59 protein-coding genes (2 of these 59 running past the window's edge) are annotated in these 54,962 nt (G+C 69.7%); 24 read left to right on the forward strand and 35 right to left on the reverse strand.

Annotated elements, in window-relative coordinates:
- The 4 genes from K1T34_RS12640 to K1T34_RS12655 all read left to right on the forward strand — a co-directional run.
- A protein-coding gene (locus K1T34_RS12640; RefSeq protein WP_220244456.1) for a maleylacetate reductase and hydroxyquinol 1,2-dioxygenase domain-containing protein crosses the window boundary here: on the forward strand, positions 1–1,517 show its 3' portion. Its footprint begins 403 nt before the window's first position; only the last 1,517 of its 1,920 coding nucleotides appear in the window; its start codon lies off the left edge, out of view; the stop codon is at positions 1,515–1,517.
- A 65-nt stretch (positions 1,518–1,582) separates the two neighbouring features.
- Positions 1,583–2,758, forward strand: coding sequence for an acyl-CoA dehydrogenase family protein (locus K1T34_RS12645; RefSeq protein ID WP_220244457.1), 1,176 nt, complete (start codon positions 1,583–1,585; stop codon positions 2,756–2,758).
- A 27-nt stretch (positions 2,759–2,785) separates the two neighbouring features.
- Complete coding sequence (locus K1T34_RS12650; RefSeq protein ID WP_220244458.1) at positions 2,786–3,277, forward strand: flavin reductase family protein; 492 nt, start codon at positions 2,786–2,788, stop codon at positions 3,275–3,277.
- A complete protein-coding gene (locus tag K1T34_RS12655) occupies positions 3,277–3,648 on the forward strand; it encodes a MerR family transcriptional regulator (protein WP_220244459.1) in 372 nt (123 codons plus the stop codon). The genes K1T34_RS12650 and K1T34_RS12655 overlap by 1 nt, the downstream gene beginning before the upstream one ends.
- A 62-nt stretch (positions 3,649–3,710) precedes the next feature.
- Here the strand turns inward: K1T34_RS12655 and K1T34_RS12660 are convergent, their stop codons facing one another.
- The gene (locus K1T34_RS12660; RefSeq protein ID WP_220244460.1) at positions 3,711–4,268 is read right to left on the reverse strand and encodes a DoxX family protein; all 558 of its coding nucleotides are present in this window, start codon (positions 4,266–4,268) and stop codon (positions 3,711–3,713) included.
- A gap of 457 nt (positions 4,269–4,725) precedes the next feature.
- On the opposite strand from K1T34_RS12660, the gene K1T34_RS12665 reads away from it, so the two are divergent.
- Positions 4,726–5,928, forward strand: coding sequence for an acyl-CoA dehydrogenase family protein (locus K1T34_RS12665; protein ID WP_220244461.1), 1,203 nt, complete (start codon positions 4,726–4,728; stop codon positions 5,926–5,928).
- 15 nt (positions 5,929–5,943) lie between these two features.
- A complete protein-coding gene (locus K1T34_RS12670; RefSeq protein WP_220244462.1) occupies positions 5,944–6,864 on the forward strand; it encodes an amidohydrolase family protein in 921 nt (306 codons plus the stop codon).
- Positions 6,865–6,962: 98 nt separating this feature from the next.
- On the opposite strand, the gene K1T34_RS12675 is transcribed toward K1T34_RS12670, so the two are convergent.
- The 14 genes from K1T34_RS12675 to K1T34_RS12740 form a co-directional block, all read right to left on the reverse strand.
- Positions 6,963–8,558, reverse strand: a complete 1,596-nt coding sequence (locus K1T34_RS12675) for a ubiquinol-cytochrome c reductase cytochrome b subunit (protein ID WP_220244463.1) — start codon at positions 8,556–8,558, stop codon at positions 6,963–6,965.
- Positions 8,555–8,944, reverse strand: coding sequence for a hypothetical protein (locus K1T34_RS12680; RefSeq protein WP_220244464.1), 390 nt, complete (start codon positions 8,942–8,944; stop codon positions 8,555–8,557). The genes K1T34_RS12675 and K1T34_RS12680 overlap by 4 nt, the downstream gene beginning before the upstream one ends.
- Positions 8,941–10,248, reverse strand: a complete 1,308-nt coding sequence (locus tag K1T34_RS12685) for an NAD(P)/FAD-dependent oxidoreductase (RefSeq protein WP_220244465.1) — start codon at positions 10,246–10,248, stop codon at positions 8,941–8,943. The genes K1T34_RS12680 and K1T34_RS12685 overlap by 4 nt, the downstream gene beginning before the upstream one ends.
- A gap of 244 nt (positions 10,249–10,492) precedes the next feature.
- Positions 10,493–10,774, reverse strand: coding sequence for a muconolactone Delta-isomerase (gene catC, locus K1T34_RS12690; protein WP_220244466.1), 282 nt, complete (start codon positions 10,772–10,774; stop codon positions 10,493–10,495).
- A 7-nt stretch (positions 10,775–10,781) separates the two neighbouring features.
- A complete protein-coding gene (catA, locus tag K1T34_RS12695; protein ID WP_220244467.1) occupies positions 10,782–11,627 on the reverse strand; it encodes a catechol 1,2-dioxygenase in 846 nt (281 codons plus the stop codon).
- A 27-nt stretch (positions 11,628–11,654) separates the two neighbouring features.
- Positions 11,655–12,755: a mandelate racemase/muconate lactonizing enzyme family protein gene (locus K1T34_RS12700; RefSeq protein ID WP_220244468.1), complete on the reverse strand. Its 1,101-nt coding sequence runs from the start codon at positions 12,753–12,755 to the stop codon at positions 11,655–11,657.
- A gap of 24 nt (positions 12,756–12,779) precedes the next feature.
- A complete protein-coding gene (locus K1T34_RS12705; protein ID WP_220244469.1) occupies positions 12,780–13,832 on the reverse strand; it encodes an NADH:ubiquinone reductase (Na(+)-transporting) subunit F in 1,053 nt (350 codons plus the stop codon).
- A 14-nt stretch (positions 13,833–13,846) separates the two neighbouring features.
- A complete protein-coding gene (locus K1T34_RS12710; RefSeq protein ID WP_220244470.1) occupies positions 13,847–14,167 on the reverse strand; it encodes a phenol hydroxylase subunit P4 in 321 nt (106 codons plus the stop codon).
- 1 nt (position 14,168) lies between these two features.
- A complete protein-coding gene (locus tag K1T34_RS12715) occupies positions 14,169–15,695 on the reverse strand; it encodes a YHS domain-containing protein (protein WP_220244471.1) in 1,527 nt (508 codons plus the stop codon).
- A 3-nt stretch (positions 15,696–15,698) separates the two neighbouring features.
- Positions 15,699–15,983, reverse strand: coding sequence for an MmoB/DmpM family protein (locus tag K1T34_RS12720; protein WP_220244472.1), 285 nt, complete (start codon positions 15,981–15,983; stop codon positions 15,699–15,701).
- Positions 15,980–16,996 (reverse strand): phenol 2-monooxygenase, encoded by a 1,017-nt coding sequence (locus K1T34_RS12725; RefSeq protein WP_220244473.1) that lies wholly within the window; start codon positions 16,994–16,996, stop codon positions 15,980–15,982. Before K1T34_RS12725 ends, K1T34_RS12720 begins: the two co-directional genes overlap by 4 nt.
- A 15-nt stretch (positions 16,997–17,011) precedes the next feature.
- On the reverse strand, positions 17,012–17,419 hold the full coding sequence (locus K1T34_RS12730) for a hypothetical protein (RefSeq protein WP_220244474.1): 408 nt from the start codon (positions 17,417–17,419) through the stop codon (positions 17,012–17,014).
- A gap of 132 nt (positions 17,420–17,551) precedes the next feature.
- A complete protein-coding gene (locus K1T34_RS12735; RefSeq protein WP_220244475.1) occupies positions 17,552–18,445 on the reverse strand; it encodes a LysR family transcriptional regulator in 894 nt (297 codons plus the stop codon).
- 28 nt (positions 18,446–18,473) lie between these two features.
- Positions 18,474–19,706: an NAD(P)/FAD-dependent oxidoreductase gene (locus K1T34_RS12740; RefSeq protein ID WP_220244476.1), complete on the reverse strand. Its 1,233-nt coding sequence runs from the start codon at positions 19,704–19,706 to the stop codon at positions 18,474–18,476.
- A gap of 225 nt (positions 19,707–19,931) precedes the next feature.
- On the opposite strand from K1T34_RS12740, the gene K1T34_RS12745 reads away from it, so the two are divergent.
- Entirely contained in the window at positions 19,932–20,609 is a 678-nt protein-coding gene (locus tag K1T34_RS12745; protein ID WP_220244477.1) for a fumarylacetoacetate hydrolase family protein, read from the forward strand.
- Here K1T34_RS12745 and K1T34_RS12750 read toward each other — a convergent pair.
- Complete coding sequence (locus tag K1T34_RS12750; protein WP_220244478.1) at positions 20,602–21,390, reverse strand: IclR family transcriptional regulator; 789 nt, start codon at positions 21,388–21,390, stop codon at positions 20,602–20,604. The genes K1T34_RS12745 and K1T34_RS12750 overlap by 8 nt on opposite strands.
- A gap of 173 nt (positions 21,391–21,563) precedes the next feature.
- Here K1T34_RS12750 and K1T34_RS12755 point away from each other — a divergent pair, with 173 nt between their 5' ends.
- Positions 21,564–22,070, forward strand: coding sequence for a RidA family protein (locus tag K1T34_RS12755; protein WP_220244479.1), 507 nt, complete (start codon positions 21,564–21,566; stop codon positions 22,068–22,070).
- A gap of 147 nt (positions 22,071–22,217) precedes the next feature.
- On the opposite strand, the gene K1T34_RS12760 is transcribed toward K1T34_RS12755, so the two are convergent.
- Genes K1T34_RS12760 through K1T34_RS12770 form a run of 3 tightly spaced genes read right to left on the reverse strand, consistent with a single transcriptional unit; the run spans position 22,218 to position 24,627 of the window.
- Positions 22,218–22,814 (reverse strand): ester cyclase, encoded by a 597-nt coding sequence (locus K1T34_RS12760; protein WP_220244480.1) that lies wholly within the window; start codon positions 22,812–22,814, stop codon positions 22,218–22,220.
- 12 nt (positions 22,815–22,826) lie between these two features.
- Positions 22,827–23,984 (reverse strand): luciferase family protein, encoded by a 1,158-nt coding sequence (locus K1T34_RS12765; protein WP_220244481.1) that lies wholly within the window; start codon positions 23,982–23,984, stop codon positions 22,827–22,829.
- 13 nt (positions 23,985–23,997) lie between these two features.
- Entirely contained in the window at positions 23,998–24,627 is a 630-nt protein-coding gene (locus tag K1T34_RS12770) for an NADPH-dependent F420 reductase (RefSeq protein WP_220244482.1), read from the reverse strand.
- 109 nt (positions 24,628–24,736) lie between these two features.
- On the opposite strand from K1T34_RS12770, the gene K1T34_RS12775 reads away from it, so the two are divergent.
- The 3 genes from K1T34_RS12775 to K1T34_RS12785 all read left to right on the forward strand — a co-directional run bounded on the left by K1T34_RS12775 (position 24,737) and on the right by K1T34_RS12785 (position 27,365).
- Positions 24,737–25,183 carry a MarR family winged helix-turn-helix transcriptional regulator gene (locus K1T34_RS12775; protein ID WP_220244483.1) on the forward strand — a complete coding sequence of 149 codons (447 nt, stop codon included), beginning with the start codon at positions 24,737–24,739 and terminating at the stop codon, positions 25,181–25,183.
- Positions 25,184–25,247: 64 nt separating this feature from the next.
- Positions 25,248–26,378 carry an LLM class flavin-dependent oxidoreductase gene (locus tag K1T34_RS12780; protein ID WP_220244484.1) on the forward strand — a complete coding sequence of 377 codons (1,131 nt, stop codon included), beginning with the start codon at positions 25,248–25,250 and terminating at the stop codon, positions 26,376–26,378.
- Positions 26,379–26,495: 117 nt separating this feature from the next.
- The gene (locus K1T34_RS12785) at positions 26,496–27,365 is read left to right on the forward strand and encodes an SAM-dependent methyltransferase (protein WP_220244485.1); all 870 of its coding nucleotides are present in this window, start codon (positions 26,496–26,498) and stop codon (positions 27,363–27,365) included.
- A gap of 6 nt (positions 27,366–27,371) precedes the next feature.
- On the opposite strand, the gene K1T34_RS53250 is transcribed toward K1T34_RS12785, so the two are convergent.
- On the reverse strand, positions 27,372–27,761 hold the full coding sequence (locus tag K1T34_RS53250) for an SAM-dependent methyltransferase (RefSeq protein WP_255638474.1): 390 nt from the start codon (positions 27,759–27,761) through the stop codon (positions 27,372–27,374).
- A 69-nt stretch (positions 27,762–27,830) separates the two neighbouring features.
- On the opposite strand from K1T34_RS53250, the gene K1T34_RS12795 reads away from it, so the two are divergent.
- Positions 27,831–28,490 carry a class I SAM-dependent methyltransferase gene (locus K1T34_RS12795; RefSeq protein WP_255638475.1) on the forward strand — a complete coding sequence of 220 codons (660 nt, stop codon included), beginning with the start codon at positions 27,831–27,833 and terminating at the stop codon, positions 28,488–28,490.
- Between the two features lie 37 nt (positions 28,491–28,527).
- On the opposite strand, the gene K1T34_RS12800 is transcribed toward K1T34_RS12795, so the two are convergent.
- The 4 genes from K1T34_RS12800 to K1T34_RS12815 form a co-directional block, all read right to left on the reverse strand.
- The gene (locus tag K1T34_RS12800; protein ID WP_220244486.1) at positions 28,528–28,968 is read right to left on the reverse strand and encodes a VOC family protein; all 441 of its coding nucleotides are present in this window, start codon (positions 28,966–28,968) and stop codon (positions 28,528–28,530) included.
- Between the two features lie 8 nt (positions 28,969–28,976).
- Positions 28,977–29,861 carry an SDR family NAD(P)-dependent oxidoreductase gene (locus K1T34_RS12805; RefSeq protein WP_220244487.1) on the reverse strand — a complete coding sequence of 295 codons (885 nt, stop codon included), beginning with the start codon at positions 29,859–29,861 and terminating at the stop codon, positions 28,977–28,979.
- 199 nt (positions 29,862–30,060) lie between these two features.
- Positions 30,061–31,482: a neutral zinc metallopeptidase gene (locus tag K1T34_RS12810; RefSeq protein ID WP_220244488.1), complete on the reverse strand. Its 1,422-nt coding sequence runs from the start codon at positions 31,480–31,482 to the stop codon at positions 30,061–30,063.
- Between the two features lie 58 nt (positions 31,483–31,540).
- The gene (locus tag K1T34_RS12815; RefSeq protein WP_220244489.1) at positions 31,541–32,467 is read right to left on the reverse strand and encodes a hypothetical protein; all 927 of its coding nucleotides are present in this window, start codon (positions 32,465–32,467) and stop codon (positions 31,541–31,543) included.
- Between the two features lie 183 nt (positions 32,468–32,650).
- Between K1T34_RS12815 and K1T34_RS12820 the strand changes: the two genes are divergently transcribed.
- Complete coding sequence (locus K1T34_RS12820; protein WP_220244490.1) at positions 32,651–35,365, forward strand: BTAD domain-containing putative transcriptional regulator; 2,715 nt, start codon at positions 32,651–32,653, stop codon at positions 35,363–35,365.
- On the opposite strand, the gene K1T34_RS12825 is transcribed toward K1T34_RS12820, so the two are convergent.
- The 3 genes from K1T34_RS12825 to K1T34_RS12835 form a co-directional block, all read right to left on the reverse strand.
- Positions 35,351–35,752 (reverse strand): SRPBCC family protein, encoded by a 402-nt coding sequence (locus tag K1T34_RS12825; RefSeq protein WP_220244491.1) that lies wholly within the window; start codon positions 35,750–35,752, stop codon positions 35,351–35,353. The two genes, K1T34_RS12820 and K1T34_RS12825, sit on opposite strands and share 15 nt — an antisense overlap.
- Before the next feature lie 11 nt (positions 35,753–35,763).
- Positions 35,764–36,591 carry an LLM class F420-dependent oxidoreductase gene (locus K1T34_RS12830; protein WP_220244492.1) on the reverse strand — a complete coding sequence of 276 codons (828 nt, stop codon included), beginning with the start codon at positions 36,589–36,591 and terminating at the stop codon, positions 35,764–35,766.
- Between the two features lie 148 nt (positions 36,592–36,739).
- Positions 36,740–37,564, reverse strand: a complete 825-nt coding sequence (locus tag K1T34_RS12835; RefSeq protein WP_220244493.1) for a CDP-alcohol phosphatidyltransferase family protein — start codon at positions 37,562–37,564, stop codon at positions 36,740–36,742.
- Positions 37,565–37,597: 33 nt separating this feature from the next.
- On the opposite strand from K1T34_RS12835, the gene K1T34_RS12840 reads away from it, so the two are divergent.
- From K1T34_RS12840 to K1T34_RS12850, 3 genes are read left to right on the forward strand one after another with little or no spacing between them, the layout of a single operon-like run.
- On the forward strand, positions 37,598–38,572 hold the full coding sequence (locus K1T34_RS12840) for a zinc-binding alcohol dehydrogenase (protein ID WP_220244494.1): 975 nt from the start codon (positions 37,598–37,600) through the stop codon (positions 38,570–38,572).
- 27 nt (positions 38,573–38,599) lie between these two features.
- Positions 38,600–38,998, forward strand: a complete 399-nt coding sequence (locus K1T34_RS12845) for a 6-carboxytetrahydropterin synthase (RefSeq protein ID WP_220244495.1) — start codon at positions 38,600–38,602, stop codon at positions 38,996–38,998.
- A gap of 5 nt (positions 38,999–39,003) precedes the next feature.
- Positions 39,004–39,738 carry a class I SAM-dependent methyltransferase gene (locus K1T34_RS12850; RefSeq protein ID WP_255638756.1) on the forward strand — a complete coding sequence of 245 codons (735 nt, stop codon included), beginning with the start codon at positions 39,004–39,006 and terminating at the stop codon, positions 39,736–39,738.
- 22 nt (positions 39,739–39,760) lie between these two features.
- On the opposite strand, the gene ligD is transcribed toward K1T34_RS12850, so the two are convergent.
- Together ligD and K1T34_RS12860 are read right to left on the reverse strand one after the other, a co-directional pair.
- Positions 39,761–40,720, reverse strand: coding sequence for a non-homologous end-joining DNA ligase (gene ligD, locus K1T34_RS12855; RefSeq protein ID WP_220244497.1), 960 nt, complete (start codon positions 40,718–40,720; stop codon positions 39,761–39,763).
- 41 nt (positions 40,721–40,761) lie between these two features.
- Positions 40,762–41,559, reverse strand: a complete 798-nt coding sequence (locus K1T34_RS12860; RefSeq protein ID WP_220244498.1) for an oxygenase MpaB family protein — start codon at positions 41,557–41,559, stop codon at positions 40,762–40,764.
- 312 nt (positions 41,560–41,871) lie between these two features.
- Here K1T34_RS12860 and K1T34_RS12865 point away from each other — a divergent pair, with 312 nt between their 5' ends.
- Complete coding sequence (locus K1T34_RS12865) at positions 41,872–43,332, forward strand: SulP family inorganic anion transporter (protein WP_220244499.1); 1,461 nt, start codon at positions 41,872–41,874, stop codon at positions 43,330–43,332.
- Here K1T34_RS12865 and K1T34_RS12870 read toward each other — a convergent pair.
- Positions 43,329–44,204, reverse strand: a complete 876-nt coding sequence (locus K1T34_RS12870) for a LysR family transcriptional regulator (protein ID WP_220244500.1) — start codon at positions 44,202–44,204, stop codon at positions 43,329–43,331. The two genes, K1T34_RS12865 and K1T34_RS12870, sit on opposite strands and share 4 nt — an antisense overlap.
- Before the next feature lie 70 nt (positions 44,205–44,274).
- Between K1T34_RS12870 and K1T34_RS12875 the strand changes: the two genes are divergently transcribed.
- From K1T34_RS12875 to K1T34_RS12885, 3 genes are all read left to right on the forward strand, one after another.
- Positions 44,275–45,417 (forward strand): FAD-binding oxidoreductase, encoded by a 1,143-nt coding sequence (locus K1T34_RS12875; RefSeq protein ID WP_220244501.1) that lies wholly within the window; start codon positions 44,275–44,277, stop codon positions 45,415–45,417.
- Positions 45,418–45,527: 110 nt separating this feature from the next.
- Positions 45,528–45,956 carry a hypothetical protein gene (locus K1T34_RS12880; protein WP_220244502.1) on the forward strand — a complete coding sequence of 143 codons (429 nt, stop codon included), beginning with the start codon at positions 45,528–45,530 and terminating at the stop codon, positions 45,954–45,956.
- 291 nt (positions 45,957–46,247) lie between these two features.
- Entirely contained in the window at positions 46,248–48,287 is a 2,040-nt protein-coding gene (locus K1T34_RS12885; protein WP_220244503.1) for an alkaline phosphatase family protein, read from the forward strand.
- 49 nt (positions 48,288–48,336) lie between these two features.
- On the opposite strand, the gene K1T34_RS12890 is transcribed toward K1T34_RS12885, so the two are convergent.
- Positions 48,337–48,624, reverse strand: a complete 288-nt coding sequence (locus tag K1T34_RS12890; protein WP_220244504.1) for a hypothetical protein — start codon at positions 48,622–48,624, stop codon at positions 48,337–48,339.
- 48 nt (positions 48,625–48,672) lie between these two features.
- On the opposite strand from K1T34_RS12890, the gene K1T34_RS12895 reads away from it, so the two are divergent.
- Complete coding sequence (locus K1T34_RS12895; protein WP_220244505.1) at positions 48,673–49,824, forward strand: acyltransferase; 1,152 nt, start codon at positions 48,673–48,675, stop codon at positions 49,822–49,824.
- Between the two features lie 15 nt (positions 49,825–49,839).
- On the opposite strand, the gene K1T34_RS12900 is transcribed toward K1T34_RS12895, so the two are convergent.
- Entirely contained in the window at positions 49,840–50,244 is a 405-nt protein-coding gene (locus K1T34_RS12900; RefSeq protein ID WP_220244506.1) for a nitroreductase family deazaflavin-dependent oxidoreductase, read from the reverse strand.
- 122 nt (positions 50,245–50,366) lie between these two features.
- Between K1T34_RS12900 and K1T34_RS12905 the strand changes: the two genes are divergently transcribed.
- Positions 50,367–50,822 (forward strand): MarR family winged helix-turn-helix transcriptional regulator, encoded by a 456-nt coding sequence (locus K1T34_RS12905; RefSeq protein ID WP_220244507.1) that lies wholly within the window; start codon positions 50,367–50,369, stop codon positions 50,820–50,822.
- On the opposite strand, the gene K1T34_RS12910 is transcribed toward K1T34_RS12905, so the two are convergent.
- On the reverse strand, positions 50,803–51,366 hold the full coding sequence (locus tag K1T34_RS12910) for an oxidoreductase (RefSeq protein ID WP_220244508.1): 564 nt from the start codon (positions 51,364–51,366) through the stop codon (positions 50,803–50,805). The two genes, K1T34_RS12905 and K1T34_RS12910, sit on opposite strands and share 20 nt — an antisense overlap.
- Positions 51,367–51,415: 49 nt before the next feature.
- The gene (locus tag K1T34_RS12915; protein WP_255638476.1) at positions 51,416–52,027 is read right to left on the reverse strand and encodes a GNAT family N-acetyltransferase; all 612 of its coding nucleotides are present in this window, start codon (positions 52,025–52,027) and stop codon (positions 51,416–51,418) included.
- A 109-nt stretch (positions 52,028–52,136) separates the two neighbouring features.
- On the opposite strand from K1T34_RS12915, the gene K1T34_RS12920 reads away from it, so the two are divergent.
- On the forward strand, positions 52,137–52,985 hold the full coding sequence (locus K1T34_RS12920) for a PaaX family transcriptional regulator C-terminal domain-containing protein (RefSeq protein ID WP_220244509.1): 849 nt from the start codon (positions 52,137–52,139) through the stop codon (positions 52,983–52,985).
- Here the strand turns inward: K1T34_RS12920 and K1T34_RS12925 are convergent.
- Positions 52,975–53,367: a RidA family protein gene (locus K1T34_RS12925; protein ID WP_220244510.1), complete on the reverse strand. Its 393-nt coding sequence runs from the start codon at positions 53,365–53,367 to the stop codon at positions 52,975–52,977. The genes K1T34_RS12920 and K1T34_RS12925 overlap by 11 nt on opposite strands.
- Positions 53,368–53,435: 68 nt before the next feature.
- Here K1T34_RS12925 and K1T34_RS12930 point away from each other — a divergent pair, with 68 nt between their 5' ends.
- Positions 53,436–54,962, forward strand: the 5' portion of a protein-coding gene (locus K1T34_RS12930) for a bifunctional salicylyl-CoA 5-hydroxylase/oxidoreductase (RefSeq protein WP_220244511.1). It continues 825 nt past the right edge of the window; 1,527 of the gene's 2,352 nt are visible here — the first part of the coding sequence; its start codon is at positions 53,436–53,438; its stop codon lies beyond the right edge, outside the window.

Consider the following 54,962-nt stretch of genomic DNA (forward strand, 5'->3'; position numbering starts at 1 on the left):
CCACGCAGACCACACCCAAGGTGCAGCCCGAAGTCGTCGTCTACGACGTGGACCTCACCCTGAAACTGCCGGTCCAGGTGTCGCTCACCAGCGGCATCAACGCCATGGCCCACGCCGTCGAGGCCCTCTACTCGCCCGACGCCAACCCGATCGTCGACCAGTTCGCGCTCGAAGCGATCCGGCTGCTCGCCTCCGCCCTCCCCCGCATCGCCGCCGATCCGTCCGATGTGGACGCCCGCAGCGAAGCCCTGCGCGCCGCCTGGCTGGCCGGGACCTGCCTGGGCTCGGTCGGCATGGCCCTGCACCACAAGCTCTGCCACACCCTCGGCGGCAGCTTCGACCTGCCACACTCCGAGACCCACACCGTGGTCCTGCCCTACGCCATGGCCTACAACACCACCGGCGCCCCCGACGCCCTGCGCCGCATCGCCGACGTGCTCGGCACACCCGACGCCGCGACCGGCGTCTACGACCTCATCGCCAGCCTGCCCGTCCCGCACTCACTGGGCGAGCTCGGGTTCACCGAGAACGACATCGCCACAGCCGCCGAGATCGCCACCGCCAAGCCCTATCCGAACCCGCGCGACGTCACCCGCGACGGCATCGAAGACCTGCTGCGCCAAGCCTGGGCCGGCACCCGCCCCGCACCCGCCGAAGGCAGCAAGCCCGACCTGCGCAGCCTCACCAGCGAGGTCGTGGAGAGCTTCGCCGCCACTCCGGACACCCGCCTGCGCGAACTCCTCCAGGAACTCGTCCGGACCCTGCACTCCTATGTGGTCCGCACCGACCTCACCCAGGAGGAGTGGGAGTACGCCATCGGGTTCCTGACCCGCACCGGCCAGATCTCCGACGACAAGCGCCAGGAGTTCATCCTCCTGTCCGACACCCTCGGCGTCTCCAGCGTCGTCGACGTGCTCACCAACTCCCGCACCCCCGACACCACCCCGTCAGCTGTGCTCGGGCCGTTCTACGTGCAGGGCCCGCCCGAGACCGCCCAGGGCGCCGACCTCGCCGACGGCCTGCCCGGCACTCCCCTGTGGACCGACGTCACCGTCACCGACACCCACGGCACCCCCGTCGCCGACGCCATCGTCGACGTCTGGCAGTCCAATGAGGACGGTTTCTACGACGTGCAGCTCCCCGACGTCGACGGCCCGGTACTGCGCGCCCGCTTCCGCACCGACGCCGAAGGCCGGCTCAAGTTCTGGACGATCGTGCCGTCCAAATACCCCATTCCCACTGACGGCCCCGTCGGGCACCTGCTCGACTCGGTCGGGCGCCACCCGTTCCGCGCGCCGCACCTCCACTTCCTCATCGCCAAACCCGGTTACCGCACGCTGGTCACCCAGCTGTTCGTCGCGGGCGGCGACTACCTCGACTCCGACACGGTGTTCGGCGTGAAGTCCGGCTTGATCGTCGACTTCGCCGAGCAGTCCGGCCCCGCGCCCGACGGCCGCGAGCCCGCGAACGGCTGGCGCCGCCTCGACTTCACCTTCCGCGTCTCCCCCACCCACTGAGCAGAGCGCCAACGCACCTCCGGTGCCGGCGAAGTCGGTATAAACCCCGTTCAAGGGAACACGAAATGACCAACACCATCCCCAGCTCGGCCGAACTCATCGCCCGGGCCGACGCCTTGCGATCCCAGCTCTGGGGAGACGCCCCGGAGGTCGACCGCACCCGCCGGCTGACCGACCGGAACTTCGCCGCGATGCGCGACGCGCGGCTGATGCAGCTCTTCACGCCGCGGCGCTTCGGCGGCCTGGCCGCGGACATGCGCACCTACTTCGAAGTCACCGCCGCCCTCGGGCGCGGGTGTTCGTCGTCCGCGTGGGTCGCCGGGGTGCTCAACGCCGGCAACTGGATGGTCGCGCAGTTCTCCGAGCAGGCCCAACAGGAAGTCTGGGGCACCGACCCGCTGGCCACGTCGTGCAGCATCCTGCAGCCGACCGGCGAAGCCGAGATCGTCGACGGCGGGATCAGGCTCAACGGCAAGTGGGCCTACTCGTCGGGCTCGAACCACTGCGACTGGGCGATCGTCACGTACCCGAGCCCGAACGCGGTCAAGCCCGAGATGATGCTCGCGCTCCTGCCGATGAGCGACGTCGAGGTCGAGGACACCTGGTTCGTCACGGGTATGCGTGGCACCGGCAGCAACACGATCGTCGCGCGTGATCTGTTCGTCCCAAACCATCGGGTGCTCCCGCTGATGCCGAGCTTCCGCGGCGAGAACCTCGGCGCCCCCGACGCCGTGCACCGCACGGCGCTGGCCGGCGTGCTGCCCGTGTCGCTGATGGGCTCGCAGATCGGTGCGGCCGAAGCGGCGCTGGAGTTCGTGATCGAGAAGGCCCCCAAGCGCCAGATCACCGCGTCGACGTACTCGGTCCAGGCGCAGTCGGTCGGGTTCCAGGTGGACCTCGCCGAAGCGGCGACCACGATCAAGGCGGCGCGCCTGATCGGCCGGCAGGCGGCGGACACCCTCGACGAGCACGCCGCCGAAAGCGACCTCCCCGACGAGACCATCCGTTCGGGGCTGCGCATGGACATGGCGTGGGCCGTGAAACGCGCCTGCGAAGGAGTGGACCGGCTCGTGACCGCCCACGGCACGTCGGCGTTCGGCGAGTTCAGCCCGCTGCAGCGCATCTGGCGCGACACGGGCGTCGCCACGCGGCACGCGGCCTTCAACATCCGCATCTCGCAGGAGATCTACGCGAAGGCCCTGCTGGGCCTCAACCCGTATGAGATCAGTTTCCTCGTCTGAATTCACGGAGCACCAAGGAGAAGCTCGATGTCCGAAGACCTGCCGCGGCAGTTCCGCGAAGTGATGGCACGGGTGGCCACGCCGGTTTCCGTGGTGACGGGACTGGCTCCCGACTACACCCCTTACGGCAGCACGGTGAGTGCGTTCGCCTCGCTGTCGATGGAACCGCCGATGGTTCTGGTGTCCCTCGTCAAGTCGTCCCGGCTCCTGCGCGTCATCCGGCAGTCGGGCCGGTTCGGGCTCAACATCCTCGGCTCGTCGCATTCCCAGCTGGCCCGCACGTTCGCCACCAACCTCACGCCGGAGGAGAAGTTCGACGGCGTCGAGTGGGACGTCGAGGGCGAGGTGCCGCGGCTGGCGGGCGCGCTGAGCTGGCTCGCGTGCTCCGTCGAGCAGGACGTGGAAGGCGGGGACCACATCGTGCTGTTCGGTTCGGTCCTGTCGCTGTGCAGCTGCGCGGGCGAACCGCTCACCTACCACCGCCGTTCGTTCGGCACGCACGCGACGCTCGAACGCTGATGGCCGGGGACGAGCCCGTCGAGCGCCTGACGATCGGGGCGCTGGCCCAGGCTACGGGCGTCACCGCTTCGACACTGCGCTACTGGGAGAAGATCGGCTTGCTGCCCCCTCCGGAGCGCGTTTCGGGTCAACGGCGCTACCCCGCATCGGCGGTCGGGCTCGTCAAGTTGCTCCTGCTGCTGCGCGATTCCGGATTCTCGCTGTTCGAAGCGAAGGAGCTCGTGACGGCCCGCGCGATGCCGCCGCACACCTGGCGTGAACTCCAGCAACGCAGGCTCGCGGAACTCGACGAGCGCATCGCTTCAGCCCAAGCCGCCCGGGCCGAGATCACGAGCGGGCTCGCGGGAATCTTCGGCAGCGCACCGAACTGAACCAGGGCACCGAATCGAAGACTTCCGCTGGGGGCGCCGACCTCGTCGACGCCCCCAGCCCGCTACGCGGTGGCCGCCACCTCGTTCTCCGCAGCCGCACGCCGGACCCTCACCGTGCGGAAGATCGGCGGCAACGCGGCCAGGATCGCCAGCACGACCGTGGCCAGGCCGATCAGCGCCGCGCGCTCACCCGCGCCGTACCACGGCAGATCGAGTCCGCTGTCGAGCGAAATCACACCCGGGCCGCTGAAGGCGAACGAAATCGCCATGATCGCCAGGGTGAGCGGGTACTCGCCGCCGCCCAGCGAGTTCCAGAGCGCGCCGCTCTTCGCGCTCATGGCGAAACCCGCCACCAGCATCGTGCCGGCGCCGATGGCCGCGCCGAGTGGCGTGGCGAAACCGACGACGATCAGCAGCGCCGCACTCAGCTCACACCAGGCGGCGAGCTTCGCCAGCGGCCGCGCCGGCACCTGCCCGAGTGCCGTGAAGACGGCCGCGATCCCGTCCAGGCCCGGGCCCCGGAACCACCCGCGCAGCTTCTGGGTGGCGTGCGCGTACAGGATGAACGCCACCAGCAGCCGCAGGAGCAAGAGACCGACATCGGCCATCGTCACACTCATTTCCAGGTACCTCCGAACTAGAATCACCGTCGTCGGCGAAACGCAAATCGCGAGACGCTCAGCCGAAATGCACTGAGCGCGAGAACCGTGCCACGGTCGTTCCCGGGAATCCAGGTATTCGTCCCCCAGAACTGGACACGGCATTTGATATCCGAAATCGACGACAGTAAGTTTCCGACCGCCGGTCGCGGTCGCGCCGCTTCGCCCACATCGCGAGAAGTCGTGTCCGGCCTCGCTGGACACCGGTGCTGACTTCGACGCTCGGCGCACCTAGCGTCTGCGCCATGGCACCCGTCTTCCTGCTCACGCCCGGCACCGACGCCGGGCGTCCGGATGTGGCCGGGACGCTCACACCGTCAATTCAAAGGATCGGCACACCGCACGCGGAGTCGGATTCGACAAATTGAACGGCGCACCTGGTCGACGACGCCATGAACAGTGCGACTAAGGAGAATTCATGACCACGGAATCCGCTGCGCCTGTCGCGCAGAAGGTGCCCAGCCGGGAAGAGCTGGTCGAGCGTGCGAACAGCCTGCGTGCTCAGCTGTGGGAAGCCGCCCCGGAAGTCGACCGCGAGCGCCGCCTGAAGACCGCGAACTTCGAGGCCATTCGTGATGCCGGGCTGATCCAGCTGTTCGTGCCGAAGCGGCTCGGCGGGTTCGACGCGGGCATGCGGACCTTCCTCGAGGTGACGATCGCGCTCGGTCGCGGCTGCGCCTCGTCGGCCTGGGTGACCGGGGTCCTCAACACCGGCAACTGGTGGGCCGCCAGCTACTCCGAGCAGGCGCAGGACGAGGTCTGGACGACGAACCCCTTCGCCACCACCGCCGGCGTGCTGGCTCCCACGTCCGAGGTCGAGGTCGTCGAAGGCGGCGTGAAGCTCAACGGCAAGTGGGGCTACGCCTCGGGCTCGAACCACTGCGACTGGGCCAGCGTCTGCTATCCGAGCGTGGTTCCCGGCCGCCGCGACCTGAACCTCGCGCTGGTGCCGATGAAGGACCTCACGGTCGAAGACACGTGGTTCATCGCCGGCATGCGCGGCACGGGCAGCAACACCCTCGTCGCCCGCGACGTGTTCGTGCCCGAGCACCGGCTGCGCTCGGCCACCGGGCTGTTCAACGGCGACCACGTGCACACGGGCCCGAACGTCAGCCACCGGGTCAGCCTCGCGGGCCTGGCCTCGCTCTCGCTCGCCGGTGCCCAGCTCGGCCAGGCTCAGGCGGCGTTGGACTACGTGATCGAGAAGGCGCCGAAGCGGTCCATCACGACCACCACGTACTCGTCGCAGTCGGAGTCGGTCGGGTTCCAGATCGACGTCGCGGAGGCGTCGGCCATGATCGCCGCGGCCGTCAAGTCCACTCAGGACGCGGCCGACCAGCTCGACGACTACGCGGCCAAGGGCGAGCACCCGCCCGAGGTCGTGCGCACGGGCCTGCGCGTGGGCATGGCGCGCGCGATGCGCCAGACCTTCCACGCCGTCGACCTCCTGATGACCGCGCACGGTTCGTCGGCCTTCGCCGAGGTGAACCCGTTGCAGCGCATCTGGCGCGACGCCGGGGTCGCGTCGCGGCACGCGGCGTTCAACATGCGCGTCAGCCAGGAACTGGCGGGCAAGTCCCTGCTCGACCAGAACCCGAGCTCCGTCAGCTTCCTCGTCTGAAAGGACAACTCGATCGTGATCGACGTTCACGCACACTGGTTTCCCCCCGCACTCACCAAGGAGTTCGACCGAGTCGCCGGTAAGAAGGTCTGGCCCGAGCACAGCCCCGAGCTGATCCAGCGGGTCGAAGAGCTCGAAGCCGACGGCGTGAACCTGCAGGTGCTCGGGCTCGGCCACAACCAGCCGTACTTCGAAGACGCGAGCAAGTCCTTGCACTGCGCGAAGTTCGCGAACGACCTCTACGCCGAGGCGGCCGACTTCGACGGCCGGCTCGAAGCCTTCGGCGCGATTCCCCTCCCGCACACGGAGCAGGCCATCGCGGAGGCGGTCCGCTGCCTCGACGAACTCCACTTCGCCGGGATCGGCCTGGGCACGACCGCCATCGGCACTTCGCTTGACGACCCCGCCTACGAGGAACTCTGGGCCGAGCTCAACCGCCGCCGCGCGGTCATCTTCGTGCACCCGGTCGGCACGCCCGACACGTTCTCCACCGGGCTCGACGCGTTCATGATGGGGCCGAAGTACGGCGGCCCCATGGAGGCCACGCTGGCGACGACGCACCTGGTCGTGTCGGGTGTGACGCAGCGGTACCCGGACATCCGGTGGATCATCGGCACGATGGGTGGCTCGATCGGCTACCTCTGGCGGCGGTTCGAGGAGATCACCGAGTCGATCCACCAGGACCAGTGGCTGGAGACCAATCCCCGCCAGGAGCTCAAGAAGCTGTACTACGACACCACGCTGACCGACGACCCGGCCGCGATCAAGTTCTTCGCCGACTCCTTCGGCGCGGACCGGCTCGTACTCGGTACGGACGCTCCCCGTGTGCGCGCCGGTGACTGGGCGAACCGGATCAAGGCGGTCCCCGGTTTCGACGAGCAGCAGCTGCGTGGCGTGCTCAACGACACCGCGGCGTCGCTCGGGATCGGGAAATAGCCGTTCCCTCGAATCCCTCGAATCCGGGCACGGCTCAGGCATCCGCCGGGGCGAATCTCTCGGGAGATTCGCCCCGGCGGTCGCGGTGGCCGGCGTGGTCAGTGACCTCGTTTGACGTGCTGCACAGCCGCGGTTTCCTCCGGTGGGTCGGGTGTCAGGAGTGAGCCGGGCACGGCGTGGCCGGCGGCGCCGAGTTTGTTCATCTTCTTGGGGACCGTGGCGCCCTGGTAGTCGAGCGGGATGGGGTGGCCGTGGTCGTCCACCGGGCCGAGGGGCTGGTGGATTTCCAGGTAGCCGCCCGAGGGCGAGCGGGTGATGATGCCCGTCTCGATGCCGTGTTCGAGGACCTCGCGGTCGGCGCGTTGCAGGCCCAGGCAGATGCGGTAGGTGAGGAAGTAGGCCAGCGGCGGCACGATCAGCACGCCGATGCGGCCGGCCCAGGTGGTCGCGTTGAGGGAGATGTCGAACTGGTCGGCGATGATGTCGTTGAAGCCGGACAGCTCGATCACCAGGAAGAAGCCCAGCGCCATCATGCCCAGAGACGTGCGGACGGGCGCGTCGCGCGGGCGTTGCAGGATGTTGTGGTGCGCGGTGTCCTTCGACAGCCGCCGCTCTATCCACGGATAGGACAGCAGCAGTGTGAACAGCAGCGGCATCCCGATGGCGCCGGGGAAGAACACTGCCGGGATCGTGTAGTTCCCGAGGTAGACCTCCCAGGCGGGCCAGATGCGCAGCAGTCCGTCGGCCCACGCCAAATACCAGTCCGGTTGCGAGCCCGCCGAGACCTGCGACGGGTTGTACGGGCCGATGTTCCAGATCGCGTTGATCTGGAACATCCCGGCCAGCAACGCGATGACGCCGGTGACGATCGTGAAAAACGCCCCCGCCTTCAGCGCGAACGCCGGGAAGATCCGGATGCCGACGACGTTTGTTTCCTTGCGCTTCACGCCGGGGAACTGGGTGTGTTTCTGGTACCAGACGATCGCGAGGTGTGCGGCGATCAACGCCAGCATGATGCCCGGGATGATCAGGATGTGGACCGTGTAGAGCCGCGGGATGATCTGATTACCCGGGAACTCGCTGCCGAACACGGCCCAGTGGATCCACGTGCCGATCACCGGGATCGACAGGATGATCCCCGACAACGTCGCCCGGATCCCGGTGCCCGACAGCAGGTCGTCGGGCAGCGAGTAGCCGAAGAAGCCTTCGAACATGCCCAGGATCAGCAGCGTCGCGCCGATCAGCCACGTCGCTTCGCGCGGCCGCCGGAACGCGCCCGTGAAAAACACCCGGCACATGTGCACCGACATCGCCGCGATGAAGATCAGCGCGGCCCAATGGTGCACCTGCCGCACGAACAACCCACCCCGGACTTCCATCGAAATGTCCAACGTGCTGGCAAAGGCCCGCGACATCTCCAGACCCTGCATGTTCGTGTACACGCCGTGGTAGGTGACCGCTTGCATCGACGGGTCGAAAAACAGCGTCAGGTAGACACCGCTGAGCAGCAGCACGATGAACGCGTACAGCCCGATCTCGCCCAGCAGAAACGACCAGTGCGTCGGGAACACCTTGTTCATCTGGTGCCGCAGGCCCTTGGACACGTGGTAACGGTCGTCGACCGCCTTCGCCACCACGCCGGCGGCCTTGAGCGCGCCCGGGTCGGACTTGGTCGGACTGGTCAGTGAGCTCATGTGATCCTCACTCGCCTACGCAGGACGGCCACCGCGAACACGGCGCCCAACACTTCGACGACGGACAGCACCCCATTTGTGACAACTCCCGGCCCCAACCACGCTCCGAACACGAACGACAACACCATCGAGACGCCGAGCAACACCGCGCCCGACCGCCCGCGCGTGCGGAAGTGGCGCCAGATCCCCACCGCCGACAGCCCCAGGATCCCGACGGCCACACCCACCGACGCCACGCTCGGGTGCACCACCGCGCGGGCCACCACGCCGGCGCAGTGCAGCGCGACGATCACCGCCAGCACCCGATCGATCCATACCACCAGCGGGGGATCCTTCACCACGGCATGGCCGTTCACCCGCCGCGCGACCTCCGGCCCCGGCGTCATCGCTGCTCACCCGGAGTCGTGGTGTCCAGGGGAACCGCGGCCGACCGGACCAGGCCCAGTTGGACGGATTGGCGAGGCAACAGCGCGTCCAGCAGCCAGTCGACCGCCGTGCGGATGCGGTTGCCCGGCATGGCGAGCAGGTGGTAACCGCGCGTGACGAGCTTCGCGACCCAGCCCGACAGCGGGATGTGCAGCGGGTTGGCAGCGGCCTGCGCACCACCGAGGTCGACCACGAACCCCAGGTCGTGGTGCTTGTACTCGCGCGCGATGCCGAAGCCGAGGGAGGCGGCGACGTTGCGGCCGGCGAGAGTGCCCTGGCGGGTGGCGTGCTGGGCAGTCATGGCGGTGACCTCGCCGGGGCGGGTGAGGTCGGGGACGGCGGACGCCTCGCCGCAGGCGAAGATGCGGGGGTGGCCGGGGACGGCGAGGGTGGTGTCGACGACGAGGCGCCCGCGTTGCGTCTCGAAGCCGGCGCCGGCGACCAGCGGGTCCGGGCGGACACCGACGCACCACGCGATGGTGCGCGTCGGCACGAACTCGCCCGAGGTGAGCCAGACACCGTCGGTGGTGGCCTCGCGGACGGAGGTGCCCGTGAGCACCTCGACGCCACGCTTGCGGAGGACCCGATCCGCGGCCCGGGAAAGCCGCGGATCGAGCTCCGGCAGCACCTGGGGAGCGAGGTCGAGCAGCAGCCAGCGCGTCCGCTGCCCTTCGAGCTCCCGGTGCCGCCGCTGGATGGCCTTCGTGAACAGCGGGCCCTGGGCAGCCACCTCGGTCCCGGTGTAGCCGGCGCCGACCACGACGAACGTGCACCGCGCGTCGCGCTCCTCCGGTGAATCACTGGCGGCGGCCAGCTCCACCTGCCGGATCACGTGGTCGCGGAGGTACAAGGCTTCGGCGACACCGCGGAAACCGTGCGCATGTTCGGCGACGCCGGGGATCGGCAGGAGCTTGGTGACGCTGCCCCCGGCAATGATCAGGCGGTCGTAACGAAGCTCGTGGACCGCGCCCTCGGGGTCCGTATAGGACAGTCGATCTTTTTCCGGCGCGATCGCCGTCACCGTGCCGAGAGCCAACCGGACATCGGGCAAGGCGGCCGGGAGCGACACCGTCACCCGCCGCGGGTCGACGACGGCGGCAGCCACTTCCGGAAGCAGCGGCAGGTACCGGAAGTAGTCCGTCTCGTTGACGATCACGATCTCGATCCCCGCCGCCTTCGGCAAAGACCGCCGCAACGCACGAGCGGCGCGGTAGCCGGCGACCCCGCCGCCCACGATGACGACTCTGGTCGGATCCCCGTCCATGCGTCCAGCCTTTCTCCACGAGAGCCTGACCCAGGTCAGCCTGCCACCGCGTGCCCGATTCGTACCCTCAGTCGTCCAACCACACAGGACACCGCAGAACCTGGATATTCAGTATCCAGATTCAAGTCACAAGCTCACGGCAAGCTTTCCTTGGCTCCTCATAACCAGGACATTAATCATCCCGATTAACCATGTCAAGAAGGGCGCGCGAGCCGGACGAACCGGCCCGCGCGCCCGAGAACTCTCAGCCCACCAACGCAGACGGGTGCTGCGCCAACGGCGTCACACTGACACTCATGTACTTGAACAACGGCAGGTTCCACAGCAGGTCGTGCAGCTCGCCGTTGTCCGAGACGTCGAACACACTCAGGTTCGAGTACTCACCCACGACCCGCCACAGGTGGACCCACTTCCCCTCCCGCTGCAGCTTCTGGCTGTGCGCCTTCTCCGTCGCCAGCAGCTCGTCCCGGAACCCGGGGTCGAGGTCCAGCGGCAACGAGACGTCCATCCGCACCGCGAACAACATGCCGGCCTCAGGCGGGGTCGAGCACGAAGTCGTACCGGACCTCTTCGCCGGCGCCCGACGAAGCCGCGGTCGGCGCGAGGATCAGCGCGTCCTTCACCGCCGTGGCGATGTCGTCGCCGACGTGCTCACCACCGTCGAAGTAGAGCTGCGTCGTGATCACCTGGTGCCCCGGCGCGTAAACCTTGATGTGCAGGTGCGCCGGACGCCACGCGTGCCAGCCGGCCGCGGCGATCAACGCGCCCGTCGCGCCGTCGGTCGGGATCTGGTACGGCGCCGGGTGGATCGTGTGGATCGAGAAATTGCCCTCGGCGTCCGTGGTGAAGCGGCCGCGCAGGTTCCACTCCGGGATGCCGGGCGCGAACTGCGAGTACAGACCGTCGTCGTCGGCCTGCCAGAAGTCCACCACCGCACCCGCGAGCGGTTCGCCCGCCACCGAGCGCGCCTGGCCGAAGAAGCGCAGCGGCTGCCCGCCCTCGCCTTCGCGCATCGGCAGGGTGCCTTCCGCGCCGAACTCCGGCGCACCCTCCACGTAGTACGGACCTTCGATGCTCCCGGCGGTCCCCTCGCGGCTGGCGTTCGCGACCTTCTCCACCTCGTGCTCGATGAACACGTCGAGGAACAGCGGCCACTCACCGTCTTCGCCGACCCGGATCAGCCACGCCTTGAAGGCGTTGTACTCGTCGTAGGTCAGCTGGTGCTTGCGGACGACCTCGTGCAGCGCGGCCAGCGCGTCCGTCGCGATCGCGTCCACGCGGGCCGCGTCCGCCGCGGCGGAACCCTTGGCCCGCTCCTGGAAACGCTCGGTCGCCGACGCACCCGAAGCTGCGGCTGTGGGCGAAACGACTTCAGTCATGGCAAATACCTCTCTTCGTGGTGGGAATCAGTCCTGGCGGTAGCGCGCGAGCTTGCCGTCGTCGAGCTGGATGCCGAGGCCGTGGCCTTGCGGCACGCGCAGCTCGCCGTGCTCGATGCGCAGGGGTTCGGCGAGCAGGTCGTCGGTCATGTCGAGGAAGTTCGACAGCTCACCGGCCCGCCGCGAGGTGAGCTCGAACGCGGCCCCGAACGTCGCCGCGCACAGCGAGCCGATCTGCCCGTCGATCTGGTTGCCGAGCACGACCTCGACGCCGAGCCCGGCACACAGGTTGAGAACCCGCTGCGAGTACGTGAAGCCGGTGCGGGCCGTTTTGATGCTGACGCCGTGCGCCGCGCCGGCCAGCAGCTCGCGCGTGACTTCGCCGGGCCGCGTCGCGCTTTCGTCTGCGTAGAGCGGGATCCGGCTCTGCGTGGCGAGCCACCGGCGACCGAGCACGTCGTCGGCCGGGCACAGCTCCTCGGCGAACAGCAGGCCGACGTCCTCGAGCGCCCGCAACGCGGCGGCCGACTCCGAGGCCGTCCAGCCGCGGTTGCCGTCGATGTAGAGCTCGACGTCGTCGCCGAGCGCGGCCCGCAGCGCGCGGCAGACGTCCACGTCGAGACGGATCGGCTTGCGGCCCACCTTCACCTTGAACGTGGTGATGCCGTAGAGGTCGCGCACGCGCTCGGCCTCGTCCACCATCTCGCCCGGCTGCGCGAACCCGACCATGTGGCACACGCGCATGCGGTCGGTGTAGCCGCCGAGCAGCTCGGTCACGGACACGCCGAGGCTCTGCCCGATGAGATCCCACAGCGCCATGTCGATCGCGCTCTTCGCGGCCGGGTTCCCCACCGTGCGGTCGAGTTTGGCGTGCACGGCCTCGCGGGCCAGCGGCGACATCCCCAGCAGCTGGGGCGCGAAAACCGAGTCGATGACGGCCTTGATCGAGCCCTGGGTCTCCCCGTAGGTGAACGGCCGGGGCGGGGCTTCGGCGGTCCCCACCAGACCCTCGTCGGTGTGCACCCGCACGAGGATGTGCGCGGCCGTGTCCACCTCGCCGCTCGCGAACCGCAGAGGTTTGCGGTACGGGATGGCGAACGGGATCGCCTCGATTTCGGTGACTTTCATCGCGGTCCTTTCACAGGGGCCGGATCAGCGCCTGATCAGCGGACTGCGCACCACGTGGGTGCCCGCGGCGCGGTCGGCGGAGTCGAAGAAGTCCTCGCGGTAGATGTCCCGGGGGAACAACCGCGCCTTCATCAGCGCCTTCATGGTGTCCGAGACCATGTCCGGGCTGCCGCAGATGTAGGCGACGTTCCCGCCCGCCCGGGGGAAGTCCTCGGCCAGCAGCGCCGGAACCCGTCCGGAACGTCCGTCCCAGTCGTCGCGCGAAAGCGCCGGCCGGTAGGTGAACCAGTCTGTGCGCGCTTCGAGCTCCTCGAAGTACTCCCGGTCGTAGAGATCGTCCTTGGTGGCCACTCCGTGGTACAGCGTGACCTGGTGTCCGCCGCCGTCCTCGTCGATGTGGCGGATCATCGACTTCAACGGCGCCAGCCCGGTGCCCGAACCGAGCAGCAGGATCGGCTGCGTCCGAAGTGGACGGAACGAGAATCGCCCGTACGGACCGGACAACGTCACGTCGTCACCGGCCTTCAGGCTGGAGAAGACCCAGCCGTCGGTGGCGACGCCGTTTTCCGAGCGCTTCACGTGCAGCTCGATCAGTGACCCGTTCGACGGCGTGCTGGCGATCGAGTACGGCCGCTGGTGCCCACCCGGCACGTCGAGCAGCACGTACTGCCCGGGGTTGAACCGCATCGGTTCCTCGAGCGCGAGCACCAGACGACGGACGTCGGGCGCGATCTCGTCGAGGCTGTCCACCCGGGCGCGGAAGTCGCGCACCGGGTGGACACCGACGCCCTCGTCCATGTCGACTTCACCCTCGAGCACCACGTCGCCGCGCGGCTGGGCCACGCAGATCAACGCGGCACCCTCGTCGCGCTCGCTTTCCAGCAACGCGTACGGCGACGCGTCGCCCAGGTCGACCTCACCGTCGAGGATCTGGGCCTTGCAGGTGCCGCACGTGCCGTGGGTGCACGCGTGCGGCAGCCAGATGCCCTCGCGCAGGCACGCGTCGAGCACGGTCTGGTCCTCCCGGCACTGAATCTCGGCGCCGATCGGTTCCACGCGGATGGTGTGCGTCGTCAAGACGAATTCTCCGTTCAGGCGGTGAACTGCAGCAGCGCCTTGTGGCCGATGCCGAGTTCGGTGAGCGGGGCTTCGGCGGAGCCGTCGAGTGGCCGGCCGTTCACCCGCCAGTCGCGCACCGCCGTCGGGTCGAAGTCCGGGTCGGACGCGGCCCAGGGGCCGACGACCGTCTCCACGAACTCGCCGAAGCCCAAGGCCTTCGGCACGCGGAAGCAGGCAGCCGAGCAGAACAGGGGGTTGCCTTCCCAGTGCACGTAGACGAGCTGGTCGTCGCCGAAGAGCTCGGCGCGGTCGGCCGACGGGAAGTCGTAGTCGTAAAGAGCTTTCACCGCCATGTCAGACTCCCTGTTCCACGTCGCCGTTGTGCCACCCGATCCACGACTTGTGGTCGGGCGAGCCCTTGTACTCGCCGTTGTCGCCTTCCTGGATCCCGTACCACTCCAGGACTTCCGGCACCGACGGGCCACCGCAGTTGCCCTGGTAGATCTGGTGCACAGGCAGCCACGCCTGCACGAACTTCTCCGGCTCGCGCTCGAAGATCCACTGGCAGCCGTCGCTGCAGGTGTGGAACTGCTCGCCGCGGAACTCGCTGGAGCGGAAGGAAGTCTTCGCCGGGTCGTCCTTTTCGGTGAACACCATGGGGATCTGGCAGACCTGGCACAGCTGCGGCAGACCCTGGAAGAACATCCGGCCACCTTCGGCCTCGATGCGGTGGTGCTTCTCCCACACGGGCCGGTAGTGCTGGTCGAACGTCTCCGGGTACTGCTCGGCCAGCCACTTCATGTGCTGCTCGTTCGGTGCCTGCGTGGTGAACGAAGCGGCGAAAGAGAAGTTGTGCAGCACCTTGTAAACCTCGTGCGACAGCTTGTCCTTCTCGGCGATCGCGTCCTGCACGTGGCGCGGCGGGCGGATGCCGTAGTACTCCAGGTCCGGGAAGAGGCCGCCGAGCATCTGGTCCTCGAAGTAGAGCTCGAACGCCTCCTTCCAGCTCATCACCGGCTTCGGCAGCATGTAATCCATCATCCCGGCGACCAGCGCGGACATCCGGTACGCGCGCCAGAACCACTTGTCGATCCAGTCCTGGATGATCGGCACGTTGCCCTCGTCCTGCTCCAGCAGGAACTTGATGGCCTCCAGGCCGAGCGTCATGTGCCGGCTTTCGTCGGACTGCGCCGAGAAACCGAACGACATCGTCGGCATGTCACCGTTGAAGCTCGCGCCACTCATGAACGGCACGAACAACAGGTTGGTGAGCAGGTACTCGAAGCTGAACGAGATCGAGATCAGGAACTCGAACGGCCCGGCCGTCATGGCGTCGTCGAACAGCGACTTCGGCACCGACAAGTACCACACGCGGTCGTGCATCTTGGACCAGCTGTGGAAGCCGCCGTAGTACTTGTTGTAGTTGCTGATCGTGTGGATCTGCGTCTGGCAGTGGCGCAGCTCGTCCACGCTCTGGCACAGCGCGGCGAACCGCGGCGCCGGGCCTTCGAGGTAGCGCCCGAGGTAGGCGAAGTGCCGGTGCGCGGCGTACTCCAGCGGCGTCACGCCCTGGATGAACAGCTTGATCGCGTTGAGGTAGCTGGCGTCCGCAAGGCCCAGGTGGCCCTGGCTCTGCGCGAACCCGTCGAGCACGGCGTAGAGCCGCTTGTCCTTTTCGGCCTGGTACTTGTAGTACGCGTCCACGGTCAGGCGGAACGGGTCTTCCCAGCCGTCCCAGTCGTGGACCTTGATGCCCTCGTAGTTCGTGTACGGGAACAGCTGTTCCTTCGTGACGTAGCTGGGATCCCAGTCCAGGTCACGGGTGAGCAGCGCGTAGCGCTCCTTGAGCGGCAGCTTGCGGCGCGGTGCGGTCTGAGTCATGTCCTAGTGCTCCCACTTCACGATGATCCGGTCGTCGTCCCACTCGGAGAGGTTCCCGGCGAACGAGACGATGGCCAGCTGGAACTCGCCGGTCTCCCACTCCCGCCCGAGCTCTCGCTCCACCGACTCCCGGTTGATCACGATCTGGCCCGCGGCCTGGATCTTCACCAGACCCGGCAGGTGGCGGACGGTCAGCTCCGGGTTGTCGGCCCGGATGGCGGCGACGAGGCCGCGGTTCTCTTCGGACTCCTGGATGTCGATGCCGACCTGGCGCAGGGTGTCGCTCATGCCGCACCTCCGGTGACCTGGGCCCAGCGCTGTTCGGCGGCGGCCGTGGTGCGCGCGAGCGCGGCGACCGTGCCGGCGTCGGGCAGCTGGTGGTCGACGACGCGCGCCAGCTCCGTGGCGGCCTCGTGCGCGAGGGGGTTCCACGTCGCGACGATGCGGGACAGGTGTTCCCGGTTCTCCACGCCGTGTTCGCCGTCGGCGGCCCACGCCTTGATCAGCGCGTCGAGCCACTTGCGCTGGTCCTTGAACCAGGTGTGCAGGTACTGCGTGAACAGGCTGTACGCGCCGGCGCCGCTGGTGAGCGCGATCTCGTCGAGCTCGCGGTAGAGCACCGGGTAGATCAGCGAGTCCACGAGGTCGACCGCGACCAGGCCCTCGGCCCAGTCGGGCGTGACCATGGCTTCTTCGGTGAACCGGCGCAGCGGCTGCAAGTGCTCGCTGTCCAGCCACTCGCGCTTGGCGACCTGCAGCAGGTCACCCGTGCCCGCGCCCAGCGCGATGCCGACGCGGGAGAGCATCTGCGCGTTGCCGATGCGGTCGAACGCCGCGAAGGTGCAGCACTGCTCCAGCGAGGTCCCGTACGCGAACCGCGCACCGCCGACGCTCACCATCTGCGCGCCGGATTCGTAGTGGCGCAAGGGAAGGATGGCCGTGGTGAGCACCGTGCGCCACGCCGCGGGCAGCTTCGCCAGCAGCTCGCGCTCTTCGAGGTACGCCATCTGCTTGGTGAACTCGTCGTGCAGGTTCGCCCGGTTGGTGACGTACGGCGTGTAGTAGAACTGGCGCGGATCCGTGTAGCTGTAAGGATCCTTGAGCTTCAACACGGTGTAGTCCGCGTCGTAGAGCTCACGGTGCTGGTCCCACGTGGGCCGGTAGTGGAAGTTCTCGCGCGGTTCGACGTCGAGCGTCGCCTCGAGGTAGCGGCTGGCCGGCTGGTCGCCGAACCGGTCGATCACGTTCTGGTAGGTCTGCCTCTTCGGCTCGATGACCTGATACCGCAGTTCGTATTGCATCAGTCCTCTTCCAGGTCAGTGGTGGGCGGGGAGGGGGTCCAGCCTCAGCAGGCTCAGCAGCAGCGCCCGGAGCTCCTCGTCGCCGGCCAGGCGCCGCGGGACCTCGTCGGCTTCACCGGCGATCACGAGTTGCACGGTCGCTTCCCGGCCGGACATCGCGGTGCGGATGCGCGCGCTGCGGTCGGAAAAGCCCACGGTGAAAGCGAGTTCTCCGTCGTTGCTGTCGTCGACGAGGCTGAACACCGGCCCGTGCTCGCGGAGGATCGCGTTGGCTTCGCACACCAGCTGCTCGGCGAGGGAACGGATGATCACCTGCTCGTCGGTGGCCACGGCCACCGATCTCGGGGCGGCCGGTTCGGTGGCCGGCACGGGGGCTTCCTCCCCGTCCAGCAACGACTGGACAGCCAGCATGAACGGGGTCACGGCTCCTCCTTGAGTCCGGGAAAACCTCGACCAGGGAATACCTGGCATTTCACGATTGTTTCCGACGGATTCGGAAATGAGAAATACTTACAACTTCAGGATCGATAGATGCGGCTTATCAATCGCGCTGGCTCAGCGCGGGCCGCCGAGCAGCGAGTGGGCGCGCGAGAGCACCTTGGCGACGTGCGGCGAGAGGTCGTCTACGCGCGTCGCGGCGGCCAGCTGGACCTCACGGGTCGTGCCCGCCAGCGGCCGGTACTGCGAGCCCGTGATCTGCAGATGGCGCACAGACGCGGGTACCAGGGCGACGCCCAGCCCACCCGCGACGAACGAGACCAAAGTGGAGGTCTCGCCGACTTCCTGCACCACGGACGGCACGAACCCGGCCTGCTGACACGCGTCGAACACGGCGTCGTAGACCACCGAACGGTGCCGCGACGGGTAGCAGATGAACGGCTCGTCGCGCAGGTCCGCGAGCCGCACAGTGTCACGGTCGGTGAGCGGGTGACTGGCGGGCAGCACCGCGATCAGCGGCTCGCGGCGCAGCACCTGCACCACCAGCCCCGGCTCGCGGACGGGCGGGCGGAGGAAACCGATGTCGAGGGTCTCCTCCACCAGCGCCGTCACCTGGTCGGGGGTGAGCATCTCGCCCTTGAGGTCCAGCTCGATGCCCGGGAAGTCGCGGCGCAGCACCCGCGCGAGCGAGGGCAGCAGCTCGTAGGTGGCCGAGCCGGTGAAGCCGATGGCCACCCGGCCGACGTCACCCCGGGCGACGCGACCGGCCTCGACGCTCGCCGCGTCCACCGAGGCCAGCACCGCGCGGGCCCGGTCGAGGTACCGCTGTCCGGCGGGCGTGAGCTGCACCTTCCGCGTGGTGCGCGTCAGCAGTTCGACGCCGAGCTCGGCCTCGAGCTGCTTGATCTGGTGCGACAGCGCGGGCTGGGCGATGTGCAGCCGGTCGGCGGCGCGGCCGAAGTGGCACTCCTCGGCGACGGCGACGAAGTACCGCAGGTGCCGCAGCTCCATCCGGACCTCACCTCCGACCGACCTCGGCTCACACCGCGAGCGACTCCACTGTTCCAGCCGGCTCGTACTCCGGCCAGGCGGCGTACGGACCGGCCTGGTTCAGCAACTCTGCCGGGTCGTCGACCGGAGGGTAGATCCACTGCTCGTTGATCGTGTGTTTGAGGTCCTTGGCGATGTGCTCGGTCATCTGCACCTCGCGGTCCCAGCCCGACGTGACGACCGCGCCCGCCGGCCCGAGCGAGAGGCAGGTGACATACGGCGCCGGCTCGAACCGGACCAGGGCCTCGTCCAGCAGGTCCGCGGCGACGTTGTGCCCCGCGAACTTGCCCTGAGGAAGGGCGTGCTGGCAGCTCTGCATCACCACGCGGCCCTCGGCCGGCGACAACGCGGCGGCCGTGTCGCCGGCCGCGTACACGTCGGGGACACCGCGAACGCGCAGGTACTCGTCCACGTCCAGTCGGCCGAGGTGGTCCTTCTCCGCCGCGATGAACGACGTGAGCGGGCTGGCCGTCATGCCGGCCGTCCACACGACCGTCGACGTCGGGATCACCGTGCCGTCGGACAGGCGCACCTTGTCGTGGGCGAGCTCCTCCAGGCTGACGCCGAGCCGGACCTCGACGCCGAGGTCGGCCAGGGCCTTCTCGATCGCCGGCCGCGGGCCCTCGCCCAGCTCCGGCCCGACGGCGTCGAGCCGCTCCACGAGCACCACGCGGACGTCGTCGGCCAGCTCCTTCAGCCGTCCGACGAGCTCGGTCGCGATCTCCAACCCCGTGAACCCGGCGCCGACGACCACGGCGGTGAACCTGCCTGGCCCGGCTTCGCGGTCCGGCAGCCGGCGCAGGTGCGAGTCGAGCGTGGCCGCGCCGGCGAGGGTGTCGATGTCGAAGAGATGTTCGGCGCCGGGCAGCGCGGGCCGCACGACCTGGCTGCCCGAAGCGAGCACGAGGCGGTCGTAGCCCAGCGTGGCGGTGGTCCCGTCGCGACGGACCGCGGAGACCGTGCGCGCGTCGGTGTCGATGCCGACGACAGTGCCGGCGACGCGGCGCACGCCGATCGGGCCGAGCACCCGGTCGAGCGGCACGCGCATGCGGTCGGGATCCGCCTCGTAGAGCCGCGGCCGGATCACCATGTCGTCGCCGGCGTTCACCACGGTCACCTGAAGGTCCTTTTCGGACAGTCCGCGTTCCTGGCGGAGCTTCACGGCGCTCGCCGCGCTCCACACCCCGGCGAAGCCACCGCCTACGATCAGGATCCTTGACATCCGGATTCTCCTCCCACACGACACCGTGTCGACCACCGTCGGTCAGCGGCCGGTGACGTCGAACCCTACGAATCTGGATATATACTGTCAAGGTTCCGCGAGTCCGAACACCGACTGATACACGGGAACGACGAATCCATACCTTCACCGTCCGAATGTCGCCTGGCCACCCCGGTGTCCCACTGACCCGGACGTCACCCGCTCGAACCTTCCAGGAGGCTCGGCATGAAACTGACCACGATCCGCACGAGTGGCGGCACGCGCGCGGCGCGGGCCGAAGGCGACGGCACGCTCGTCGAGCTGCCGTACCCGGACGTCGGCGCGCTGCTTCTTGATCCACAATGGCCGGTCGCCGCGGCGGGCCGGGCGCACGAGGCGATGTTCTGCGACCGGGCGCCATTGTCGGCGCGCCCGGGGAAGGTGGTCCGGGTCGACTTGGGCCGGCGGTCCTTCCACGTGACCCGGCCGAAGTCGTTCGCCGGGCCGCGGGACGCGATCGTGCTGCCCCAAGAATCCGTGGCCGCCACGTGGAAGGCCGAGCCGGCGGTGGTCATCGGGCGGCTCGGCACCATCGCGGGGTTCTCGATCCTGAACGAGGTCACCGTGCCGTGGCTGTCACTCGGCCCGGCGCTGGTGACTCCCGACGAGCTGCCGGGAGGTCTGCGACCCCGGCTCGCCCTGCACAGCTTCGTCGACGGCCGGCCGGTGCAGAAGACCGACACCGCGGATCTGGACTTCGTCGCGTTGGTCCACCGAGTCTCGCAACATGTGCGGCTCGAGCCGGGTGACGTCGTCGCGGCGGGGCACGAGGAGGTTCCGCTTTTGCTGAGCGCGGGTTCCGTCCTCGAAACGGAGATCGACGAGATCGGTTTCCACGAGAACGTCCTGGAACGGGTTACGTGAGCGTCGCCGTTGCCCGGAAGGTGCCGAGCCGGTCGGCGATGCGGTAGCTGATGGCGAGGCCGGCCTCGGTGACGTTGCGGGCGGCCTCCGCGACTGCCTTGCGCGTGAACGTCTCGCTCAACCCGGCGATGGAGACGGCGCCCACCGGATTGCCTGTGAGGTCGGTGATCGCGGCGGCCACCGACGTGGTGCCGCGCTGGAACGAGTGACTGACGACGAACCCGTCGCGCCTCGCCGTCGTCAGCACGGCGGTCAGCTCGGTGAAATCGGGTGCGGGCAACCGTTCCGCTTCACAGGTCAGCGAAACGAGCCGCTCCACCACCTCCGGCTCCAGCGCGCTGAGCGCGGCCTTGCCACAGCCGGTGCGGTGCGCGGGCGCGCGAAGGCCGACGCGGTTGCGCATCGGCCGCGGCTCCCGGCCGGTGATGCGGTCGAGGTACACGACCCAGCCGTCGACGAACTGCGCGAGGTGCGTTTCCTGACAGGTGCGCAACGGCAGCCGCCGCAACAGGCCTTCCGACGCGGTGGCCAGGCCGGTGCAGTCGATCACCTGGCCGCCGAGCCCGACCAGCGCGGACCCGAGCCGGTACCCGCGCCGCGGCACCTGTTCGAGCATCCCGGCCTGGCACAGGGCCAAGCACAACGAGTGCGTGGTGCTGCGCGGAAGCTGCGTGCGTTCGGCGAGCTGCCGCACGCTGAGTGTCGGCTGAACGGGGCTGAACGCGTTGAGCACGACCATCGCCTTCGCGACGGACGCGTTCCCTTTCGACGCGACGACCATGGCGTGCCTCCGTTCGAGCCCGATGCGGAAAATACCCCCGCCCGGGCCAGATCGGCGATCCTCTGTCCGGCTGTACCGGACGCGAGAATTGCGCTTGCGGTGCGGCAAAAGGAGTCCGGTCAGGCCGGACGCTTCGGCTGTGTTCCGCCGTTGCGGCCTCTAGCGTGCCGAGGATGTCCAGCGTGTTCCGGATGTCCCCCGAGAGGAGCCCGCGCGTGCCTGGTGCGACGCCGGAAGAACGGTTGCGAGCCACCGGTCTGAGCCTGCCCGCGCTGCGGCCGGTCGCCGGCAACTACGTCGGCGCGTACCAGGAAGGCTCCCTCGTCTACCTGGCCGGGCAAGGCTCCGAAGGCTGGCTCGGTCGGGTCGGCGAAACTCTCACGGCCGAAGACGGCTACGCGGCTGCGCGTGAGTGCATGCTGCACTTGCTGGCTCAGCTGCGTCAGACGCTGGGCAGCCTCGACCGGGTGCGCGGCATCGCGAGGGTCGTCGGCAACGTCTCGTGCACCGACGATTTCACCGGCGTGGCACAGGTCCTCAACGGTGCGTCCGACCTGCTGGTCGAGGTCTTCGGCGACGCCGGGCGCCATCCCCGCTCGGTCGTCGGCGCGAAGGCGCTGCCCAAGGGCATTGCCGTCGAAGTGGACCTGATCGCTGTCGTGGAGCCCGCCGGTCGCTGACCGGCGGGCTCCACGCGGTCACGGGATGATGGCGGTGACCACGACACCGTCGGGCAGCTGTTCCACGAGGGTCGCGCCGATCCCGGACGTCGACCCGGTGACCAGCTCGGTCCGGCCGTTGAGGTCGAGCTTCACGAGCTCCTCCGATCAGGCCAGGCCGAGCTGCTGGTTGAAGGTCTGGTTGTCCCAGAACAGGAATTCCTCGTCCATCGTGCCGCGACGGTTCCAGATCCCGACGGTGGCCATGTTGATCGCGTACTTCCGGCCGGTCGGCTGGATGAAGCCGCCCTTGCCGTCGGGCATGGGGCGGGTGAAGGTGCCCTGCATCACGCCGGTGACAGCGGTGAGCTCGTTTTTGGCCACGCGCAAGGGATGTGAGTGGATGCGCGTGTCGGGCGCCCAGACGAACATCGCGGCGAGGTCGGCGATGTGCTGGTCGATGCCGTCGGTGTAGTGCCCGTCAGGCCAGTGCACGCGGATGTTGCGGGCGTGGCTTTCGTCGAGGCGCTTCCAGTCGGCGTGGGAGAAGACGTCGAAGTCGAGCTCGTCGAACGTCTCCAGGTGCTTGCGCTCGTCGTGCGTCAGGTTGCGCGGATAAGGCGGATTCGGCACGGGGTGGGCGGCCGGGTCCGGCAGCAGCGGCTGCCCGGCGGCCTCGGCCACGTTGCCGCTCGCGACGGCGGTGAGGGCGAAGGCACCGAACGCGGCGGCGGCTCCGCCTTTGAGCGCGGTACGGCGATCCATGATTGCTCGCTTTCAGCTGGCAGAGGGGAGTTCGCGCCCGGTCGCCCAGGCGTGGCTGGTGGAGACGATGGCGGTGACGACGTCGAGTTCGGTCTCGTCGCGGGGCCCGTAGACGAGGACCATGCCCGGCGTGAGCCGGATCCCGGCGAGCGGGTGGGCGACGGCCCAGCCACGTTCGATCGCTTCCGCGGCAAGGGAAACCGGCAGGGCGACGTGCAGGGAACCGTCGGCGCGCGGGTGCAGGTGGGCGAACTCGCCGGCCCGCGGCACGAGGAACGCGTCGGCCGGCCCCGCCTGGCCGTCGGCGAGCATGAACCCGCGGGCGCCTGGCACGGAGATGGCCGACTGCTCGCTGTTCACCCCGGGTAGCGCGTTGACGCGGGCGAACAGCTTTTCCTGCAGCTCGGCCGGGGCGTTGCCGGTGAGCTGCTGCTGGGGGATGGTGACGCTGACGTCCGGCCGCTTTCCCGTTCGCAGTGGAAGGTCCTCGAGTCCGTCCCACCGCGTCGGCTGAGGCCCGGGCACACGGCGCCGCTCGAGGAAGTCCGCGCGCTCGGCGAGCCAGCCGCCGAGGGAGGCCAGTGCGTCGGGCGCGATGCCGTGGCCCACCGGGTCGCGCCGCGCGATGGTGGGCGCTCCGGACTCGGCCGTGAGGTAACGCCAGGTCCGGTCCTGCAGGTCGCGCGGGATGACCTGGTCGTGCTCACCGTGCGCGAGGAACACGGGCAAGCCCGCCAGCCGCGCCGGGTCAGTGGGCACACCCGCGTCGAACGGCAAAGTGCCGTAAAGGATGGCGGCGCCGGCGAAGCGGTCCGGATCGTCCAGGACCAGGCCGCCGGCGAACGCGGCCCCGCCGCTGAACCCGATCAGCAGCACGGGCCCGCGTTGCCGGTCGAGCCAGGCGCGGAACCAGTCCATCGTGATCCGTAGTGACTCCGGCGTCGGGCGGCCGATGCCGCGGTTGGCGAACCACGCGAAGCCACCGCCTTCCGCGATCGGTGCTCGCACTGCTGCGTAACGGAAACCCTTGGGCAACGCGTCGGCGAGCCCGATGATCTCGGTCTCGCGCGAGCCGCGGCCGTGCAGCAGCACGACCAACGGCCCTTCGGCACCTCGGGTTTCGACGACCGGGGTTTCGACGACCGGGATTTCGACAACCGGCTCGTTCATCGGAGTGTCCTTTTCAGACGGTCGGGCCGAGCAGCGCCCAGCCGGACTGCCAGGGCCAGTTGTTGCCGGCGTTGAGGGCGATGTTGAGGAACGCCATCTCCTCCAGCGCGCGGGCCATGCGCAGGCCGCCGGCGTCGATCGGGCGGAAACCCAGCGAGGTGAGCAGCTCCGCGACGACCTTCTTGGCGTCGGTGTCGTCGCCGGCGTAGAAGGCGTCGAGCCGGTGACCGCTCTCGGTGGGCGTGCCGAGGCGGCCGGCGAAGATGGTGTTGAAGGCCTTGACCACGGCGGCGTCGGCGACCAGGCGCTGCAGCGTCTGCACGGCGGCGGTCTCTTCGATGTCGAGGTCGGTGAACGTCGCGTTGAGCGGGTTGGTGGCGTCGACCACGACCTTGCCGCGCACGGCAGGCGCGATCTCCTGGGCGACGGCGCCGACGGCGTTGCCCGGCACGGCCAGCACCACGACGTCGGCGTCGGCCACCGCGTCGAGGTTGCTCGCCGCGCCCCGCGCCCCCGTCTCGGCGGCGACCTTGGCGGCCTTCTCCGGACTGGTCGCGGTCAGGGTCACCGCGTGCCCGGCGTCGACGGCGGCCTTGCTGAGAGCCGAGCCGACGTTGCCGGCTCCGATGATGGCGATCCGCATGATTACCTGCTCCTTCAATATCTGACTGTTCAGATACTGACACGGTAACCACAAGATGCCTTCCGATGCAATAGCTGACGCGTCAACCTTCTCCGCGTACACTTGCGGCATGGACCCGATCGACGACCGCCTGATCACGACGTTCGGCAGGCTGGTCGAGGCCAGTAGCCAGTTGGAACGCCGGCTCGGGCCCGCCATGCAGGCCGAGACCGGGCTGCAGCACACGTGGTTCGAGGTGCTGATCCGGCTCGCCCGCTCCGACGGCGGGCAGCTGACGATGAGCGCACTCGCCGGCGAAGTGGCACTCACCACAGGCGGCATCACGCGGCTGATCGACCGCATCGAGGCGGCCGGCTACGTCGAGCGCCGCCCGTGCCCGACCGACCGCCGCGTCGCCTACGCCGGTATCACCGACGCGGGGCGCAAGGTCCTTGACCAGGCCGCGACGGCCCACGCGCGCAACTTGCGCGCCGCGTTCGCCGCGTTCTCCGAGACCGACCTGGACACCCTCGACGGGCTACTGGACCGCGTCCGGCACGGTTTTGAGATTGCTTGAAGGTTCAAGTCGGACGGCGTAGCGTTTTGACTGAACGTTCAACTGCCCACGCTTGGAGACGTCCGTGCGATTCCAGCTCCTCGACATCCTGCCGCACCTGCAGAACCCGGTCACCGGGCGAATCGTCAGCACGTCGGACCGGTACGCGCAGGCGTTGAACACCGCGCAGCGGGCCGAGCAGATCGGCTTCGACGCGGTGGCGCTCGGCGAGCGGCACGCGGGCCCGTTCCTGTCGGCCGGCGTGACCGTGCTGCTCGGTGCGATCGCCGCGACCACGAGCCGGGTCCGGATCCAGACCGGCGTCACCGTGCTGTCCATTTCGGACCCGGTGCGCATCGCCGAGGACTTCGCCACGATCGACCAGCTCTCCCGCGGCCGCGTCGAGATCGTGATCGGCAAGGGCAACGAGGCCCGGCAGCTGCCGATGTTCGGCGTCGAGCCCGGGCAGCAGTGGGACCAGCTGGCGGAGAAGTACGAGCTGCTGCGCCGGCTGTGGCGCGAGGAAAACGTGACGTGGGAAGGAAAGTTTCGCGGCGCGCTTGACGGGGTCACCACCCTGCCCCGCCCATTCGCCGGCGCTCCCCGCGTGTGGCACGGCTCCGCGACCACCCTGACGTCCGCCGAACTCGCCGCGAAGTGGGGCGACCCGCTGTTCAGCGCCAACGCCATCCAGCCGCGCGACAACTACAAGATCCTCATCGACCACTACCGCGCCGAGTACGACCGCCACGGCCACGACCCCCGCTACGCCTTCGTCGGCGCCGGCGCGGGCTTCCTGTACCTGGCCGATTCCACACAGGACGCGCGCGAGCACTTCGGCCCGGTGTACGAGAAGATGGTCGAGTTCTTCAACAAGCCGGGCAACCACACGCCCGGCAACGAAATGGTCTTCCGCGACATCGACCACGCCATCGCCGAAGGTCCCGTGCTCGTCGGCAGCCCGCAGCAGATCATCGACAAGATCCTGTACTTCCACGCCGCCTTCGGCCACGACCTCCAGTCGTTCAGCCTGCCCACGATGCTCCCGCACGAACAGCAGCTCGAGATGCTGGAGCGCTTCGCCGCCGAGGTGATCCCCGTGGTGCGCAAGGAAGCCCCCACGACACTGTGGACAGACGCCGACCCGTACGGCGCCCGCCCCGCCTTCGCCGGCAAGCAGGTCCCGGACGCCGCCGCCCTCATCGACGGCCGCTGATTTTCCCTGTCCCGCCAGGCAGGACGCAGGTTTTGATCACCCCGATGGAGGCATCCGTTTCGGGTGGGCTTGCCGGTACCGTGAGCGCCGACCTCCCGGCCGAAAGGTGTTCAGCAGGTGTCGGACTCAGATCTCGCGGCGGGCGTCAGCTCCACCGCCCTCATGGTCGCGGCCGCGCGCGCCATCGAAACCCACCACCCGCACAGCCTGCTGCGCGACGAGTACGCCGAGCATTTCGTCCGCTCGGCCAACTCCCCCGTCGCCCTGCCCACCCGCATCGAGGACGTCTCCCTCGGCGACGCGGACCCCTTCTGGGGCCACCTGGGCCGCTTCTTCGCCGTCCGCGCCCGCACCTTCGACGACTTCCTGGTGGACTCCGCCCCGCACACCCCGCAAATCGTCATCCTCGGCGCCGGCCTGGACACCCGCGCGCTGCGCCTGGACCTGCCCCCTTCGGTGACCTGCTACGAGATCGACCGGCACGACGTCCTCACCTTCAAATCGAAGGTCCTGGGCTCCCTGGGCGCTCTTTCGCCTGTACCCCACCACCTCCTCCCGGCCGACTTGGCCGACGACTGGCCCTCTGCCCTGCTGTCCGCGGGCTTCAACCCCTCCGTGCCCACCACGTGGATCGCCGAAGGCCTCCTCCTCTACCTCCCCGCGCCGGTCGAGACCTCCCTCATCGACACCCTCAACACCCTGTCGGCCCCCGGCAGCCGCGTCGGCCTGGAAACCCTCCCCGGCCAGGACTCCCTCCGCGACCACACGCTCTTCGACACCAGCACTGCGGAAACCGGGTCGCACCTGGGCGGCCTGTTCGATCCTGACCCTCGTCCTGATACGCCCGCTGCTCTGGGCGCCGCCGGGTGGACCCTCACGACCTCGCCGGTGGACACCTTCACCAGGCGGTACGGGCGAGGCCCGGACCCGTCGATTCCGGGGCCGATCCTTCAGTCTCGCTTCACCTTCGGTGAGAAGGACGCCTGAACGCCGTCATTTCCGAGCGACGCCGGCGAGCAGCAGCGACTCATTGGGCGAAGGCAGGTGCGCGGTCCGGTCACCGTCGCTGGCGTCCTCCGGGTGCCAGAGCGGGGTCCACATAACGCCGGGCTCCAGCAACGTGAAGTCGCCGAAGAAGTCGGCGATCTCCTTGCGGCTCCGGAAGACGACGGGACTCGACGACGTGTCGTACAGGCGTTTGAGGTCCGCGAGCATCTCCGGGTAGCCGGGCGGGACGAGGGGCTGGTAGTCGCCGGTGGTGCAGACCTCGAGCGGGGGCGGGGTGTTCGTGCTCGCGGAACAGCCGGTCGCGAGGAGGGCTGCGGCCAAGGCGACGGCCGCGATTCGGATGTGCACGGCGACCTCCTCAGCCTGGTTGCTCACGCTCCGTCAAGATCGTAATCCGCTTCGAGCGGAAACGGTGGCGGGCGCGGCGGCGCGAGCGGTCCACTGGTGCTTGTGAAGGCGGCCTACGACGAAATCGCGGACTGGTACGAGGGGCAGTTCCTGGGCGCGCAGCAGTCGGATCCGCTCGGGATCTCCGCCGCGCTTCGGGAGCTGCTCGGGGCGGGCACCGGGGTGTGCCTCGAGGTCGGGTGTGGCACGGGCGTCCACGCGGGCGTGGTGCGGGAGCTGGGGTGGACGCCCATCGGGGTCGACTTGTCGGCCGGGATGCTGCGGTACGGGCGCGAGCGGATGCCGGTCGCCCGCGCGGATGCGCAGCGGTTGCCGGTGCGGGACGGCGGCGTGGACCCGGTCGTCGCCGTCATGGTGCACACCGACATGCCGGCGTATCCGGCCGTGCTGCGCGAGGTGGAGCGCGTGCTGCGGCCGGGTGGGGTGTTCGTGCACGTCGGGGTGCATCCGTGTTTCTGCGGCAGCTTCGCGGATCGCAGCGACCCGGCCGCGGCGGTGATCCGGCCGGGCTACCGGGAGCGGCACTGGACAAAGGATTCGTGGACGGACCAAGGGATCTGGGACAAGGTCGGGGCGGCGCACTGGCCGTTGCCGGAGTTGCTCAACGCGTTCGTGGACGCGGGGTTCGGGCTGGAGCGGTTCAGTGAGGGTGGGGTGCCGTTGCCGATCGTGTTGTCGGTGCGGGCCGGAGCGTAAAGGGCCGACCACGCGGACCATCGGCGCCCCACCACGGTCAGCGGCCAGGGAGCCGTTCCGTGATTTCCTGCAGGAACCATTCGTTGCCGTCCGGGTCGTGGAAGGTGGCGAAGGTTCCGTAGGACGCGCGGGTGGGGTGGGGGCCGTCGGCGAGATGGGTCGGGTTCGTGTGGTGGAAGACGCCGCCCTTGTCGTGGAAGGGGGTGGAGGCGGGGATGCCCGCGGCGGCGAGTTCGGTGACGGCCGCCGGGAGGTCCTTGACGATGAGGTGGAGGCCGCGGACTGAGCCGGGAGGGGCAGTGGTGACGCCGGTGCCGAAGAGGATCGACGTCGCGGAGCCGGGCGGGGTGAGGTGGACGACGCGGTAGTCGTCCGCCTGGTAGTCGACGTCCAGGCGGAAGCCCAGGGAGACGTAGAAGGCCTTGGCGCGGTCCACATCGGACACGGGCAGGACGATGAGTTCTAGTGAGAAGTCCACGATTCTCCTTACAGCGAGTGCGGGTGGAGGAGGTCGGAAAGGCCGAGGCGGGTGAGGAACTGCGTGCGGGCCTGGTCGGCGCCGGCGCTGACCGCTTCGGAGCCGTCGTCGACCGGGTCGATGTGGAGGCGGAAGGGGCGGGTGCCGTGGGGCAGTGCGAGGACGTCGGTGACGGCGGTGGCGACGGCGCCGGCATCGATGTCCGGTGGGGCCAGGTCGGAGAGCCGCGCGGCGACGTGGTCGAGGAGGCCCGGGTAGAGGTTTTCGTAGGTGGCGGCGCGGGCGGTGTCGGTGGCGGGGTGGCCGTTGGCGAACAGCGAAGTGCCTTGGGCGAACACGCCGGGGACGACGATCGTGGTCTCGATGTCGAAGCGGGCGAGCTCGGCGGCGTAGGAGACGGCGAACGCGTCCATGGCCGCTTTGGCCGCGAAGTACGGCGCGAGGTACGGCGGGGCGCCGCCCTTGGTGCTGGAGGAGCCGATCCACACCAGGAGGCCGTGGCGGCGCTCGCGGAACTGCGGCAGCACGGCACGGTTGACGCGTTGGGGGCCGGAGACGTTGGTGTCCATGACCTCCGCGATGTCGTCCGGGGTGAAGGCTTCGGCCGGGCCCATGGCGAGGTAGGCGGCGTTGTGGACGACGACGTCCAGCGGCTCGGGGATCGAGGCGACGGCGCTGTCCACTGAATCCTGTGAGCGGACGTCGAGTTCCACCGCGAACAAGGCCACCGATCGGGAGGACGCGTAGGTCGCCAGCGCGGCGGCCGCGGGGGCGTTACGGCCGGTGAGGTCGCGGATGCCCGCGTAGACGGTGTGGCCGGCGTCGGCCAGCGCGCGCACGATCAGCGCGCCGAAGCCGGAGCCCGCGCCGGTGACGAGGACGGTCTTGCCCATGGCACTCCTTGGTCCATCGTGGGCAGCCGCCGAAAGGGCTGCCGAATGGTCGAACCATGGAGCGGAGGGAAATCATTGCGTGGTAACGAAACTTCGGCGCGATCCGTGGGTTTGGCGAGATCCGTGCCTCAGGAACCACCAACCAAAAACGGCCCTCCCCCGCCGAAAATCCAGCGAGGGAGGGCCGCAGAAGAAGAACTCAGCCGCCGTACTTACTGGTGCACGTGGCAACAGTCGGCGAAGTGAATCCGTCGCGGAAGGCCTCCACCCGGGCGAAACCGGAGGGCACCGTCGTACCGGAAGGGTCGGAAGCGATGACGCTCTTCGGCGACAGCAACTCGGCGATGGCCTCGTCCAGGTCACCCGGCGAAAGCTCCAGCGTCGCCTTCTTGTCCGGCGTCAACGTCCCCGCCCACATGCCCGTCAGGCAGGCCGTGAGCTGGCCCGTGGAAGCAGTGTCCAAGCGCAGGCCGTAGGCCTTTTCGACCGCCAACGCGTATCGGGACGCCACCTCGGCGAACGCGGCGAAGTCGCCGAAGCCGCCGGAGGTGCCGCGCGACGGTGGGGTGCCGACGCGGCGAAGGGAGTCCAGGTCGACCGACACGGTGTCGGTCGACGGGCAGTACGCGGAGGGGCTGGTCACGCGAGCGTCCGAGCAGGACTCGGGGTCGGAGGTGAGCTTGGGGGCGCCCTTGGGGAAAGCGGCGCGCAGGCTCGACTCCAGGTCCTGCAGGTTGGCCGGGTCCACGACGTCCAGGTTGCCCTTGCCGTCGCCTGTGTCGAGGTCCTTGGACGAGAACGGCAGCTGGCTGGTGCGGCTGACGACCTCGGCGTTGTCGATGGCGGCGCAGCGCTTCGGGCCGTCGGTGAAGCCGAACTGGAAGGCGGACACGCGGTCGAACGCGCTGCCGTGCGCGCCGGCGGTGTCGAAGCTGGAGCCGGCGGAATCGCGGATGAAGAAGAGCGTCGCCATGATCTGATTGAGGCCCGTGCCGGTCGACACCTGGAAGTGTGGCGAATTGCCTTCCGCGACCCAGCGGAAGAACGTTCCCGCGTAGCAGTCGGCCTGCTGTTCCTTCACGATCGACGGGGTGTTGGGGCTCAAGCCCAGGCGCGTCTGGACGGCGTGGCCCAGTTCGTGCGCCAGGACGGCGACCACGGACATCGGGCCGAAGGAGTCGTTCAGCATGGGCAGGAGCTCGCCGCGGTCCCACGCGACCAGGTCGCCGGAGGGGCAGTAGAACGCGTTCACGAGGCCGGCGGTGCTGGAGCCGCAGAGGTTGAGGCCCTGGCCGCGCGAGTCGTAGGAAATGAGCTGGCCGACGGGTTTGTAGTCCTTGCCGAAGTTCTCCGGCAGCTGCTCGGTCCAGTACTGCTGCACGTCGGCGACGGCGTTGGCGGCGAGCTTGTCGATCGCGCCGCCGTCGGTGTTGGCGACAGGCAGGTCGGTGTCCGCGACGCCGGCCTTCGGGCCGCTCGGACCGTCGGTGATGGCAAGGCCGGCGACCTTGGCCGGGTCGGGCCGGTCGACGCCCGCGCTGCCCTGGACGGCCGTGGTGCACCCGGCCAGCAGCACGGCGCCCGCGACCAGCGTCGCCACCCACGTGAACCGCGAAGTCATAGCTCCTCCAAGGAAAAAGAGCCGGTGCGACCGAGGGGCCGCACCGGCTCGAAGTAAATCAGGCGCCGAAGTGGACAGACTGGATGGCGTCGTCGAAGCCGATCGTGGAGAGGTCCTTCACGTCGCTGTCGACGACCGTCGACTTGCCGGTGCAGTTCGGGCCGGTCCACAGCTTGAGCGTGCCGTCGGTGGTCAGCGAGGAGGTGACGCCGGGGCGGGCCAGGTTCTGGCAGGCGTTGTCACCGGAACCGAAGGACAGGCCCTGCGAAGCGCCGTTGTCGCTGAAGAACGCGTCGTCGAACAGGATCGTGCTGGTGGCGGCCTTCGAGTCGCCCGACGGGGTCGGGGGGTTGTCCGAGGGCGGGGTCGTGGTGCCGGAGGCCGAACCGTCGAGCACCTTGCCACCGGTCGGGCTCATGCCGAACCACGTGCCGCCGACGCCCTCACCGTTGGTGTCGCCCGGGTTCTTGTCGCCGGAGAACGTGTAGGCGGGCCAGTTGCCGACCGTCAGCTGCAGCGAGCCGTCGTCGCGCTTCACGACGCCGATCGCGGACTTCTTGATGCCGGCGATGAAGACCTTGGTGCCCTTGGTGACCTTGACCGGCGGCCACTTCTTCTCGCAGTCGGCGTTGCAAGTGGACTTCGGCGGCTTCGGGGAGTCGTTGTCGAAGCGGTAGATCGTCATCCCGGCGCCGTTGATCACGACCGGGTTCAGGTTGCCCGCCTTGCCGGCTCGCAGCGACACCCACTTGGTGCGCACGTCCGCGGGCGCGCCGGCCGGTGCGAGGTCGCCGGTGTCACGAGCGGCGTTGTTGCTGCGGGCGGTGCCGCTCAGCAGGTCGAGACCACCGGCGTTGCCGGCGTCCACCGCGGCGCCGGCCGGGGCCGCACTCGGGGTGCCGTCCGTCTGGCCGCCGCAGGCCGACAGCAGGGCCGCGCCCGCCGTCACGAAGGCAGCGAAAAACAGGGCGTGCTTGCGGAACATGGGGGAACTCCAGGGGGTTCGACCGGGGCTCCTGGACCGTCCGGAGCCGCTCTTGCCCGTGACACGGGGCTGGGGTCGAGTTCGGTTCACGTGAGTTCGAAAGTTTTTTGAGGAATCGGGAACTCGCAGGTCACGCGGGATTCCCGGTCGCACGCCCCGGCCCGGTTGCGGTAAGCATGGGCCATGACCAAGGTCCGGTTCGGCTTGCTCGGCCCCGTGGAGGCGCACGTCGCCGGCGAGCCCGTCGACCTCGGGCACGCGCGGCAGCGCTGGGTGCTGGCCGCGCTGCTCGCCGACGCCAACCGGCCCGTGTCCACGGAACGGCTCGTCGAGCGCGTGTGGGCGGACGAGCCGCCGTACCGCGCGCACCGGCTGCTCGCCAGCTACCTCTCCCGGTTGCGCCGCACGCTCGCCGCGGCCGAGGGCGTCGAGATCAAGCACGGCCCGAGCGGCTACGTGCTCACCACACCACCCGGGAGCGTCGACGTGCTGCGGTTCCGTGCGCTCGTCGCGCAGGCGCGCGCGCAACGGCGGCCGGAGCTGTTCGACGAGGCCCTCGCTCTGTGGCGCGATGACGCCTTCGCCGGCCTCGACACCCCGTGGGCCGACGCGGTGCGCGACAAGCTCGCCGCCGAACGCCTGTCCGCGCAGCTCGATCGCACGGACCTCGCGCTGCAGCTCGGCGAGCACAACGCCGTGCTCGCCGACGCGGCCCAGCGCGCCGCGGCTTTCCCGCTCGACGAGCGGATCGCCGGCCAGCTGATGCTCGCCCGCTACCGCGCCGGGCGGCAGGCGGGCGCGCTCGAGGAGTTCGACCGGATCCGCCACCGGCTCGCCGACGAGTTCGGCGCCGACCCCGGACCCGCGCTGCGCGAGCTGCACCAGCGCATCCTCACCACCGACCCGGAGCTCAGCCCGCCGCGCGAGACGCCCGTGCCGCGTCAGCTGCCCGCGCCGCCGCGGTGGTTCGTCGGGCGCGACGCGGAGCTGGCCGAGCTCGACGCCGCGATGGCCGGCGGCTCGGGCACGGTCGCGATCTCCGCGATCGGCGGCGCCGGCGGGATCGGCAAGACGTCGCTCGCACTGCGGTGGGCGCACCGGAATGTCGCGCGGTTCCCCGACGGCCAGCTGTACGTGAACCTGCGCGGCTTCGACCCGGCCGGTTCACCGCTGCGGCCCGAAGCCGTGGTGCGCCACTTCCTCGACGCGTTCGGCGTCGCGCCCGCGGCCGTGCCCGCCGAACCCGAAGGCGGTTTCGCGCTGTACCGCAGCCTTGTCGCGGGCCGGCGCCTGCTCGTGGTGCTCGACAACGCGCGCGACGCGGCGCAGGTCGAACCGCTGCTGCCAGGCAGTGAGACGTGCACCGTGATGATCACCAGCCGGCACCGGCTCGGCGGCCTCGGCGTACGCGGCGCGCAGCTGCTCGACCTGGGCGAGCTGGCCGAACGCGAGGCGCGCGAGCTGCTCACGCGACACCTCGGCGACCAGCGCGTGGCCGCGGAGCCCGCGGCTGTCAACGACCTCGTGCGCTGGTGCGGCGGCCTGCCGCTGGCGATCAGCGTCGTCGCGAGCCGGGCCGGCGCGAACCCGCGCTTCCGCCTGGAGGTGCTGGCGCGCGAGCTCGCGGACGCGTCGGCGCGGCTCGACGCGCTGGACGCCGGCGACCTGGCCACGAACGTCCGCGCGGTGTTCTCGTGGTCCTACGAAGCCCTCGACGCGGGAGCCCAGCGCGTGTTCCGGCTGCTCGGCGCCGTGCCGGGACCGGACGTGAGCCTCGCGGGCGCGGGTGCGCTGGCCGGTCTCGAGCGGCCCCGGGCGTTGCTGCGCCGCCTCGTCGACGCGCACCTGCTGCAGGAGCACCTGCCCGGCCGCTACCGGATGCACGACCTGCTGCGGCTGTACGCGGACGAGCTCGTCACCCCGCCGGAACGCGCCGAAGCACTGCGGCGCTTCACCGACTACCTGCTGCACACGGCCGGCGTCGCGAACCGGTTGCTGCGGCCGGAACGCCAGTCGATCGACCTCCCGGCGGCGAGCGCGCCCCCGCTGGCCGACCGCCGGGCCGCAACACGCTGGTTCCACGACGAACAGCACAGCCTCCGCGCGACGCTGGATTCCGCGGTGCGGCGTGGCGCGCACGAGGATGTGTGGCGGCTCGCGTGGAGCGTCAGCGGTTACCACGTGATCCACGGCCGGCTCGTCGAAGACCTGACAGCGTGGCAGGCCGGGCTCGCGGCCGCCCGCGCCCTCCACGACCCGGAACCGCAGGCCATCGCGGCGATGTACCTCGGCACGGCCTACACCCGCGCCGGGTCCCACGACCACGCCCTCCGACATCTGCGCGAAGCGCTTTCCCTTGCGCAGCAGGCGGATCTCGCCGCCGACGCCGCCCGCGCCCTCGGCTGGGCGCTCGGCCAGAGCGGCGACTTCGACGGCGCCCTGCACCACACCGCCGTCGCGCTGGAGCACTACCGCGCCACCGACAACGGCCTGCGCCAGGCCGACGCGCTGAACACCCTCGGCTGGTACTGCGCACAGCTCGGGTTCCTGGCCGAAGCCCGCGAGCACTGCGAACAAGCGCTCGTGCTGTGCCGCAAGCACAACCACCACCGCGCGGAGACCGTGACGCTCGACAGCCTCGGGTACATCGCCTCGGCGATGGGCGAGCGCGAGGAGGCGCTGGCGCACTACACCGCCGCCCTCGCACTCGCCCACGACACCGAAGACGCCTACGACGAGCCCGTGATCCTCGCCAACCTCGGCGACACCCACGCCGCTCTCGGTGACCTGGCCGCCGCCCGCGACGTGTGGGCCCGGGCGCGCGAGCTGTTCCAGGCCCACGGCCGCACCGGCGACGTCGAGCGCATGGCCGCGAAGCTCGCGTCAGCCGAGCAGTGACGCGAGGTTGTCCAGCGCCGCTTGGAAAGTCGCCTCGACGTACGGGCGCACGGCGTCGGGCGCGGTGAAGGTGCCCGTGTACTCCAGGACGGCGCCACCCTCCGGGGCGGCGTGGACGACGAACGTGCCGACGTAGTCGCGGATCGGCCCGTTGTCGCCGAGCACGCGCCAGCGAAGGGTGCGCGTGTCGGCGGAGGACTCGATGAGCTCCTCGAACACGACGGCACCGGTTTCGGTGGTCAGGCGGCGCGTGTCGATGAGACCCGGCGCCGGTTCGCTGAACTCGGTGGCGGGGAACCAGGTGTGGACGTTGTGGAAGTCCGCGATCCGCTCCCACACCACGGCCGGGTCGGCGGTCATCCGCTTGCGCAGCTGCACGGTGGTCATGGCCGGTCCCTTCAGTACTTCGAGACGAACTCGGCCAGCTTGTCCAGCTCCACCAGCGACTCGTCGCGCGAGAGCGTGGGCAGGATCAGGGCGACGCGCTCGACGCCGAGGTCCTCGTAGGCGTGGATCACCCCGGCGTCGGTCGGGGTGTAGGTGACGGTGACAGGCACCGGGCGGCCCGCGCGTTCGCGCAGGTCTTCGGTGTAGGCGCGCATGGCGTCGACGGGCAGGGGCGGCGCGAGCCAGCCGTCGCCGCGCTCGACGGTGCGGCGCGCGGCCGCCTTGCTCCAGCCGCCGATGTAGATCGGCGGGTGCGGCCGCTGCACGGGCTTGGGCCAGCTGTAGATCGGGTCGAAATCGACGTATTCGCCGTGGTACTCGGCCTTTTCCTGCGTCCACATCGCCTTCACGGCGTCGATGCGCTCGTCGAGGACCTTGCCGCGCTCGGCCGGGGCGACGCCGTGGTTCTGCAGCTCGTCGAGCACGTTGCCCGCGCCGACGCCGACGATCAGGCGGCCGCCGGACAGCTCGTCGAGCGTCGCGGCTTCCTTCGCGAAGACGATCGGTTCGCGCTGCACCAGCAGCGTCACCGCGAGGATGAGCTTGAGCCGCTCCGTCACCGCGGCCACCGCGCCGAGCGAGACGAACGGGTCGGGCATGCGGAACCACGTCGGGTCCATCTCGGCGCCGTTGCCGTCGAGTCGCGGGCCGTCGGTGACCGGAAGGTGCGTGTGCTCGGGGACGAGCAGCGACTCGAAGTCCCGCTCCTCCAACGCCCGGCCGAGCTCCGGGTAGGTGATGCCGCCGGTGTTGATGACCGTCCAGATGCCGAATTTCACGCCAGACCCCTCGTGTGCCGTCGAAGATCGTTCGTGATCAACGCTGACACGAGGGGACACCCCAGACCTGCCCCTGAGGTGGGTACCCGCAAGGCCCTGGCACGAGGGAAAACCGGGCAACCCGGGCGCGTGATCCCCGTCTCTTCGGCTACAGGTTGCGCGTCGCCAGGTGGCGCCGGCGACGCAGGGTCGATCGGGGCCGGACGACGCACGTCGCGGGGGCGACGCGGGGTGCCGGGCGAGCGGCGGCGCGGTGGGCGCTGTGCAGCCACAGGACGTCGCGGCCGAAGGAACACACGAGCGTGACCAGGGCGGCCATCGTGACGGCCAGGCCCGCCAGGTGCGGCAGCAGGCCCGAGCCCGCGGCCACCAGCAGCACACCCTGCAGCGCGGCGACCACCTTGCGCGCCCGGCTGGGCGGCAGCGCGCCGTTGAGCCACGGCAGGGCCCAGGACGCCGCGACGAACGCGTAGCGCATCAGGCCGATGGCGAGGACCCAGTAGCCGAACGTCTCCGCGGCCAGCACGCTGAGCACCAGGATGAGGAACGCGTCGGACTCCATGTCGAACCGCGCACCGAGCGCCGAGGACGTGCCGGTGCGGCGCGCGACCTGCCCGTCGACGGCGTCCAGCGCCAGTGCGACGGACGCCAGCGGCACGAGCACCGCGAGCGGCACTCCCCCGTTCAGGTGGTCTGCGACCAGCGCCGTGACGCCGCCGATGAGGATGGCGCGGGTGAGCGTGACGTGGTCGGCGGGGCCCAGTGACCGGGCTCCGGCTTTGCGCGCGGCGCCCGCGAGCAGGGCCCACAGGCCGACGGTGTACGCCAGGCCCGCGGCCCAGCCGGCGGCGCCGAGGCCGACGGTCAGGGCGAGCACGCCCAGCAGCGCCACCTGGGCTCCGGCACCCGCGGCCTGCTGCCGAACGAGTGAACCCACGGTGGAACGTGATCGTGTAGTGGTGGTGACAGCCATATCGCCTCGATCTCGCGGCAGAGGAGGACGACCATGACACGTACGGGACAGGCCTTCTGGTTCAAATCCGCCGGAACCGGTGAGATCCGGGCGGCGGAGATTCCGGAGCCGGGACCGGACGAAGTGCTGGTCAGGACCCTGTTTTCCGGCATGAGCCGTGGCACCGAAAGTTTGGTGCTGCGCGGCGGCGTGCCCGAGAGCCAGCGCGAGGTGATGCGCGCGCCGTTCCAGGAGGGCGACTTCCCGTTCCCGGTGAAGTACGGCTACCTGAACGTCGGGCGCGTCGAAGCCGGGCCGGGTGAGCTGGTGGGGCGGACGGTGTTCAGCCTCTTCCCGCACCAGACCGAGTTCGTGGTGCCGGCCTCGGCGGTCACGGTGGTGCCGGACGACGTGCCGGCCGCGCGGGCGATCCTCGCGGGCACCGTGGAGACGGCCGTGAACGCGCTGTGGGACGCCGCGCCGCTGGTCGGCGACCGGATCGCCGTGGTGGGGGCCGGGATGGTCGGCAGCAGCGTCGCCGGGCTGCTTTCCCGCTTCCCGGGAGTGGACGTCCAGCTCGTGGACACCGATCCGGCTCGGGAGAAGGTCGCGGCGGCGTTCGGCATCCGCTACGTGCGGCCGGAGGACGCCGAGGGCGATCTCGACCTCGTGGTGCACGCGAGCGCGACCGACGCGGGGCTCGCGCGGTCGCTGGAGCTGCTGGGCCGCGAGGCGACGGTGGTGGACCTGAGCTGGTACGGCGACCGGCGCGTGAGCGTGCCGCTGGGCGAGAACTTCCACTCGCGGCGGCTGACGATCCGCAGCAGCCAGGTGGGCACGGTCTCCCCCGCCCGGTCCGCGCGGCGCACCTACGGTGACCGCATGGCCACGGCGCTGCGGCTGCTGGCCGATCCGGCGTTCGACGTGCTCGTGACCGGCGAGACCGCGTTCGAAGATCTGCCGAACCTGATCTCCCGCCTGGCCGGCGGGGACCTGCCGGGGCTCGCGCACCGGATCGTTTACCCGTAAGTTCTTGTGATTCCTAAGGAGAAAACCTTGTTCAGCGTCACCGTCCGCGACCACATCATGGTCGCCCACAGCTTCCGCGGTGAGGTCTTCGGTCCGGCGCAGAAGCTGCACGGCGCCACGTTCGTCGTCGACGCCACGTTCCGCCGCACCGACCTCGACGCCGACAACATCGTGGTCGACATCGGCCTCGCGACGCAGAAGCTGGGCTCCGTGCTTGCCGACCTCAACTACCGCAACCTCGACGACGACCCGGCGTTCGAGGGCATCAACACTTCCACGGAGTACCTGGCGAAGGTGATCGCCGACCGGCTGGCCGACGCCGTGCACGCCGGGGAGCTCGGCGAAGGTGCCCGCGGGCTGTCGGGGATTTCGGTGACGTTGCACGAGTCGCACGTCGCTTCGGCCGGGTACGAGCGTTCGCTTTGACCGAGGTGGATCCGTCCGGCTACGCGCCGGAGTGGTTGCGGCTGCGGGAAGGCGCCGATTCCGTCGCGCGGGCTGCGTCCCTTGTGGACTCGCTCGCGTTGGCCGCGCCGGTCGTGGTCCGAGATCTGGGCTGTGGCACCGGTTCCATGAGCCGCTGGCTCACGGGCCGGTTGCCGCAGCCGCAGCGGTGGATCCTGCACGACCAGGATCCGGGGCTGGTGCGGCTGGCTGTCGCGGGTGTTCAGAATGCGACAGGCGAGGTTCGGGATGTCACACGGCTGACGGCGGCGGATCTTTCGGGAACGTCGCTGGTGACCGCGTCGGCGTTGCTGGACCTGTTCACGGCCGAGGAGATCCGGCGGTTGGTCGACGCTTGCGCAGGGGCGCGGGTGCCGGCTTTGCTGACGTTGTCGGTGGTCGGGCGGGTCGCGCTCACTCCGGCCGACCCGCGCGACGAGGCGGTGGGGGCGGCGTTCAACGCCCACCAGCGCCGGGAGGATCGGCTGGGGCCGGAGGCGGTGGCGTTCGCGGCTGCCGAGTTCGCTGCGCGCGGGTTCACGGTGAAGCGGGCGGCGACGCCGTGGCGGCTGGGAGCCGGGGATGCGGCATTGATCGAGACGTGGTTCTCGGGCTGGGTTTCCGCGGCGGCAGAGGAGAATCCGTCGTTGGACTTGTCGGGGTATCGCCGGGTGCTCGACACGGTGGTTGTGGAGCACGAGGACTTGCTGGCTCTGCCTTAGTTGTCTTAGCTGCCTGGCTGCCTCAGCCGTCGGCCTCGCGGCGGGCTTTGGCTCGCCGTTTGCCCTCGTGCATCGCGGCGACGCGGGCGATCGGAATGGTGTGGCCTTCGGCGACGAGGTCGTCCGGAAGTGCCTGCGGTGCGGGCATTTCCGTCGCCCACGGGTCGGTGTCGCCGAGGAGGTCGAGTGCCGTGTGGACGGTGAAGTCGCGCGGAGTCACGTCGTCGGCCGCGGCCCACGGGATCGGGAACGACACGGTCAGGCCGGGCCGCACGCGCGGGCTGTAGGCGGCGACCACGGTGGCGCCGCCGGCGCGGGTGGAGTCGAGGAACACCTTGCCGTGGCGGTCTTCGCGGATGAACGCGGTGGTGGCGAGCTCCGGGTCGAGGCGTTCGGCGCGGGCGGCGATCGCGCGGGTGGCGGCGGCGACGTCTTCGTGGGCCTGGCCGGGCTTCAGGGGTACGAAGACGTGGACGCCCTTGGAACCGCTGGTTTTCAACGCGCCGGCCAGCCCGGCGTCGGCGAGAGCTTGACGGACCAGGCGCGCACCCGCGACGGCCAGTCCGAACGGCGCGCCCTCGGGTGGGTCCAGGTCCATGATCAGGTGGGTCGGACCTTGGGTGTGTTCGAAAAGCGTCAACGTGGGGTGGTATTCGATCGCGCGCTGGTTGCCGAACCACAGAAGCGTGGGGCGATCGTTGCACAACGCGTAGGAAACTTCCCGCTTCGAACTCTCGGCCCACAGCTTCACGCGCGGCACCCACTCGGGCGTGTACTTCGGCAGGTTCTTCTGCATGAACGCGTCCTGCCCGCGCAGCACGCGCACGACCGACAGCGGCCGGTCGTGCAGCACCGGCAGCAGCCGCTCCGAGACGCCGTCGAGGTAGTCGAGCAGGTCGCGTTTGGTCGCACCGGCGTCGGCGAACAGCGGCTGGTCGAGATTGGTCAGTTTGACACCCTCGCGTACGTCGTCGCTGCTCATCGGCCTACCTTCGCCCACCACGCGGGCGCCGGTCAACCGCTTCACACGAGCGGACGGCCCTCGCGGTAGCGCTTGCGGAGGTCGCGCAGGTACGCGTTGTAGGGGAACCGCTGCACGCTGCGCGGGAGGCGCCGCACGACGTGTCCGATGCCGCGCATGAGACGTTCGAATGTGCGCTGATCGTATTCGGTCCACGACAGCCGCATGTGCTCGCGGAAACACGCGGGCAGGAACCCGGTCGTCACGAACCGGTGGAACCGCCCGAACACCAGCGCGACCGGCCGCGGCAGGAACCGCAGGTCGACGAGGTCCCCGAGGTACGCGCGGGTGCGGTCGTCGAAGGTGACGCGTTGGAGCCCCTCGGCCCAGTACTTCGCGAACGCCTCGCGGTCCTCGGGCCACATCTCCGGCCGCACCTGCAACGTCGTGCCGAGCACCACGGCCTCGGCGTACAGCTCCTCGGGCGCGGCGCCACCGAAGAACGCCACGTGGACGTCCTCGAGTCCCTTGTAGAGACACGCGGCAACCCAGAGCTGCAGCTCCGGATCGAAGGCGTTGTAACCGACGGGGCTGTCCTTTGTGGATCTGACGTGCCGATGAGACCCGTTGACCGCCCTGCGGTACGCCTTGCGCTCGTCGTCGGTCCCGAACGTCGCGACCGCCAAATAGGTCCCCGTGGTGCGCGCGCGTTTGACCGGGTGCCTGAACAGGTTCCCGCTCTCGACACTGCTCTCCATCACCCCGTACCCCACCGGGGCCCGCCCGAGCTGCATGATCACGTTGGCGCTGCCGGCCATCAGCCCCATTCCGACCATGGCCTTCTTGAGCGCGTCACCCATGGCGCCTCCCGTCGGGATCAAGGAAACGCGACTGTTTACGTCGAGTCAAGAGCCGCCCGAGCCGCGTCCACGCTCCCGAGCCATCAGCCGAGGTGATCCCCGCCGCACTCGACCGGGGAGGTCGCGGCCACGCGGTTCACGCTGATCTAACGTGAGGCCCCGAGTCGCCAGTGAGGGCGGCCCGCTCCCGCGGACGGGTTGGGCGGCGCCCCGCGGTGGCCGCCGGGCTGGAGAAGCCGGGGGTGAAACCCCAGGCGCGTCGGCGGCGCGTCCCAGCGAGTCAGGGCGTGTGGCGTGCCGAAGGTGTTCCGAATGGCCCGGCCGGCGTGGTTGTCGCCGAAGGTGGCGCGGGTGGAGGTGCTCGGCGGGCTCGTCGTGGCGCTCGCGCTGATCCCCGAGGCGATCTCGTTCTCGATCATCGCCGGCGTCGACCCGCGGGTGGGGCTGTGCGCCTCGTTCACGATGGCCGTGGTGATCTCGATCGTGGGCGGGCGCCCGGCGATGATCTCGGCCGCGACGGGGGCGATCGCGCTGGTCGTGGCGCCGCTGGCGCGTGAGTACGGGTTCGGCTACCTCATCGCGACGGTGATCCTCGGTGGTCTGATCCAGATCCTGCTCGGCGCGCTCGGCGTGGCCAAGCTGATGCGGTTCGTGCCGCGCAGCGTGATGGTCGGGTTCGTCAACGCGCTGGCCATCCTGATCTTCCTGGCGCAGCTGCCGTCGCTGATCGACGTGCCGTGGCCGGTCTACCCGCTCTTCGCCGGCGGCCTGCTGCTGATGGTCTTCCTGCCCCGGCTCACCAAGGTCGTGCCGGCGCCGCTGATCTCGATCGTCGTCCTCACCGCGCTCACGATCGGCGCCGGCATCACCGTGCCGACCGTCGGCGACAAGGGCGCGCTGCCGTCCTCGCTGCCCGTGCCCGGGGTGCCCGACGTGCCGTTCACGATGAACACCCTCACCCTGCTCGCGCCGTACGCGATCGCGTTCGCGCTGGTCGGGCTCATGGAATCGATGATGACGGCCCAGCTCGTCGACGACATCACCGACACCCCGTCGAGCAAGACCCGCGAGGCCATCGGCCAGGGCATCGCCAACGTCGTCACCGGCATCTTCGGCGGAATGGGCGGCTGCGCGATGATCGGGCAGACCATGATCAACGTCAGGACCGCCGGCTCCCGCACGCGCCTGTCGACGTTCCTGGCCGGCACGTTCCTGATCATCCTGTGCATCGTCTTCGGCCCGCTCGTCTCGCGGATCCCGATGGCCGCGCTCGTGGCCGTGATGGTGCTCGTCGCGTTCGGCACGTTCGACTGGCACAGCGTCGCCCCCGCCACGCTCAAGCGGATGCCCGCCGGCGAGATCACGGTCATGGTGATCACCGTCGCCGTCGTGGTGGCCACCAGCAACCTCGCGATCGGCGTGGTCGTCGGCACGATCACCGCGATGGTCATCTTCGCGCGCCGCGTCGCGCGGCTGCTCGACGTGACCGCCGCCGTGGACCCGGACGGCAACCAGGTCGTCTACGCGGTCACCGGCGAGCTGTTCTTCGCCTCCAGCAACGACCTCGTCTCCCGCTTCGACTACTTCGGCGACCCCGCCCACGTCGTCCTCGACCTCACCGACGCCCACATCTGGGACGCCTCCACCGTCGCCGCGCTCGACGCCATCACCACGAAGTACGCCGCACGCGGCAAAACCGTCGAGATCGTCGGCCTCAACTCCCCGAGCGCCCGCATGCACGACCGGCTCACCGGCGAGCTCACGGCGCACTAGAGCACCGATCGCGCGAACTCGATCAATGTGCGCGCGGCGGGACCACTCGGACCGTCGGCCCGCCACGCCAACGCGAGCTGACCGCGCAGCCGCGGCCGCAGCTGCAGCGTGTGGAGCTCGGTGGCGTAGTACCGCGCAAGGGATTCCGGCACGATCGCCACGCCGAGGCCGCGGATCGCCAGCTGTGCCAGCACGTTCGGGTCGCTGGCCTCGATCGTCACGCGCGGGAGGACCCCCGCCGTCGCGAAGCCGCGGTCGAGGACCCCGCGCACGCCCGTACCCTTCGGCAGGCAGATCAGGCCGCGGCCGGCCAGGTCGGCCAACGTGACCTCCGAACGGGCGGCCAGATCGTCGGAGACAGCGGTAACGGCGACGACGGCCTCGTCGAGCACCACCTGCGCGGCGAGACCCGCGGGCACGCCGTCGGCGAGGCCGATCACGGCGACGTCGAGGCGGCCTTCGCGCAGCGCTTCGACCATCACGTCGGAGTTGGCCTCGCCCAGGGTGATCTCGACGCCCGGGTAGCGCTCGGCGAAACCGGCGAGGAAGTCCGGCAACGCGACCGGCCCCGCCGACGTCACGATCCCCATCGCCACCTGCCCGCGGACGAGGCCCTCGTGCTCGGCCACCGTCTCGCGCACGGCGGCCACCGCGGCGAGCGCGGCACGGGCGTGGGGCAACGCGGCGGCGCCGACGTCGGTGAGCCGCACCGCGCGCGCCGACCGGTCGAACAACGGCTGCCCCAGCTCGCGTTCCAGGCGCCGGATCTGCGCACTGACGCCCGGCTGCGCGACGTGCATCCGGGCCGCGGCGCGCGTGAAGTTGGCTTCTTCGGCGACGGCCACGAAGTACTCGAGCTGGTGCAGTTCCATAAGCATTGATTCTAGTCCTGGGAAGCACTATCTCTTGGACTTCTCAAAGGCCCCGAGCCACGCTGGAGTCATGCAAACCTGCACCCCTGGCCAGGACGGCTATCGCGAGGAAATCGCCGGTTTCCAGACCGGCATCGAGTCGGCGCCGAAGCTGGTCGTCGCCGCCGCGACGGCCGCCGACGTCGCCGAGGCCGTGGGCAACGCCGCGACCCGCGACCTGCCCGTGGCCGTCCAGGCGACCGGCCACGGCCTGCGCGCCCCGGCCGACGGGGTGCTGATCTCGACGCGGCGTATGACCAACGTCGAGATCGACCCGGCCGACGCCGTCGCCCGGGTCGGGGCCGGCACCACCTGGGGCAAGGTGCTCGAGGCCGCCGCCGAGCACGGGCTCGCGCCGCTCAGCGGTTCGGCTCCCGGCGTCGGCGTGGTCGGCTACACGCTCGGCGGCGGCTTCAGCCTGCTCGGGCGCCGCTACGGCCTCGCCGCCGACCACGTGCGCTCCGCCGAAGTCGTGACCGCCGACGGCAGGATCGAACGCACCACCGACCTCGGCGCCGGCGTGATCACCGCGTTGGAGTTCGGCCTCGTCCCGGTGACCAGCCTGTACGGCGGCGGCCTCTACTTCGACACCCCGAAGGTGCCGGACGTCCTGCGCACCTGGCGTGACTGGACCGCCGATCTCCCCGACACGCTCACCACGTCACTCGCCCTGATCCCCTACCCGGACCTGCCGATGGTGCCGGAACCGTTGCGCGGCAGGCACATCGCCCATGTCCGCGTCGCCCACCTCGGCGACGACGGCCCGCGGCTCGTCGCACCTCTGCACGCGCTGGGACCGCTCGTGGACACGCTCAAGACCATGCCGTTCACCGACTCCGGCTCCATCGCCGCCGAGCCGCCGCACCCCCACGCGTACCTCGGCGACAACCGCGTCGTCGCGCAGCTGCCCGACACCACGATCGACGCGATCCTGGAGCACGCCGGCCCTGGCGCGCCCGTGCCGACCGTGCTGATCGTCGACCTCCTCGGCGGCGCCTACGCCCACGCGAAGGCCCCGGACTTCACCCCCGACTCGCGCTACACGATCCGCGTTCTGTCCGTTTTGGACGAATCCGGACCGGACCCGGTACGCGCGGCCCACGCCAAACTGTTTGTCCCACTCACCGCGACAGGCCGGTTGCGCAGTTTCGTGTACGGGCAGCCGCTCTCCTAAGTCGATCTTAAGTTTTCACCGGAGCTCTCGACGCCCGCGGCGCGCTGAGTACATTTGCGCCAGGCCAGTCGAATTCTGGGGGCTGGCACTACTGGGAAGGTTCACCGCGAATGGGTATTCAGGATTCTTCGCGCCGTTTTTCCCGGCTGGGCGCGGTCGTCGCGGCGACCGCGGTCGCCGGGGGCGTGCTGCTCACCGGCGCCACGGCCGAGGCGGCACCGCAGTCGGCCAACGCGTGTTCGGGCACCCACCAGGCGGGCGGCGCGCCGCAGGTCTGGAGCAAGGCGTCGCACTCGGGCTGCAGCGTGTTCGGCTCGCCGGGCCGCAAGCAGGGCTACAGCTTCACCGTGACGAACAACCAGACCGCCTGCGTGCAGGGCTGGGGATTCGACTCGGCGCACCCGAAGGGCGGCTGGTTCGACATCGGCTGCGGCGTTTCCGGGCACATGACCGTGCCGTGGGGAAATGTGCTGGGCGAACCGCAGGTGCGGGTGAAGAGCGTTTCCCTCCTGCCGACGCTGCTCGACTGGTACAACTGATTTTCTGAAACCGCGGCCGGCGAATTCATTTCCCCGATGAATTCGCCGGCCGTTTCTTTCACTTCTCACCCCCGGCGGTTGCCCTTTCTCCACTCGCTCCGCACGCCCGCCAACGCCTGACCACAACTGGGCGTTTTGTGCGGTTTCGGGGCACTTCGCGCGGTCTCGTGGGACCGTCTGCCCTCAACCGTCGGCCGCCTGCCAGTGACCGCTCCGCAGGTGTTCACGCGGCGTTGGTGTCGGCTGGATTGGATGGACGGTCGACACCACCCCCGCGTGAGGAGTTTTGCCTTGTCCGCCGACCCCACCACCCCCACCCCCGAGCCCGACTCCGGCACCACCCGCCGCCGGTTCCTGCAGGGCGCGGGCGTCGCCGCCGGAGCGCTGATGTTCGGCGGGATCGCCGACGCGGGCACCGCGGACGCCGCCACCCTGGGCAGCAACGGCCTGCCGCGAGGGTTCAAAGGCGACCTGTCCGACCTGAGACACGTCGTGATCCTGATGCAAGAGAACCGTTCGCTCGACCACTACTTCGGCACGTTCCCCGGTGTGCGCGGCTTCAATGACAAGCAGGCGCTGAAGTTCCAGGACGGCACCACCGTCTTCCAGCAGAAGGACAAGACCGGCGCCACCGTGACGCCGAAGGTCGACGACGGCATGTGGGGCAACGACCACGGCGCCTGGGGCGACGTCGCGCACCGCAGCTGGGACCAGTGGGTGCAGCACAACGGCGCGAGCTGCATGAACTACCACAGCGACGGCTACATGAGCTTCTACCACTCGGTGGCGGCCCAGTACACGATCGCCGACCAGAACTTCTGCTCCGAGTTCGGCCCGACCGACCCGAACCGCAAGTACCTGTGGAGCGGCACGTCCAACACCGAGACCGGCAACACGGACGAGTCGAACTACAGCCGCCCGTGGATCACCGTGCCCGAGCAGCTGCAGCAGGCCGGCATCGACTGGCGCCTCTACTCCGACAACAGCGGCACCGGCCGCCAGGGCTACCTCAGCTCGTGGATCGGCGACTACGGCGACAACGAGCTCAAGTACTTCAAGGGTTTCGAACCCAACGGCCTGAGCCCGCTGGACCCGAAGCTGCAGCCCGGCACCGGCCTGATCTGGCGCGGCAACGCCACCTACTACGCCGGCAAGACCACGCCGAACGACGACTCCGACGCCAACCTGCGGGCCGTCCTCAAGGACTTGCGCGACGCCTGCCAGCCGGGCGCCGAGCACCCGCTGCCGGCCGTCTCGTGGATCGTCGCGCCCTACGGCTGGTCCGAGCACCCGGACGCCGACACGCTGCACGGCGAGCGCTACGTCAAAGAGGTGCTCGACATCCTGCAGGGCAACCCGGACATCTGGAACCACACGCTCTTCATCCTCAACTACGACGAGAACGACGGAAAGTTCGACCACGTGCTCCCGCCGTGGCCCGAGGCCGGCACCGCTGGCGAGTACACCGGCTCGTACCCGCTCGGCTTCGGCCCGCGCGTGCCGATGCTGCTCGTGTCGCCGTGGTCGCGCGGTGGCTACGTCGCTTCGGAGGTCTTCGACCACACGTCGACGATCAAGTTCCTGGAGAAGTGGGCGGCGCACCTCGGCAAGCCGTTCACCTGCCCCAACATCAGCGACTGGCGCCGCTCGATCGCCGGTGACCTGACGAGCGCGCTCGACTTCGCCCACCCGCAGACCGGGCCGGCGACGTTCGCGGACCCGGCGGCCGAGCAGCCGGTGAAGGTCGCGGCCGGCCACATGAAGCCGCGGCCGCTGAGCTTCCACCCGCACGCCACGGTCACGCAGGACCACAAGGGCAAGGTCACGGCGAAGATGACGCTGGCCGGCGGCGACAAGGGCAAGGCCGTGAGCTTCCAGGTCTTCCCGGACAAGCTCAAGCCGTTCACCAGCACGCCGTTCACGGTCACCGAGCGCAAGTCGCAGTCCTACACCTGGGACACCTCCGCCACCGGCGGTGAGTACGCGTTCTCGATCTACGCCAACGACGGCTTCGTGCGTTCGTTCGCGGGCAAGGTCACCTCGTCCGGGCACGACCCGCGCGTGGACGCCGACCTGCTGCAGCCGACGGTGCTGGTGCGCGAGCAGCACGTGCGCTTCACGCTGCACAACGACAACCTGCTCAAGCCGATGCACTACAAGCTGACCGCGAACGACTTCAGCGGCGGGACCAAGACCGTCACGGTGCTCGGCCTGCTGCCGGCGATCGTGAACTGGCCGACCGAGAACGGCTACTACGACGTGGTCATCACGGTCGAGGGCGACTCGACGTGGCAGCAGCGCTACGCCGGCCGGATCGGTGAGGACTGCTAGTCCTGCTTCGCCGCAGCGGCCGGTGGATCCTTCACGGGTCCGCCGGCCGTCAGCGTTTGTTCCGGCGGACGCGGTCGAGCCAGGAGAAGTCGCTGCTCTGGTAGCGCGCGAGCTCGGCGGCGTGGAAATCGCGGCGCGTCTCCTTGAGCGCGTCCCAGCCGTCTTCGGCGGCGCGACGGCCGCGTCGGCGTGCCCGGACGTCGAACATCGCCGCGGTCGCCACCACGACCACCACGGCTCCCACGAGGATCACCAGCAACGTCACAGCCCCCACCACCCAGAGTAATTCGCAGGTCACGGGCGCGAACCCGCCGCGCGGGTGCCCGTGATCGTCCACCTATACTCCCACCGCAGCCAGGCGATTGGGGTCGATTTCTTGCGAACGATGAGCCATGACGAGTACCTCGGCATGCGCAGGTTCCCCGGCCTCGACGGCCTGCGCGCCATCGCCGCGACGATCGTCGTGTTCTTCCACTTCGCCGGGCCGAAGTTCGTGTGGCCGTCGGGCTGGGTGGGCGTCTACATCTTCTTCGTGCTCTCGGGGTTCCTGATCACGACGCTGCTGCTGCGCGAGCAGGACCGCACCGGGCGCATCTCGCTGAGCGGTTTCTACGTGCGGCGCGTGTTCCGGATCCTGCCGCCGTACCTGGTGATCCTCGGCGGGATCATCGCGTTCGTGCTGCTGCGCGGCGAGTTCCTCGCGCGCGACTTCCCCCACGCGCTGAAGTACTACCTGACCTTCCTCAACGAGTTCTTCCCCGGCTCGCACGGCAACGGCTCCGACAACTTCTTCTCCGGCTCGTGGACGCTGGGCATCGAGGAGAAGTTCTACCTGGTGTGGCCGTTCCTGCTGGTCGCGATCGGCATCGGCGCCGCGCGGCGCAAGCTCGCGCTGGTGCTCGCCGCGATGGCCGTGCTGCTGACGCTCGTGCCGCTGACCACGGGCGGCTGGCTGCTCGACTTCTCGCCGACGGCCATCTACCGCTCGAGCATCCACTACGCCATCCTGCTCGGCGGCTGCCTGCTCGCGATCCTGCTGCACTACCGGCGCAGCTTCGCCGTGCTGCGGCCGTTCACGCACCCACTGGCCGCGATCCCGATCGTCGCCGGGTTCCTCGCACTGCACGCGAACCTCGACCCGCTCTGGCGCGAGACGCGGCAGAACCTGCTGGTGCTGCTCGCGTACGCGGTGCTCACCATGCTGCTGCTGATCGTGCTGCTGTCACCGGGCCCCGCGCGCTGGCTGCTCTCGACGGCCCCGATGCGGTTCGTCGGCGAGCGGTCGTATTCGCTGTACCTGCTGCAGGGCCCGGTGCACTTCGTGGTGGTGCAGGCCGTGCCGGCGCTGGGTCACAACCGGCTGATCACGGCCGTGACGGTGTTCCTGGTCGACCTCGCGATCGCCGACCTGATCCACCGCTGGGTCGAACAGCCGATGATCGCGACCGGCAAGCGGCTGCTCACGCGCCGGCAGGCCCGCAAAGCCGCACGGGCCGCGGTTCCTGCCGACGCGTCGCCGGCGCCGGCGAGCGTTTGAGCGGTTGGGGCGCGCTCAGCGCTCCAGTACGAAGACCGGGATCAGGCGCGTGGTCTTCTTCTCGTAGTCGGCGAAGCCCGGCATGTGCGCGACCATGCCGGCGTAGAGGCGGTCACGCTCGGCGCGGTCCTCGATCAGCTTGGCCGTGGCGTCGAACTTCTCGGTGCCGATCTCCAGCGCGACCTTCGGGTTGGCCACGAGGTTGTGGTACCAGTCCGGGTTGGTGTCCGCTCCGCCCTTGGACGCGGCGATGACGTAACGGTCGCCGTCGGTGGTGTAGACCAGGGGCGCGACGCGCTGGGTGCCGCTCTTCGCGCCGGTGTGGGTCACCAGGATCATGTTCGCGCCCTCGAACATCCCGCCGACCTTGCCCTCGTTGGCGCGGAACTCGTCGATGATCTGCTGGTTCCAGTCCGACATGGGGTGGTGTCCCTCCAGTTTGGTTTTGCGACCAAACTTACTTTGTTAGCAAAACTGATGTCAATGCGAGGTACCCTCTTGCGCGACAAGGTGTTTTGCGTGGTTCTGGTCGAAGGAGCGGGATGACCACCGGACCGAGCCTCGAGGACGGCGTGCGCGAATTGCTGCTGCTCATGCCCCGCCTGGCCGGCCGCGGCAAGCGCACCCCGGTGCCACCCGAGCTCGCGGACCTGTCGCTCGCGCCGCGCCACCTGTGCCTGCTGTCCATCTTGTTGTTCGACGGCCCCATGACCGTCACCGAACTCGCCGGCCGCCTCGAGATCGCCCCCACCACCGCCAGCCTCATGATCGGCGACCTCTCACGCCAGGGCGTGCTCGCCCGCGACGAAGACCCGGCCGACCGCCGCCGCACGATCGTCAGCATCAGCCCTTCGCAGCGCGCCGCCGTCGACGCCTGGCTGGCCCCGGGGGCGCGGGCCTGGGAGCGGGCGCTGGCGCCGTTGTCGCCGGTCGAGAGGGCGTTGGTGATCGACACCTTGAAGACCTATTCGGAGGAGTTCACGGACGGGTGCTGCTGATTCCTTCAGCGAGGGCCTTGGCGTGGGCTTCTCCGGGGCACGCGTGGGGGCCGGTTCCGAAGGGGAAATCCTTGAGATCGACGGTGACTTCGGTGCCGTCGACCCAGCGGCGGGTGCTGGGGACAGGTGGGCCTTGGGTGCTCTTGACCAGGCTCTCCGTGGCCGCGGACTGGACCAGTAGGCCGACTTTGGCGGCGGTTCGCTCGTCGGGTTGCCCCAGTGCTTCGACCAGCCGCGCTACGGCTTCGTCGGCCTCGGTGGTTTGGGGGAAGTGGGGCTGGTAGGCCTTCGCCACTTTGTCGACATCTCCGGGGTCGACCTCGAACCCGAGCACCTCGGCGAGTATCTCGACCGGTCCTCGGTCAGGGTTCGCTGCTTCTCTCAGCGCTCGCGGCTCCGCCCTGGCGAGCTCCTCGATGACCAGCTCGCGTCGCCTGGCGTGATCCTCGCCGCTGCTGAACCTGGCGACCATCGCACGCAACCAGGCCATGTTCACGGCGACGGGCGGCACGGGCGCGTTGGTGAGGAGCTCGCGGGAATCCATGCTGGGAACGGTAGGGCCGGGAAGCGTCGGTGCCGGCCGAAGTGTCACCTCAAAAAGCCAACCACTCCGCCTGCGGCCCCTCACACCGATGCGGCCGCGGCGCATCGTGCTGGTACCACCAAGCCTCGCTCACCCGCCCGTTCGGCAGCGTGTACCGAGGCGGCCCCGCGGCCCGACGCATCCCGGCGGCCTCCAGGGACCGACCGCTCGCCACATTCCCCACCTCAGCCCCGGCCCGGACCCGCGGCAGCCCGAGATGCGAGTGCGCCAGCACCAACCCAGCCGTGAACAGATCCCGCCCCAGCGCGCGTCCGCGATACGCCGGCGCGAGGTACCCGCCCGTCTCCGGACCGCCGTTCTCCCCGGCGTGCACGCTGACCAGCCCGGCGCACCGGTTCTCCCGCAGGTCGATGGCCACGATGTCGACGGACTGCGGATCCGGATAGGTCCAAGCCGGCCCGGTGCCGGGGGTCACGCGGAGGGCTTCGGACCGAAGGGGCTCGGCGATGACCGAATCCGCGAGCCAGCCGAGCCACCGCTGGGCGGCCGGATCGCTGCCGGAGGCCACCGCGGCGGCGTATTCCCAGGCAGTTGGGGTGCGGAAGAGGAACCGGCCGATGGCGAACGCGTGGCCCCTGCGGTCGCAGGTGCGTTTCGCCATGAGCCGGCCTCGGCGGGTCAACCGGCCGAACAGCGGTGCTTCACCCAGGTTCACCATCGCGCGCCAAATGGTACCCGCAGTCACGGCCCGCGGTTGTTATGGTGACCAGGTGACGGCCGTACCGGAGTCAACCGAGCTCGACGCCGGGCGTGCCGCCCAGCCTCGGCAGCTGATCGTGTCCGTATACGGCTTCTACCACCGCATCGAGGGTGGCTGGCTGTCCGTGGCGTCGCTCATCGACCTGCTCGCGGCGCTCGGCGTCGACGAGCCGGCGGTGCGCTCGTCGATCTCGCGCCTCAAGCGCCGGAGCATCCTCGACGCCGTGCGGCGCGACGGGACCGCCGGCTACGAGCTGTCGGACACCGCGCTGGCGATCCTGCGCGAAGGCGACGACCGCATCTTCCGCCGCGACCGCGCGACGCTGGCCGACGGCTGGTTGCTCGCCGTGTTCTCCGTGCCCGAGACCGAGCGCCACAAGCGCCACGTCCTGCGCACGCAGCTGGCGCGGCTCGGGTTCGGCACGGCGTCGTCCGGCGTGTGGATCGCGCCCGCGCACCTGCACCAGGTCACGGCCGAGGCGCTGACCCGCCTGGGCCTCGCGAGCTACGCCGACCTGTTCCGCGCCGAACACCTGGCGTTCGGAAACGCACAGGACAAGGTCCGCGAGTGGTGGGACCTCGACCAGCTCGACGAGCTGTACACGGCGTTCCTCGACGAGCACGCCCCCGTGCTCGACCGCTGGAAGCGCCGCCGCACGGTGCCCGGCGACGAGGCGTTCGCCGACTACGTGCGCGTGCTCACCGGGTGGCGGCGCATGCCCTACCTCGACCCGGGGCTGCCTGCCGAACTGCTGCCCGCCGACTGGTCCGGCATCCGCGCCGCCGAGGTGTTCTTCGCGCTCCACGAACGCCTGGAAGCCCCGGCCCGCGAGTACCTGCTGCAGGTCCTCAGCGGCTGAGCACCGCGAAGCCCTGCACCTCCACCAGAGCCTCGACGTCCCACAGCCGGCTCACGCCGATGCCCGCCATCGCCGGGTACTCGGTGCCGGCGAGGCTCTTCCACACCTTGCCGATCTCGCGCGCGTGGGCCTTGTAGTCGTCCATGTCGACGATGTAGATGGTCACGCTGCACAGGTCCGCGGGCTCACCGCCGGCCGCGCGCAGGGCCGTGAGCAGATTGCCCAGCGCCTGGGAGAACTGCTCGACCACGCCGTCGCCGACGATGCTGCCCTCGGCGTCGAGAGCGGTCTGTCCGGCGAGGAACACGAGCTGTCCGGTTGCGGACACGGCGTGGGAGAAACCGGACGGACGGCCCAGCTCGGGCGGGTTGATGCGCTCCATGTCGCGGAAGCCTAGCTCATGTATCGCATTCTTGACGATCGTATGTCAGACGACATATCCTTGCTCTCGTGCGGATATCGGTTCTCGGCGGCGGCCCGGCGGGCCTGTACTTCGCCGCCCTCGCGAAGCAGCTCGGGCCAGGCCACGAGATCACGGTGTGGGAACGCAACGCGCCGGACGACACCTTCGGGTTCGGCGTGGTGTTCTCCGACGAGACGCTCGGCGGCATCGAGACCGCCGACGCGCAGGTCCACGAGGCCATGAGCCGCGAGTTCGCGCGCTGGGACGACATCGACGTGCACTATCGCGGCGAGGTCCACACGTCCGGCGGCCACGGGTTCGCCGCGATGAGCCGCAAGCGCCTGCTCGCGATCCTGCAGGAACGCTGCCGCGAGCTGGGCGTCGACCTGCGCTTCCGCACCGAGGCCCCCGACCCGGAGCAGCTCTCGCGCGACTACGACCTCGTGATCGCCTCCGACGGCGTCAACTCGGGCGTGCGCCGGCGGTTCGCGGACTCGTTCCGCCCGACCCTCGAGTCGCGCCGCTGCCGCTACATCTGGCTCGGCACCGACCTCGTCTTCGACGCCTTCAAGTTCCATGTGCTCGAGACGCCCCACGGGATCATGCAGATCCACGGCTACCCCTACGGCCGCGACGGCAGCACGTTCATCCTCGAGCTGCACGAGGACGTGTGGCAGCAGGCGTTCGCGCCGATCGCCGCCACCGACCTCGGGCCGGGCGAGAGCGACGAGAAGTCCATCGAGCTGATCCGCGAGCTGTGCGCCGACGTCCTCGGCGACCACCACGTGCTGGCCAACAACTCGAAGTGGAACACCTTCGGCACCGTCCGCTGCGAAAGCTGGGTGCACGACAACGTGGTGCTGCTCGGCGACGCCGCCCACACCGCCCACTTCTCCATCGGCTCCGGCACGAAGCTGGCGATGGAGGACGCGCTGGCGCTGGTGGCGTGCCTGCACGAGCAGGACACCGTGCCCGACGCGCTGGCGGCGTACGAGGCCGAGCGCAAGCCGGTCGTCGAGTCGACGCAGCGCGCGGCGCAGGCGAGCCTGGAGTGGTTCGAGAACCTCGCGCAGTACACGCACCAGGAGCCGGAGCAGTTCGCGTTCAACCTGCTCACGCGCAGCCGCCGCGTCACCTACGACAACCTGAAGCTGCGCGACCCGGAGTTCGCCACGGAGCTCGACGAGTGGTTCGCGCGCTCGCTGGGCACGACACCCGCGCCGCCGATGTTCCAGCCCGTGAAGATCGGTGAGCTGGAGCTGCCCAACCGCGTGATCGTGTCGCCGATGGACATGTACGTGGCCGTCGACGGGGTGCCCGGCGAGTTCCACCTCGTGCACCTGGGCGGCAAGGCGCTCGGCGGCGCCGGCCTGGTGATGACGGAGATGATCTGCGTGTCGCCCGAGGCGCGGATCACGCCGGGCTGCCCCGGGCTGTACAACGACGAGCAGGAGCAGGCCTGGAAACGCATCGTCGACTTCGTGCACGGCAGCACGCCGGCGAAGATCGGCCTGCAGCTGGGCCATTCCGGGCGCAAGGGCTCGACGAAGCTCATGTGGGAGGGCATGGACGAC

Origin of the sequence: Amycolatopsis sp. DSM 110486 (assembly GCF_019468465.1) — a bacterium.
GTDB lineage: Bacteria > Actinomycetota > Actinomycetes > Mycobacteriales > Pseudonocardiaceae > Amycolatopsis.

Bases quoted from the DNA above. Each gene is read 5' to 3' on its own strand.
- K1T34_RS12895 (WP_220244505.1), top strand. From the start codon at position 48,673: ATGAGCCATGACGAGTACCTCGGCATGCGCAGGTTCCCCGGCCTCGAC.
- K1T34_RS12765 (WP_220244481.1), bottom strand. From the start codon at position 23,984: ATGAACGAGCCGGTTGTCGAAATCCCGGTCGTCGAAACCCCGGTCGTC.
- K1T34_RS12650 (WP_220244458.1), top strand. From the start codon at position 2,786: ATGTCCGAAGACCTGCCGCGGCAGTTCCGCGAAGTGATGGCACGGGTG.
- K1T34_RS12835 (WP_220244493.1), bottom strand. From the start codon at position 37,564: ATGGCTGTCACCACCACTACACGATCACGTTCCACCGTGGGTTCACTC.
- K1T34_RS12875 (WP_220244501.1), top strand. From the start codon at position 44,275: ATGCAAACCTGCACCCCTGGCCAGGACGGCTATCGCGAGGAAATCGCC.
- K1T34_RS12675 (WP_220244463.1), bottom strand. From the start codon at position 8,558: ATGAGCTCACTGACCAGTCCGACCAAGTCCGACCCGGGCGCGCTCAAG.
- K1T34_RS12645 (WP_220244457.1), top strand. From the start codon at position 1,583: ATGACCAACACCATCCCCAGCTCGGCCGAACTCATCGCCCGGGCCGAC.
- K1T34_RS12825 (WP_220244491.1), bottom strand. From the start codon at position 35,752: ATGACCACCGTGCAGCTGCGCAAGCGGATGACCGCCGACCCGGCCGTG.
- K1T34_RS12915 (WP_255638476.1), bottom strand. From the start codon at position 52,027: ATGGCGAAACGCACCTGCGACCGCAGGGGCCACGCGTTCGCCATCGGC.
- K1T34_RS12710 (WP_220244470.1), bottom strand. From the start codon at position 14,167: ATGGCGGTGAAAGCTCTTTACGACTACGACTTCCCGTCGGCCGACCGC.
- K1T34_RS12865 (WP_220244499.1), top strand. From the start codon at position 41,872: ATGGCCCGGCCGGCGTGGTTGTCGCCGAAGGTGGCGCGGGTGGAGGTG.
- K1T34_RS12815 (WP_220244489.1), bottom strand. From the start codon at position 32,467: ATGTTCCGCAAGCACGCCCTGTTTTTCGCTGCCTTCGTGACGGCGGGC.
- K1T34_RS12860 (WP_220244498.1), bottom strand. From the start codon at position 41,559: ATGGGTGACGCGCTCAAGAAGGCCATGGTCGGAATGGGGCTGATGGCC.
- K1T34_RS12665 (WP_220244461.1), top strand. From the start codon at position 4,726: ATGACCACGGAATCCGCTGCGCCTGTCGCGCAGAAGGTGCCCAGCCGG.
- K1T34_RS12720 (WP_220244472.1), bottom strand. From the start codon at position 15,983: ATGAGCGACACCCTGCGCCAGGTCGGCATCGACATCCAGGAGTCCGAA.
- K1T34_RS12840 (WP_220244494.1), top strand. From the start codon at position 37,598: ATGACACGTACGGGACAGGCCTTCTGGTTCAAATCCGCCGGAACCGGT.
- K1T34_RS12805 (WP_220244487.1), bottom strand. From the start codon at position 29,861: ATGGGCAAGACCGTCCTCGTCACCGGCGCGGGCTCCGGCTTCGGCGCG.
- ligD (WP_220244497.1), bottom strand. From the start codon at position 40,720: ATGAGCAGCGACGACGTACGCGAGGGTGTCAAACTGACCAATCTCGAC.
- K1T34_RS12735 (WP_220244475.1), bottom strand. From the start codon at position 18,445: ATGGAGCTGCGGCACCTGCGGTACTTCGTCGCCGTCGCCGAGGAGTGC.
- K1T34_RS12880 (WP_220244502.1), top strand. From the start codon at position 45,528: ATGGGTATTCAGGATTCTTCGCGCCGTTTTTCCCGGCTGGGCGCGGTC.
- K1T34_RS12810 (WP_220244488.1), bottom strand. From the start codon at position 31,482: ATGACTTCGCGGTTCACGTGGGTGGCGACGCTGGTCGCGGGCGCCGTG.
- K1T34_RS12760 (WP_220244480.1), bottom strand. From the start codon at position 22,814: ATGGATCGCCGTACCGCGCTCAAAGGCGGAGCCGCCGCCGCGTTCGGT.
- K1T34_RS12680 (WP_220244464.1), bottom strand. From the start codon at position 8,944: ATGACGCCGGGGCCGGAGGTCGCGCGGCGGGTGAACGGCCATGCCGTG.
- K1T34_RS12725 (WP_220244473.1), bottom strand. From the start codon at position 16,996: ATGCAATACGAACTGCGGTATCAGGTCATCGAGCCGAAGAGGCAGACC.
- K1T34_RS12740 (WP_220244476.1), bottom strand. From the start codon at position 19,706: ATGTCAAGGATCCTGATCGTAGGCGGTGGCTTCGCCGGGGTGTGGAGC.
- K1T34_RS12750 (WP_220244478.1), bottom strand. From the start codon at position 21,390: ATGGTCGTCGCGTCGAAAGGGAACGCGTCCGTCGCGAAGGCGATGGTC.
- K1T34_RS12775 (WP_220244483.1), top strand. From the start codon at position 24,737: ATGGACCCGATCGACGACCGCCTGATCACGACGTTCGGCAGGCTGGTC.
- K1T34_RS12660 (WP_220244460.1), bottom strand. From the start codon at position 4,268: ATGAGTGTGACGATGGCCGATGTCGGTCTCTTGCTCCTGCGGCTGCTG.
- K1T34_RS12700 (WP_220244468.1), bottom strand. From the start codon at position 12,755: ATGAAAGTCACCGAAATCGAGGCGATCCCGTTCGCCATCCCGTACCGC.
- catA (WP_220244467.1), bottom strand. From the start codon at position 11,627: ATGACTGAAGTCGTTTCGCCCACAGCCGCAGCTTCGGGTGCGTCGGCG.
- K1T34_RS12715 (WP_220244471.1), bottom strand. From the start codon at position 15,695: ATGACTCAGACCGCACCGCGCCGCAAGCTGCCGCTCAAGGAGCGCTAC.
- K1T34_RS12770 (WP_220244482.1), bottom strand. From the start codon at position 24,627: ATGCGGATCGCCATCATCGGAGCCGGCAACGTCGGCTCGGCTCTCAGC.
- K1T34_RS12655 (WP_220244459.1), top strand. From the start codon at position 3,277: ATGGCCGGGGACGAGCCCGTCGAGCGCCTGACGATCGGGGCGCTGGCC.
- K1T34_RS12900 (WP_220244506.1), bottom strand. From the start codon at position 50,244: ATGTCGGACTGGAACCAGCAGATCATCGACGAGTTCCGCGCCAACGAG.
- K1T34_RS12745 (WP_220244477.1), top strand. From the start codon at position 19,932: ATGAAACTGACCACGATCCGCACGAGTGGCGGCACGCGCGCGGCGCGG.
- K1T34_RS12925 (WP_220244510.1), bottom strand. From the start codon at position 53,367: ATGGAGCGCATCAACCCGCCCGAGCTGGGCCGTCCGTCCGGTTTCTCC.
- K1T34_RS12910 (WP_220244508.1), bottom strand. From the start codon at position 51,366: ATGGATTCCCGCGAGCTCCTCACCAACGCGCCCGTGCCGCCCGTCGCC.
- K1T34_RS12685 (WP_220244465.1), bottom strand. From the start codon at position 10,248: ATGGACGGGGATCCGACCAGAGTCGTCATCGTGGGCGGCGGGGTCGCC.
- K1T34_RS12905 (WP_220244507.1), top strand. From the start codon at position 50,367: ATGACCACCGGACCGAGCCTCGAGGACGGCGTGCGCGAATTGCTGCTG.
- catC (WP_220244466.1), bottom strand. From the start codon at position 10,774: ATGTTGTTCGCGGTGCGGATGGACGTCTCGTTGCCGCTGGACCTCGAC.
- K1T34_RS12870 (WP_220244500.1), bottom strand. From the start codon at position 44,204: ATGGAACTGCACCAGCTCGAGTACTTCGTGGCCGTCGCCGAAGAAGCC.
- K1T34_RS12755 (WP_220244479.1), top strand. From the start codon at position 21,564: ATGTCCAGCGTGTTCCGGATGTCCCCCGAGAGGAGCCCGCGCGTGCCT.
- K1T34_RS12820 (WP_220244490.1), top strand. From the start codon at position 32,651: ATGACCAAGGTCCGGTTCGGCTTGCTCGGCCCCGTGGAGGCGCACGTC.